Consider the following 48,188-nt stretch of genomic DNA (forward strand, 5'->3'; position numbering starts at 1 on the left):
ATTTATAATACATAAAAACTTTGCATTAGCACTATCAACAACAGTGAATATTTATAAATTAGAAGATAGTAATTCAAAAAAGGCTATTGGTAGCATTAAAATTGAAGAAAACACATACGGTTTGATTTTCGTCCCTAATTTATCGACTTTACCACAAGGAATGCATGGTTTTCATGTACATGAAAATCCTTCATGTGATACAAAAGATGGCGTAATTGGTGGAAGCGCAGGAGGACATTATGATCCTGAACATAGTGGAAAACATTTAGGACCTTATAATGTCGATGGTCATCTTGGTGATTTACCACCACTTTATGTTGATAAACAAGAATATGCCACGATGAGCGTTCTTGCTCCACGATTGAAAAAAATCTCTGAAATTACAGGGCGCTCATTAATGATTCATTTAGGGGGAGATAATCAATCAGATAGGCCGTTACCGCTTGGTGGAGGTGGTGCACGTTTGGCGTGCGGCGTTATTGAATAAATAAAAGAATATTATGGTAAGTTATATTGTAACTCCCCTTTATAAAAAGAGATTAAATAACCTATGGAAATATTTTATAAAGTTCATATTTCTTTTTAAATGTTTAATATAGATGATAAAGCACTTAACGATAATCAAGACGAACAGCAATCGGAGCCAATAGAATAGTACTATAAATTCTTTCTAAGAAAACTTCAATATGAGAAAACAATATATTTTTAACGATTGAAGTAAATAACGCAAGAAAATTGAATTTAACTCTCTACAATAGTATATTTTTATAAATTATATTCATTAAGTCTAATATATAATGAAATTATACCTTATATACACAATAGAACAGGTATAAAATAGAATTTATTCACTCCTACGTGATGCGTACGCAAAAGTTTTGATTGATTCAATATCAATATAAAATGCTTTAAAATGATCGAATGTTACAATATTCTAATCTCTCATTTAAGTTAAATGAGACTAATTATCATCACAAATCAATATAATTATTCAAGCAAAACAATGATAGTAATTATTTATCACTCTGAAAAAGAACTTTTAAACGATAAAGTCCTTTTTAAATAACCTTCATGGCCCCATATGATCCCAATCAGATGGACGCATCTCACCGGTTTGATAAAATTGACGAATGAGCTTAATATAATGAAGAAAATCTTTGTTTTCCTCCACTAATCTATTAGCAATATCCCAATCAATATCTCTCCGTTCTTTAGCAGGAATTATGATCTCACTCTCGGAAGCATTTTCCTTGTCAAGTCTTATAAATCCAATTCCATGTAAGCTTGAAAGCATCCGAAGCTCTTTTAATGTATCAACACCTTCAACTTCACTCGCAACTAAATAACTAAAATTAGCCCATGAAGAATTGCTTACAGTTTGAAAAAATGCTTTTCGTAAATTTGAACGATTGATGAGAATTTTAACTTCAAAAGACCAAAGCTTTGTTTTTTTATCAAAATATTGTAAAATGCAATCCTTGATTTCACGATTCCATTCTTTACTTAAATCTTGTATTCCTACGAGGTCTGGATAAAGCCATTTATTCCCGCCAGCACCATGTTTATTACGAGAACATTTCTCATTAATGCGCTTGCTATAAACTGCAAGCTCTGACCATAAAAATTTAGATAATAATGGATAAAGATCATGCTCTTTAATAGAGCCATCTTCTGTCCTACTCTCTGTATTCTCCTCTACTGCATCAATTTCAGCACTATCTGTTTGTTTTGTAAAATAATACTGCCGTGGCCGTCCTTCAGTGGTTTTAATTTCTGGATAACGCTTTTGTAACTGAGGTCGCTGAGATCCTATTTCAGCGACAATTTGCTGAATAAGAGCTGTATCATTCTTAAGAGGAGTGATTGTTGCCGTTGAACGCTTTTGTTTTTGACGGCATTTTTCCGGATAATTTTCAAATATCCATTGTGCAATTTCTCGAGCCGTAAATTTTTTTGTCGGATTTTTCTTTAAAAAATTAAAAACAGTGTTTGTTAAATTCAAAGTCATACGTAAAATTATTTCCTTTTATCCTCTGATATATCCCATTATATTCAGATTTTTCAAAAGACATAACTATAAACTTAAAGATTTTTTTCATATAAAGAAGATAAGATTGTATTTTTATCAAAAGTTGTAAATAAGCAGTAAATCCCCATAAAAAGCCTAATCTTGTATAATTTTTCTAAACATTTTTTCTTTTACTTTTATGTAGTTAGAAAAAAATAATATCCAAACATTTGATTAAGCTTCACATTCGTCAACTAAAAACTTATGTGTTTTATTTTTGAAACAAAAAGTTATGAGCTCTCGAGTATAGATTCTGAAATGGTAAATTCTGCGCATAAACCTTCAAAACTACTATTTGCTTTAATAGCATCATGAGGGATAAGCACATAATGCCATTTTTTACTGCCATAAGTAGCCGCATAGCGCGTTGCATAACAACACCATTGAACTGCAGCTTCTCTCTTTTTTAAAACAATAGCATTTTGTATTTCAGAGGCTTTTTTAGGCTCACAAAGATATTTAGCATCTTTCGTTTCTACTACAAAGTCAGGTTCATAAGTTGATCCTTTATCATATTCGATCTTGAAAAAACCCCGCGCGGGTTTCATCCATTTCAATACTTGTGCATCATCCTCTAATATTTGAGCAAACCGTAATTCCCCTTCTACTGAATCAAACTTTTGCAAAGGGTAACAGCATTTTCTAAAGCCGCTGAATACAAGTTTTTTAATATCGCTTTTAATGGCGGGAATACTCCGAAAATCAACAGGAGATGTCCCTTGTGGCAATACATAATGGATAGGTGTTAAAGTTGTAAAACCTCGTGTCACTTTAACTTCATAATTTTTTTGCGTTTCCCATTGATGTTCTCTTAATTGTGCAACAATAAAATTATTAAGTTTATGCTGATAGTGAATTAATACATTCTCAACAGCCGTATCATTGGGTAAATAAGATCGGAAATGCTCGACCATCTGACCAGCCAATTTTCGTAATAACAGTGTATGGCTATCATAATCGATAAAGTCATTATCAATTAAACCACGAATGATATAATTTTCAAGATGAGGCTCTTTAACATATTCATTCTTAGAAGTGAGAAAAATGCTTTTATGTGTCCGCAACTCTCGAATTAAAAGCTCTTTACTAACAGGTCGCAAATTTAAGCTTTCTAAATTTTTCAAATCAAAATCAGAAAAACCATAAGTAACCTCACGCGAAGGAATAAGTACAATATTGGGAATATCTATGATCAATTCTGATAATTGTTTTGTCATAATTGTAACCACTTTTGACACAAGAGACTCTTGTGCTAGCGGCATGGTGTTCATAATTCTATTGCTTATTTTTTCTTGTATCGGCGCAGAAAAAAGCATTTGAGAATTTGGTAAATTATCATTCTCTTTAATAATATTCCACGCGATAGCAGCAATTTCTTGCTCTTCAGGCGTTAATATAGGGGAATTTATATTCCGTAACATGATATTTTGTAAATCAGATGCTTCCTTTATATCAGAATGGCGCGTTACCACTGTTTGTATCAATAAAGATTCTGCTTGACTTGGGACCGTCACTATATTTATCTTTTCAGAGGGTATATCCCCCCCTGTTCCAATTTCAATATGCTTTTTTATAATGGAGTTTAGATCGTTTGCACGATCAATAATATCTTGAAAACGATCATGCGCAATAATTGTTAAACGATCAATAGCTTCTACACCCGTCCTACATCCATAAGGCAAACGCAATCCACGCCCAATAGTTTGCTCTGTTAAAATTTCTGACGCAGATGCACGCAATGGTACAATAGTATAGAGATTAGTAACATCCCACCCCTCCTTTAATTTATTAACGTGAATAACAATTTCTGTTGGTTCATGAGGATCTTCAATCGCAATAAGCTTTTGAATATTTTGATCTTCTTCTATATTTGACTGTTTTGTATGAATTTCTAAAACTTTTCCTTGATAAGCCCCTGAAAAAAAATCTTTTGATTCCAAAAAATCCCGCAATTGCTGTGCATGATTTGTATCTTGAGCGACAACTAAAATAAAAGGCTTAATGAACTTTTTGTTATAATCCTTCGCATAGGTAATTAAATCTGCTTTCACTTTTTCATGGGCATGAATCGCATCTTGTAATTTAATATATTCTAATTGCTCAGATGTATAATTTTGAGGCTGAAAGTCTTTACGTGTAGCAACCGCAGGCTCTTTTACAAAACCATCCCTCATAGCTTCTGCAAGTGAATAATGATAAACAACATTTTTAAAATTTACAGGTTTTACCCCTATTGTTTTGGGTGTTGCTGTAAGCTCTATTCCTAATATAGGTTTTAATTCATTAATTGCCGATGCACCAGCAGAAGCACGATAACGATGTGCTTCATCCATTAACAAAACTAAATCAGGAAGATTTACGAGATAATCAAAATAACTTTCACCAATCGATTCTTGTAAGCGTTTAATGCGCGGAACACTAGATTTTAGTGCACCTTTTTTATTATCCGTTGTATTAATTTTAGAAATATTAAAAATATTGATAAAGGCTGTATCCCTATTTTCAAACAAACGCTGTTGTCCATGATAATGGTGTTCATCAGCACGAATACCTTTACCAGTTTCATAGTCTTCACCCGTAATAATAACGGGTCTATTTGCAATGAATTCACTTATTCCATTGAAAACATACTTTGAACTTTGTGGACTAAAATCCTGTTTTAATTTTTCATAAATAGTCAAATTTGGCGCCAATACAAAAAAATGACGACTACGACCTGTTAAATAAAGATAGCTGATAAAAGCGCCCATAAGTCGTGTTTTCCCAACACCCGTTGCTAAGGCAAAACAAAAAGAAGGAAAGTTTCGTTCAAAATCTTGTACAGAAGGATAAAGATTTTTTATCACTTCTAATTCTGTAACCAAATCAGCATTTTTAGAAAGTTCTAATTTTTCTAAGATGTTTACCAAAATATTTAAAGATTCACGCTGAGGATCACGCAAGGACAGGCGAGCAGAAATCCTTTTTTCAACAGTGTTCATGAGAAACTCCGTTTTTTATATATTATTCAAATAAATCTAATTCTGCTTGCGCATTATCTTTATCTTTGTTGCTTTCTTTTACCACAACCATCGGTTCAAGATTGGCTATATTTAAACTGTAATCATCCCTCCCCCATTCACATTTTTCCAATATTGCACGGGGAATTTTGGTCAGTGTCAAATTCTCAAAGGATGTTTCTTTTGCATCAAAGGCGGTACAACAAATCAGCAATGTGCGATGGGAACCTACCTCTTCGCTCATAAGACGGAGTTGTTCATGGGTCATAGCACTTGTTGTTACATAAATATAATCTGCTTCGGTTGAATAGCCTTGCATCCAATAATGATTTTCATCTGGCGCATAGGTAAATCCCATAAGTTTACACATCGCTTCTGAAAGCATTGCAGCATTATATTTGCGACTAATAATCCATTGTCCCCATGGATCTTTTTCTAACAGAGAAGGTGCAAGACGATAATAACGGAATCCACCACCACCTTGCCAATTGACACTTTGGGAAATTCCTCCTTGATCCGTTCCATCGATTACCTGTTTTAAACGAGGAATAATATGGGTATGACAATGTTCACCAAGTTCAATCATAATCCACTTGCGTCCCATCTTATGAGCAACAGCACCAGTCGTGCCAGAACCTGCAAAGGAATCTAAGACAAGATCACCGGGATTAGTTGCAAGTTGTATGATGCGTTCTATTAACCGTTCAGGTTTGGGAGTTGTAAAGACATCATTAGAATTAAAAACTTTGACTTCCCTTTTAGCATCTTGATTGTGACCGACTTCCGTATAGGGCCAAATGGTCATTGAAACCATACCGTTTTTTACTTCTGATAAAAAACGCTTTAATGATGGAACATTGCTTCCTGTTGGACCAAACCAAATGCGATTATCTTTCAATAATTCAGAGAATTTTTTTTCACTTATAGCCCAACTTCTACCATGAGGAGGCATAACTTTGCGTCCAGAAGGTGTTGTGATTTCATAAATATCCTTAGGTGTTACTCTTTTAGCAGATAAATTATCTGATTTCCAAGGGCCACGTAGATCATTATCAGGATTTTTATAGCGTGCATCCATATCTGTTGAACGAGGAAGTAAGTAAGGGCGCCAAATTGTTTTATCTTTAGCATAAACCATTATAAAATCATGGTTATCGGAAAGCCATTTTGTATCATTTTGTGGAGCATACTTTTTTTGCCAAATAATATTGTTGATGAAATTTTGGCGACCAAAAATTTCATCCATCATCACTTTAAGATAGGCTTGTTCATTATCATCAATCGATATCCAAATACTCCCATCAACTGCAAGTAAACGATGGAGTAATTCTAACCTGTCTCTCATAAGGCTAAGCCATATGGAGTGCTCTAAACCGTCTTCATAATGTTCAAAGGCATTGCCTGTATTATAAGGTGGATCGATATAGATACATTTTACTTTTCCTGTATATTCTTGCTCAAGTGCTTTGAGTGCGAGCAAATTATCACCAAAAATAAGTTTATTATCAAAAATATCTTGAGATGATATTTGATGCGAGGCATGATAAGACTTTTCAAGATCTTCTAATAAGATACGAGGCTCCAGTTTGGGGCGTTTTTCTTTTCCAATCCAGGTAAGTTCTAATTTTGGTTTATTACGGCTCATTCCTAACCTACCTCGTTTATATATTATTCAAATAAATCTAATTCTGCTTGCGCATTATCTATATCTTTGTTGCTCTCTTTTACCACAACCATTGGTTCAAGATTGGCTATATTTAAACTGTAATTATCCCTCCCCCATTCACATTTTTCCAATATTGCACGGGGAATTTTGGTCAGTGTCAAATTCTCAAAGAATATTTCTTTTGCATCAAAGGCGGTACAACAAATCAGCAATGTGCGATGGGAACCTACCTCTTTGCTCATAAGACGGAGTTGGTCATGGGTCATAGCACTTGTTGTTACATAAATATAATCTGTTTCGGTTGAATAGCCTTGCATCCAATAATGATTTTCATCTGGCGCATAGGTAAATCCCATATGTTTACACATTGCTTCTGAAAGCATTGCAGCATTATATTTGCGACTAATAATCCATTGTCCCCATGGATCTTTTTCTAACAGAGAAGGTGCAAGACGATAATAACGGAATCCACCACCACCTTGCCAATTGACACTTTGGGAAATTCCTCCTTGATCCGTTCCATCGATTACCTGTTTTAAACGAGGAATAATATGGGTATGACAATGTTCACCAAGTTCAATCATAATCCACTTGCGTCCCATCTTATGAGCAACAGCACCAGTCGTGCCAGAACCTGCAAAGGAATCTAAGACAAGATCACCGGGATTAGTTGCAAGTTGTATGATGCGTTCTATTAACCGTTCAGGTTTGGGAGTTGTAAAGACATCATTAGAATTAAAAACTTTGACTTCCCTTTTAGCATCTTGATTGTGACCGACTTCCGTATAGGGCCAAATGGTCATTGAAACCATACCGTTTTTTACTTCTGATAAAAAACGCTTTAATGATGGAACATTGCTTCCTGTTGGACCAAACCAAATGCGATTATCTTTCAATAATTCAGAGAATTTTTTTTCACTTATAGCCCAACTTCTACCATGAGGAGGCATAACTTTGCGTCCAGAAGGTGTTGTGATTTCATAAATATCCTTAGGTGTTACTCTTTTAGCAGATAAATTATCTGATTTCCAAGGGCCACGTAGATCATTATCAGGATTTTTATAGCGTGCATCCATATCTGTTGAACGAGGAAGTAAGTAAGGGCGCCAAATTGTTTTATCTTTAGCATAAACCATTATAAAATCATGGTTATCGGAAAGCCATTTTGTATCATTTTGTGGAGCATACTTTTTTTGCCAAATAATATTGTTGATGAAATTTTGGCGACCAAAAATTTCATCCATCATCACTTTAAGATAGGCTTGTTCATTATCATCAATCGATATCCAAATACTCCCATCAACTGCAAGTAAACGATGGAGTAATTCTAACCTGTCTCTCATAAGGCTAAGCCATATGGAGTGCTCTAAACCGTCTTCATAATGTTCAAAGGCATTGCCTGTATTATAAGGTGGATCGATATAGATACATTTTACTTTTCCTGTATATTCTTGCTCAAGTGCTTTGAGTGCGAGCAAATTATCACCAAAAATAAGTTTATTATCAAAAATATCTTGAGATGATATTTGATGCGAGGCATGATAAGACTTTTCAAGATCTTCTAATAAGATACGAGGCTCCAGTTTGGGGCGTTTTTCTTTTCCAATCCAGGTAAGTTCTAATTTTGGTTTATTACAATGCATGTGATCGTTTTTAAATCCAACTGTTTGCAAAAACGGTGTACTTACGAACAGTATTTTAATACCATCCGACAGCAATTTGCGCTTCTTCTGACATACACTCAGGTGTCCACGGTGGATCAAAAGTCATAGTGACTTCAACATGCGAAACCCCTTCAACGGCACTGACAGCATTTTCCACCCATCCTGGCATTTCACCGGCAACAGGACAGCCTGGCGCTGTAAGAGTCATTTCAATTTTTACTGAACGATCATCTTCAATATCAATACGGTAAATTAGTCCTAGCTCATAAATATCAGCAGGAATCTCTGGATCATAAACTGTTTTAAGAGCAGCAATAATATCATTCGTCATACGATCAATTTCTTCTGCGGGAATTGCTGATATGTAAGATTTTTTATTTTCGCTTACAGTTTTAGCAGATTCTGTAGAATGGCGCTCTTCTATTAACTCACCCATTAAAAAATGTCCTTGTTTCTTTCAATGCTTTGACCAACTGATCTATATCTTCTTGAGTATTATACATAGCCAATGATGCACGACAAATAGATGTTAAACCAAAGCGTTGTAATAAAGGCTGTGCACAATGAGTTCCCGCACGGATTGCAACCCCTTTTCTATCAATAAACATAGCGATGTCATGAGCATGAATACCTTCAATTGCAAATGATATAATCGCTCCTTTATTGGGAGAGCGACCATAAATACGCAATGATTCAACTGTTTGAAGCTTTTCATGCGCATAAGCTGAAAGAGACATTTCATGGGCATGAATTGTACTGAGACCTCTCTCTTGTATATAGTCAATAGCCGCAGCTAATCCAATAGCTTCAACGATAGGAGGTGTACCTGCTTCAAAACGATAAGGAGGAGCATTATAAAGAACCTTATCGGTTGTTACCTCCTCGATCATTTCACCTCCCCCTTGAAAAGGATGCATTTCCTCTAGACGATATTCTTTACCATAAAGAACACCAACACCAGTAGGACCATAAAGCTTATGTCCCGTAAAGACATACCAATCACAATCAAGATCTTGTACATCAACAGTTAAATGTATTGCTCCTTGAGAACCATCAACAAGAACAGGAATAGAATTTTGATGTGCTTGCTTAATCATCTCCTTAACAGGAGGCACAGTCCCTAATATATTAGACATATGCGTTATAGCGACAAGCCGCGTTTTTTCACTTAAAGCCTTTTGAAAATCCTCAATATGCAGAACACCATTTTCATCAACAGGAACAAAAATAAGCTTCACCCCTTTTTGTTCACGCAAAAAGTGCCAAGGAATAATATTTGCATGATGTTCCATGATTGTTAGAACAATCTCATCACCTTCCTTGAGTTTGGGCATAGCCCAACCATAAGCAACCGTATTAATCGCTTCCGTTGCATTTTTCGTAAAAACAATTTCCTCAGCTTTTTGAGCATTTAGAAAAAGGCGAACAGTTTCACGAGAATTTTCATAATATTGCGTTGCTGTATTGGCTAAAAAATACATTCCCCTATGCACATTGGCGTAATAATGGTGATAATAATTATTCATTGCATTGAGTACTGATTGCGGTTTTTGAGCAGAAGCACCACTATCAAGATATGCTAATCGCTTTCCATAAACTTGATGATGCAAAAGAGGAAAATCACGTCGAATTTCGTCGACATTATAATTGAACGTTTTTACGTCATTTTCCATTTTTTCTCTCTTAAACATTTTTTTCAAGCCATTGACCAATGATATTTTCCAAAACAGTCTGGATATTATCTTGCTTAATGTCATCAATAAGCTCGGCAATAAACCCTTTAATCAAAAGAGCACGAGCCGTTTTAAAGGGGATACCGCGTGCCATGAGATAGAAAAGATAATCATGATTAATATTCGCAACTGTTGCGCCATGACCGCATGCAACATCATCAGCAAAAATCTCCAATTCAGGCTTTGCATTAAATTCTGCATCATCCGAAAGGATAAGGCTATTGCAAGCCATGCGTGCATCTGTTTTTTGCGCTTTTTGAGCAACACGTATGATCCCTTGAAAAACACCCACAGCCTTATCTGTAACCACATTGCGTATAATTTCAGTTGATGTTGAATTTTCTTCTACGTGACTAACAGTCATTGTAAGATCACTATGTGTTTGTCCTGATAATAAATTTATAACGCGTAATTGAAAATCAGATGCTTCTCCTTGTAACTCGACATCGACTTCCTGACGATTGAGTTGACTCCCTATATTAATGACATAAAGTGATAATTTTGCTCCTTGAGCGAGAACAGCACGCAATCGACCAAACTGCGTAGAATTAAAACCACGATTGCGAACAAGAATCCAAGTAACATCACTATGAGCGGCAATATTCAATGAAAACACTGAACTGACAAAAGTATCTTGATCATTGCCAACCTGATGTTCAACAAACATAACTTGACTATTTTTATCAACTTTTATGTCTGAAAAAGTATGAGATTGTCCTCCCATTTGTATATTTTGTAATTCAATGGGTCTATTTAACTTTGTATTTTCAGGAATGTGAAAAAGCCAGCCATCTGTAACGAAAGTTGTATTTAATTGCCCAATAAAGTCCTCATCAGAAATATTTTGATCTATCGATACAGAATTGTCTTCTAATGCATCTGAAAGGCGTTTTACTGCAATCTTGTCTATCTTTGACCGCGTTGCTACTTTTCCATTGTTCATGGAAAAAACAGCGCTTTCTGAAAGTAATGCATCGACCGATTGATTGTCTTGGTCTTTTGAAAAATTGCTCACAGACTTCAGTAATGTGCGTAAATTGGTATAATGCCAATTTTCGATTTTACGAGAAGGAAGACGTGTCGTTTGAAACTGATCAATAGCTTTCTTGCGGATTTCCCACACGACTTTACTACCCGGTAGGTCATTGATATACTGATTAAAATTACTAAGTATATCTTCTTCAACCGCTAACAAATTTTGCTGTGTTTTCATAATGCCCTCAAACCGCTTCCCTAATAAGATCGGCGTACCCATTTTGCTCTAAATAAAGCGCTAAAGATTTATCTCCGCTTTTAATAATTCGTCCTTTATAGAGAACATGTACCGTATCAGGAATAATATAATTAAGCAGCCGTTGATAATGGGTAATCACCAAAAATGAACGTTTTGAATCTCGAAGTTTATTAACACCATCGGCAACAATTTTTAATGCATCAATATCTAAACCAGAATCAGTTTCATCTAAAATGCACAGTTTAGGTTCAAGAAGTGCCATTTGTAAAATTTCAGCACGTTTCTTTTCTCCCCCTGAAAAACCTACATTTAATGGACGTTTTAGCATGTCCATATCTATTTCAAGCTTGGCTGAAACCTCTTTAACATATCTTATAAATTCAGGAATTTTAAGCTCTTCACTCCCTCGCGCTTTGCGTTGAGAATTCATCGCAACTTTTAAAAATTCCATTGTTGCTACCCCTGGTATTTCCATTGGATATTGAAATGCAAGAAAAATACCATATGCAGCACGTTCCGCTGGATCCATTTCTAAAAGTGATTGTCCATTATAGAGAATATCGCCTTCTGTTACTTCATAATCATCACGACCAGCAAGTAAATAAGATAAAGTTGATTTTCCGGCACCATTTTGTCCCATGATCGCGGCAACTTCTCCATCTTGAACCGTCAAGTTTAAACCACGAATAACTTCTGTATCGGTCCCAGCAATACGGGCGCGTAAATTTTTTATCTCTAACATCATTTAATCCTGTTCTGGCTGTTTTTTCAGATATCAATGCGTACTATCTTTCCTAGCACCCATCTCCTTTTGTAATCACCATAGAAGTTGTTTTTTTACATTATTTTCTACTATTACAGCCTTATCTTCGATTTATCTCATTAAATAGAATTATCCAAAAATAGAATTATCCAACACTCCCCTCAAGGCTAATACCAATAAGTTTTTGTGCCTCGACAGCAAACTCCATGGGAAGTTTTTGAATAACTTCTTTTACAAAACCATTGACAATTAATGCAATTGCCTCTTCCTCGGGAATTCCTCTCTGCATAACATAAAAAAGTTGATCATCAGAAATTTTTGATGTGGTGGCTTCATGTTCAAATTGAGCTGTTGCATTTTTTGCTTCAATATAAGGCACTGTATGTGCTCCACAATCATTCCCGATTAACAAACTATCACATTGTGTAAAGTTACGCGCATTTTGTGCTTTTCGATGGGCTGTGACTTGCCCTCGATAAGTGTTATTTGAAAAACCAGCAGAAATGCCTTTGGAAATAATACGACTGGAGGTATTTTTTCCTAAATGAATCATTTTTGTACCGGAATCAATTTGTTGATGACCGTTTGCAACAGCGATAGAATAAAACTCTCCACGCGCGTTATCTCCACGCAATAAACAGGATGGATATTTCCAAGTAATCGCAGAACCAGTCTCAACCTGTGTCCAGGAAATTTTAGAGTTATGTCCTCGACAATCTCCACGCTTCGTCACAAAATTATAAATACCACCCTTTCCATCTTTATCGCCAGGGTACCAATTTTGCACTGTAGAATATTTAATTTCTGCATTTTCAAGGGCAATAAGCTCAACGACAGCAGCATGAAGTTGGTTTTCATCACGTTGAGGAGCCGTACATCCTTCAAGATAAGAAACATAGGAATCTTCAGCAGCAATAATCAATGTTCGCTCAAACTGCCCTGTATTGCGCTCATTAATTCTAAAGTAAGTTGAAAGCTCCATAGGACAACGAACCCCTTTGGGAATATAGACAAATGAGCCATCTGTAAAAACAGCTGCATTTAAGGCCGCATAATAATTATCTCCCACTGGTACAACTGTTCCCAAATATTCTTTAATAAGCTCAGGATGTTCAATAATCGCCTCTGAGATAGAACAAAAAATTACACCGGCACGCGCCAGCTCTTTTTTAAATGTTGTCACAACCGAAACAGAATCAAAGACCGCATCAACAGCCACCTGCCCCGATACAGACACACTGTCATCAAACGTAGAGGGATCAGACTGTTTTCTTACCCCTGCTAAAATCTCTTGTTCTTTAAGAGGAATGCCAAGTTTTTCGTATGTTGCTAATAACTCAGGATCCACTTCATCTAAAGATTTTGGTCCCGTATGATTTTTAGGAGCAGCATAATAATAAAGCTCCTGAAAATCAATTTTAGGATATTCAAGACGCGCCCAATGAGGCTCTTGCATTGTCAGCCAACGACGGTAAGCTTGTAAGCGCCATGTTAGCATCCATTCAGGCTCATTTTTTTTAGCTGAAATAAATTTGATAATATCTTCATTCAAACCTTTCGGCGCTTTATCCGTTTTAATTTTCGTTTCAAAGCCATATTTATATTGATCAACATCTATTTCACGGACTTGGCGTATCGTTTCTTGTACGGCCGGCATAAGTTTTCTCCATCTTTTGGCATCAAAAACCGGTAACTAAAAGTCTTGTTTTACAAGATTAAAATTAAGTAGGTTATTTCCTAGGCTATAGGCAAAGTGCTAAAATTTCAATCAAAGTTATTTTATTTTTAAAATAATTCTAATTTTAACCTTTTTTCTTGCTTATCATTTGAGCAAAAAATGATAAAAAATCATCAATATCTTCAGAGGTTGTATCACGTCCCAGTGAAATACGAATGGCACCGTTTGGAACATGATATCCCATTGCTTCCAGCACTTTGCTTTGTTTTACTTTTCCCGAAGAACAAGCAGAACCAGATGATACTGAAAAACCTTCTAAGTCAAAAGCAATTTGCATGGTTTCAGCTTTTATATTTTTCACGGTAAAGTAAGTTGTATTTGGCAAACGTTGAACTCTTTTGCCAAAAATTTCAATATTTGGGCTTATTTTTTGGAGTCCATCTTCTAATTTATTACGTAAATATAGCAATAGTTTTATTTCTTCCTGTGTGAGACAATCAGCTATCGCTGCTCCAAAAGCAGCAATAAGAGGCAATGCTTCTGTTCCTCCACGTAAGCCTTTTTCTTGTCCCCCTCCGATAATAAGAGGATGAGGCATGAGGAGATTGCCACATGAAACAAAAGCACCAACGCCTTTAGGACCACCAACTTTATGTGCAGAGAGTATAAAAAAGTCTCCTCCTAGCTGATTAATATCAACAAAATTTTTATCGATATATTGTGATAAATCAACAATAAGGATACCGCCTAACCCACGAACAATAGCCGCTATTTCTTTTAACGGTTGAATAACACCCGTTTCACTATTTGCTGCTTGAATAGCAACAAGAGGTAAACCTTTTGTTTTATCATGAGCCCTTAAGAGTGATGCTAATTTATCCTGTTGAATAAGCCCATCTTGATCAACAGCAATGACACTTATCAATTCTTGAGAGAAACGCCCTCCCTCTGCAACAGAAGGGTGTTCAGTCGCTCCAAGGTAAAGATGAGAAAATTGAACCTTTGCATTCCCCATCGTGTAAAAGGGTGTTAACAAAGTCATTGCTGCTTCACTCGCACCAGAAGTAAAGACAACGTTATCTGGATCAGTTTTAAGACTTTCAGCGATTTGTCGACGCGCCTTTTGCAATAAAGTTTTAGCAGCGCGCCCTTCCCTATGAACGGATGATGGATTACCAAATACCTCTAAAGATTCCAGTAACGCTATCCGCGCTATTTTCTTGAGTGGCGTTGTTGCGTTATGATCAAAATATCGGCGTTTTATAACCATTTTACATCGCAATCATTAATCTTATGAATTGATAAAAAAAATAGCGCAATTTTCTTGAAAAGTGCACTTAAAAAAGAATATCTAATGATTATTTAAGAGATTCTATGGTAAAAGTCGACCAAGGTCAATGAGAGCCTTTTATAGCATTTAAGGAGCATTTTATGCCAGAAATTATTTTTAACGGTCCCGCGGGTCGGCTCGAAGGGCGTTATCAACCCTCCCAACAAAAAAATGCGCCCATTGCAATCATTTTGCATCCTCACCCTCAATTTGGTGGAACGATGAATCATAAAATTGTCTATGATCTCTTTTACATGTTCCAACAACGTGGCTTTACAACTCTGCGTTTTAACTTTCGTGGTATTGGTCGCAGTCAAGGGGAGTTTGATTATGGAATAGGAGAACTTTCAGATGCTGCTGCGGCTCTCGATTGGGTGCAAACACAACATCCAGACTCTAAAAATTGCTGGGTAGCAGGATATTCATTTGGAGCATGGATTGGCATGCAGCTTTTAATGCGTCGACCGGAAATTGAGGGATTTATCTCTGTTGCTCCTCAACCTAATGTTTATGACTTTTCATTTCTTGCACCTTGTCCCTCCTCTGGGCTTATCATTCATGGTGCTATCGATAAAGTTGCCCCCCCAAAAGACGTTCAAGTGCTTGTTGATAAATTGAAAACACAAAAAGGTATTATCATCACACAAGAAATACTAGAAGGAGCTAATCACTTTTTTAGTGGATGCCATGAAGAACTTATTGAACGATGTGCCCACTATTTGGATAATCATATCAGCAATGAATTTCTCGCTCCTCCTCCTGAAATACTTTCTCTCACTTAGGAAAACACAATAGATTTATAAAAAAAACATTAAAAACCATCTTTGACCATAATGAAGTGATCTTTTTCGAATTATATTTGCGATTTTTCTAAATTTTATTTTAGGAGAGAAATAAGGATAAAAAGCGTCCTTTTTTATTTACCTGTTTTTAGTAAAGTGCCTTTTAAGGTGTAAAAAGGGAATGATACCCGTAATTATTACCTTTATTATCAATATTTCTGCTTCTCTTGTGATATATGTCATTTATGGTAGATAAAGCATAAATGATCCATTATATAATCATCTATTATATAAAATGATTGCCCTCTTAAATTAGGAAATAGACTCTGTGTTTGCCTTTAAATCTGATTTTTTACACATTATGAGCGAACGTGGTTTTATCCACCAAATTTCGGATGAAAAAGGCTTAGATGATCTTTTTTCAAAAGAAACTGTAAGCGCTTATACTGGATTTGACCCAACAGCATCAAGCTTACATGCTGGAAGTCTTCTTCAGATTATGATGCTTTATTGGTTACAAAAAACGGGACATCGCCCTATTGCTTTGATGGGCGGAGGGACAGGATTGATCGGTGATCCTTCCTTTAAAGATGAAGCACGACGGCTTCTAACACAAGATGATATTGCCGCCAATATTGATGGTATTAAAAAGGTATTTGCTAATTATCTCACATTCGGTGATCGAGAAACCGATGCTTGTATTGTGAATAATGCTGAATGGTTGTGCAATTTAAACTACTTAGAATTTTTGCGTGATGTAGGAAAACATTTTTCTGTCAACCGTATGTTGTCATTTGATTCTGTTAAACTCAGACTTGAGCGTGAACACTCTTTGTCCTTCTTAGAGTTTAATTATATGATTTTGCAAGCTTATGACTTTGTTGAACTTTATAAACGTTACGGTCTGCGTATGCAAATGGGAGGCTCTGATCAATGGGGCAATATTATTAACGGAATCGAATTAGGGCATCGTTTAGGAACACCACAATTATATGCATTAACATCACCATTGCTGACCACCTCTTCCGGTGCCAAAATGGGCAAATCATTGAATGGTGCTGTGTGGCTTAATGCTGATATGCTTTCACCTTATCAATTTTGGCAATATTGGCGCAATACAGAAGACGCTGATGTAACACGATTTTTAAAGCTCTATACCACATTACCCATGGATGAGATTCTCAAACTTTCTCTCTTACAAGGGACTGAAATTAACGAAGCAAAAAAAATTCTTGCAACAGAAATTACCGCAATGTTGCATGGGAGGGCTCTTGCCGAAGCAGCCGCAGAAACTGCCCGCAAAACATTTGAAGAAAAAACACTTGGAGAAAATCTTCCAACAGTTGAAATGAACGCAATAGAATTAAAAACAGGTGCTGGTTTACTCTCTCTTTTAGTGAAAGCAGGACTTGCAAAATCAAACAGTGAGGCACGCCGCCATATTCAAGGTGGAGGGATACGTGTTAATGATCAAATCATAAAGGATGAAACATACCTTATTATTGAAAAAGATGTCACAGCAGCAGGAATTATTAAACTTTCTTTTGGTAAGAAAAAGCATGTATTGATCAAACCTTCATAATCTATTGATGTCTCATTTATTCTATAGATTTTTTTCCCATGAGAGTGATGTTTCTTGCACCTTCTTTCATCATTTTTTATTTAGTTTTTATGAAAGAATAATTTTTATCTGATCGCAAAGAATCTTTGAAATAATTTTATTCTAAAGAGTTGAAACTTTATTCCTTCTCTGTATGCTATTCATTGATCTTTTAACTCAAAAAGAAAGTTAGAACATGACAAAATCAATGAAAGGAACTCTTGCTCCTGATTTTAATTTGCCACGTGATGGAGGAAAGATAGCCTGTCTTTCTGACTTTAGGGGCAAACCTGTTGTCTTATATTTTTATCCCAAAGATGATACGAGTGGATGCACAAGCGAGGCTCTTGATTTTACGAAATTAAAGACGAAATTTGATGAAATTGGTGTTACTATTATTGGCATCTCTCCAGATAATGTAAAAAAACACGATAAATTTAAAATAAAACATGGACTTGATATCATTTTAGTTTCTGATGAAGAAAAAACAACCCTTGAAGCTTATGGAGTTTGGGTGGAAAAAAGCATGTACGGACGCAAATATATGGGGGTCGAACGGAGCACTTTTTTAATTGATGCAAATGGAAAAATTGCAGAAGAATGGCGCAAAGTGAGTGTATCTGGACATGCTGAAAATGTTTTAGCTGCTGCAATGCTTTTACTATCGTCATGATGACATATGAACTAGGAGTTTACTATATTTAAAAGCAATAGCCTTCCTCCCCAATTGATTTTATTTTTCCAAGGAGTTCAATTTAATAATATGCTAGTTTGTAAGTTTAGCTGATTATTTACCATTAAGATATAATCCTCTGGATATCATAAATTTTTCTTCTTTCAGATCCTTCTTATTTTTGAATTAATCAAAAAATTTATTTGTATTCGTTGTAAGCAGAATTAGCTGATGAGAGAAAACTTAAAAAACACCTCTTTGAGCCTTTCATCTATCAAGAGCTATCTATACATCACAGCATTAATAAAATAAGCAATTTAAAAAATAAATCTACACGGTTTGAAGGAAAGGTATGTCATTAACGAATATCCTCAACTTCTTTGTCTTTTCCATAAATACGCTGAGAAAGTGCAGCCTCTATAAATGCATCTAAGTTCCCATTAAGAACGGATTGTGGATCAGTATTTTCAATCCCTGTACGTAAGTCTTTTACAAGTTGATAAGGTTGAAGAACATAAGATCTAATTTGATGTCCCCATCCAATTTCTGTTTTAGAAGATTCAACAGCATTGGTTTCTTCTTCTCTTTTTTTGAGTTCCTCTTCATAAAGGCGAGCACGAAGCATTGACCAAGCCGTAGCACGATTTTTATGCTGAGAACGCTCCGTTTGACATTGAACTACAATACCCGTTTTTATATGTGTAATACGAACGGCAGAATCTGTCGTATTAACATGTTGACCTCCTGCTCCCGATGCACGATAGGTATCAATACGCACATCTGCTTCTGAAACATCAACTTCAATATCGTCATCAATAACCGGATAAACCCAAATGCTTGCAAAAGAGGTATGGCGCTTTGCATTTGAATCAAATGGAGAAATTCGTACCAAGCGATGAACGCCTGATTCTGTTTTTAACAATCCATAAGCATTATGCCCTTTTACCAGAATCGTCGCCGACTTTATTCCTGCTTCCTCTCCATCATGAATTTCTAAAACTTCAACTTTCATTTCATGCTGTTCAGCCCAGCGCATATACATACGTAACAACATAGAAGCCCAATCTTGGCTTTCTGTTCCCCCTGCCCCTGCATGGACTTCTAAATAGGTATCATTAGGATCTGCCTCTCCTGAAAGAAGCACATCAATTTGCCTTTTATCGATCTCACTTTTAAGATTACGTATTGAATTTTCCGCCTCAGCGATAATTTCAACATCACTTTCTTCTTCACCCATCGCAATGAGCTCAATGCATTCTTCAAGTGTTTTTGTAAATGATAAAAGAGCACTGATTGAATCATCAAGACGCTGACGCTCACGCATCATATCTTGTCCTCGTTGCGCATCATCCCAAAGTGTAGGATCTTCTGCTTTTTGATTAAGATATTCGAGACGCTTTAGTGATTGATCCCAGTCAAAGATGCCCCCTTAGCAACTGAATTGCTTGGCGGATTTCATCAACTAATGTTTCTATTTCTGCTCGCATAATTTAACACCGTATTTTTTTACACTCTCTCTGGTATGTCCTTAGCATTTTATACAAATTTAACAGCTTTTATCAAAAAATAGAGATCCCTCACTCTATTTACAGGACCAACACTATTAAAAAACAGATAAAAACCAAGACTCATAGAAAAGAAGATTTTGCCGCTTAATACAGTCCCCCTGTCCCACTTTCAAGGGCTTTATTAACTTGTGGAGAAGTGGTTATTGCTGGAACACCTTCTTGAAAATAATCCGTTCCCCCAATGACTTGATATATATCAGCAGGACCAGTCCCTGGTTTAAATGCTTCTATAATAACATCTTGATCTCCTCTTTCCGCAAGCATTCCTGTTTTCCGATTAATTGGCATTAAAATCATACCCTTCGGCATCTTAAAGGGAACATCTGGTTTTCCTTTAAGAGCATCTTCCATAAATTCACCAAAAATAGGTGCTGCCAATGAACTTCCCGTCCCGTTATATCCCAACGATGCTGGTTGATCGTAACCAACAAAAACGCCAACGACGAGGTCAGGGGTAAATCCCATAAGCCAAACATCTTTAGAATCATTGGTTGTTCCTGTTTTAGCCGCAATATGTCTATTGAGATAACGTAAACGCGCTGCAGTACCACGCTGAACAACCCCTTCCATCATCGATGTAATCTGATAAGCTGTCATAGGGTCAAGAACTTGATCTCTCTCGTCAATTAAAGTGGGTTCCTTTTGGTTATTCCATGAACTCGCATTACAATTTTCGCAAATACGATCATCATGACGATAAATTGTCTTCCCATAACGATCTTGAATTCGGTCTATCAGAGAAGGTTTAATGGAGCGTCCTCCATTAGCTATGACAGAATAAGCTGTAACCATTCGTAAAACTGTTGTTTCAGCGGCCCCTAAAGCCATGGGGAGATAGGGTTGCAATTTATCGACCACGCCAAAACGCTCTGCATATTCAGCGACAAGAGGCATTCCCATATCATTGGCAAGCCTTACTGTCATAAGATTACGAGAATGCTCAATACCATAACGCAACGTTGAAGGTCCTGCAAAAGTACCACCATAATTTTTAGGTTGCCAAATCTCACCATTATATTGGCGAACTTCAATGGGGCCATCTAAAATAACCGATGCTGGTGTATATCCATTATCAAGTGCCGCTGAATACACTATCGGCTTAAATGCAGAACCAGCCTGACGATAAGCTTGTGTTGCACGATTAAATTCAGATGCAGCAAAAGAAAAACCTCCCACCATTGCAAGAACGCGCCCTGTGTGTGGTTCCATAGCAACAATCGCACCTTCAACCTTAGGAATTTGTTGTAAACGATAAGTGTTATTTTTGGATAGCTTTTCAACAAAAATAACATCCCCAACTTGCAGAACATGAGACAAATTCTGAACAGTTTTTCGATAACCATTTTCTTTTACAACATGGAGTGCCCATTTTGAATCAGATTCGGATAAAACAGCAATTTCTCGTTTTTTTGAGAGCATACCAGAAGCTTCGCGCTGCGGCTGTAAACCAATCTCTATTTTATTGGGATTTGCAGAAAGAACAACCGCTAAACGCCATTCAGGAACATCACTTAAACCTGTGATATTTGCAAGCTCAGCCCCCCAATCATCATCTTTTTTATCAATATGCGCATAAGCTCCACGCCATCCGTGTGCATGATCAAATTTAATTAATCCATTTTGTAAAGCCCGCCGAGCAATTATTTGTAAATGCGGATCAAGCGTTGTACGGATGGACAACCCACCCTCATAAAGTGTTTTAGCCCCATAACGATGCATTAAACGGCGACGCACTTCTTCAGTAAAATAATCAGCCGCAAAAACATAGCTATCACTTCCACGTATTTTTGCTCCCAAAGGTTTAGCTTTTGCTTTTTCACCTTGTTCACGCGTTACATAGCCATTTGCAACCATCCGATCTATAACCCAATTGCGCCGATCAATAGCGCGTTGCGTATTCTTAAATGGATCATAATTTGCTGGTCCTTTTGGAAGAGCAGCCAAATAAGCACATTGTTCTAACGTCAGATCATTGACGGATTTATTGAAATAGGTCAAAGAGGCAGCAGCTATACCATAAGTACCACGCCCCAAATAAATTTCATTGAGATAAAGTTCGAGAATATGATCTTTTGAGTAAGTTTTCTCAATACGCATTGCTAAAATAGCTTCCTTAAATTTACGCTCTAACGTTGTTTCTGAACTTAAAAGGAAGTTTTTAGCGACTTGTTGCGTTATGGTTGATGCGCCTTCTGGACGTTTTCCAGAACCAATATTACGAATATTATTGATCAAAGCGCGAGAAAGTCCTTCGGGATCTAAACCAAAATGATGATAAAAATTTTTATCTTCAGCCGAAATAAAAGCATCTTTAACAAGCTTTGGGATTGATTGAATCGGTAAATAGAGGCGATGTTTTGTTGCAAACTCTGCCATAAGACGGCCATCAGAAGCATGGACACGAGTCATTACCGGTGGTTCATAAAGTGAAAGAACTTCATAATCAGGAAGTGCATTTGCTTGACCACTGGTCACAACACCCCATGTTATTGCGCTACAAAGTCCAGTAGCAACAAAAAAACGAGGAAGATATTTTAAAAAAATCATCATAAAAACGGCTATCGCTTTCTTAAGAATTGATCAAAGAAAAAATATGTGACTTCAATCACACCACGTGGATATCACCACACAAGATTGAGAAAAAGAAAATTTGTTTTCTATCTTTATATTTATACTAGGATACATTAAAATCCCATATTAATTACTCTATTTTCTCACAAATTTAAAGAGGCTGCACTATTTTCTGTCTATATTCAGCAAATTGACGAATAGAATGAGCAATCGAGAGAGCCATTTGTTTTCTCCAATGAGGATCGTTTAATAACTTTTCATCCTCTTTGTTGGAGAGATAACCAATCTCTATCAAGACAGAGGGAATATCTGAAGCTCTTAGAACTTGAAAATTAGCATAGCGATGAGGGTTATTGATTAAGTTGATATGATTTTTTGATAAACTTGAAATAACACTATTTGCAAAATTAACCGAAAATGTATGCGTTTCACGTCTTGTAAGATCCATCAAGATATCTGTAACTTCAATCGTTTCATCTGCAGGCAAACCATCAAGCAAATCAACTTTATTTTCACTTTCAGCTAAAGATTTAGCAATGGCATCAGAGGCTTTCTCTGATATGGTATACACTGTGGCTCCACGAAGGGAATGAACATCAATTGTATCTGCGTGAATGGATATAAAAAGATCAGCACCAAACTCTTGCGCTTTTTTTACTCTTTCGCTCAATCTTAAAAAAATATTAGAATCACGTGTTAAAGTAACGCTAATATGCGGATCTTTTTGTAATTCTTCTCGCAATGCACGTGCAAAATCTAAAGTTACATCTTTTTCTAAAATTCCAGTAACCCCCCGTGCACCACCATCAATACCACCATGACCAGGATCAAGAACAACACGAAAATTTTGCACAGGAATCAACGGTAGTTTTGTATCAAAATTGCTCCTTTGCTGGTTCTTTAATATCTTATCAAATTTTTCTTGCGTACTTTTATGAATATCAACCAGCAACTGCCATAAACCATTGTCTAATTTTTTTATGATACTTTTTTCAACAACAAAAGCTGTTTTGCTTGTCAAAATAATGCGTGAAGTTTGTATATCAGAGAAAGCATAACGCACATCTGAGAGCATAACGGATAATGCATTCTGTTTTTTTAAAGACATATTTTGCATTGAAAAGTCAATTGTAGGTAAATTGATAACCAAACGTGCAGGTCTATCCAAAATCTGCAAACGAATATTTGGTTTTGAATTGAAAAGCGCAATTATACGTGTATGAGCACTATCACCAATGGTTCGAAAATTGATAAGTCTCAAAGGATCAGCAGCTTGAACACTGGTTTGACATAACAAAAAAAATAATAAAAAGCATATGAATTGCACAATAACATCCCAATAGGCTGTTTTCAGCTTTTGGGTCAAAAAAAATCTTATCATAAGCCCTCTTATCATAAGCAAAGTATCTACAACGACATTTGTAATAATTTATTTTAAAGATACACTAAATTTATTGTCTATTTTTCAATAAATGCTAAACTCCTCCATTATAAAAAAACAAAAACAAAATTAAGGTAATAAAAATATTATCATGATACATGATTTACATTGTTACTTGCCAAACGTATGATATCAACATAAAAGAATATCGGTGCTTCCTAGCTGATAATCGATCTAATTATCTGTAACTCATAGTAAGTTATCTTTAAAGGGGTTATTGCATATTATGCGCTGAGACTTTGTTATGGATGAAAAATTTCTATGTTATAAAATTAGGATTGCATTATTTAAGATTCGTTGGTTCGGGTATCCGAACTGTTTTAAAGATTATTTTACCAGAGACTTTTTTAAAATATGAGTCATAAAAAACAGATGGAGATAATGATGAGAAATGGTGTAAATGCAGTCATGCATCTACATGCGGTGTTCCGTCCTGTTTTTCTGGTACTTCCCTTTTATGGCAGACAGCCCTTTACGTCTACGAATAATTACACCGTTCGTTTGAATAGAATTGTGCATGTCGCCTTCAGGATATTAACTTATGTCAAACAAAATGCTTATAGATGCCTCTCATCCGGAGGAAACACGTGTTGTTGTTGTTCACGGCAACAAAATTGAAGAACTTGATTTTGAATCAGAACATAAAAAACAGCTTAAGGGGAATATTTATCTTGCACGTATTACGCGTGTAGAACCATCTCTCCAAGCAGCTTTTGTTGAATATGGTGGAAACCGACATGGTTTTTTAACATTTTCTGAGATTCATCCTGATTATTATCAAATTCCTATTGCTGATCGCCTTGCTCTTCTTGAAGAAGAGGAAGCAGCAGCTGTAGGGGAAAATCCAGCAGATGCTTTTGAGGAAGAAACAACTAAAAATAAAAAACGCTCTAGAAGAACAAAAAAAAATGTGAAAAACAATGTCATAGCAGCCGATGTTGAAAATGATATTGCATCTGAATCTGTAACAATTAATCATACAGAAGAGATATTAAATGCTGATGCCTCTTATGATGAAATCGAAATGGTTGGGGCTGAAGACATCCGTGAAGAGCTCCCAGCATTTCAAAGAAAACAAGGTCGCCAGTATAAAATTCAAGAGGTGATTAAACGACGTCAAATTTTATTGGTGCAAGTTATCAAGGAAGAACGTGGAAATAAAGGTGCTGCCCTTACGACATATCTCTCTTTAGCAGGTCGTTATTCTGTTCTCATGCCCAACACAGCACGCGGTGGTGGTATTTCACGAAAAATTACGAATGTGCAAGACCGTAAGCGTCTTAAAGAAATCGTAAAAGAATTAGCTGTTCCAAAAGGTATGGGTGTTATTTTACGAACGGCTGGCGCCAATAGAACAAAAGCTGAAATTAAACGCGATTACGAATATCTTATGCGGTTATGGGATACGATTCGCACTTTGACACTTGAATCAACAGCACCATGCCTTGTTCATGAAGAAAGTAATCTTATAAAGCGTTCTATACGAGATCTTTACAATAAAAACATTAGTGAAATTCTTGTCTCTGGAGACCAAGGATATCGTGAAGCGAAAGACTTTATGCGTATGCTTATGCCAAGTCATGCAAAAGTCGTGCAACCTTATCGCGATCCTACGCCTATTTTTGCAAGAAATAATATTGAAATTCAGCTTGATAAGATGTTGCAACCACAGGTTTCTTTAAAATCTGGGGGGTATCTTGTTATTAATCAAACAGAAGCACTTGTTGCTATTGACGTTAATTCTGGACGCTCTACGAAAGAATTCTCTGTTGAAAAAACAGCGTTACAAACAAATCTTGAAGCTGCAGAAGAAGTAGCACGTCAATTACGTTTACGTGACCTTGCTGGTTTAATCGTGATTGATTTTATTGACATGCTTGAAGAACGCAATGTGCGATTGGTTGAAAAAAAATTAAAAGATTGTTTAAAAAATGATCGTGCTCGTATTCAAGTTGGCCATATCTCACACTTTGGTCTTTTAGAAATGAGCCGTCAACGTATTCGCATATCAGTTTTAGAAAGTACAACACAGCCCTGCCCCCATTGCGCAGGAACAGGAAGTATACGTTCGGAATCATCAATTGCTTTACATGTTATGCGCTCGATTGAAGAGTATCTCCTTCATAATTCGCAATATAATATTATTGTGCGCACACCCGTAGCAACAGCCCTTTATGTGCTAAATCACAAACGCAATATTCTTGTTAATTTAGAAACACGCTTTAAACTCAATATTAGCATTGAAGCAGATGATAGTATTGGAACACAACATCTTGTTATTTCTAAAGGAACAATAGCAGAAAGCATTTCTCAATCTTCATTGGAAGATGACAATAAGCAAGAAATTAAAAATTCTGTTTTCATAAAAAGTGAATCTATTGAAAATGCTCCTTCCATTGAAACAAATCAAAAACGTCAACGCAAAAATCGCCACGATGAAATTGCTGATCATTCTCTCTCCGAGGTTCATAAGAAAGAAGATAATACGTTGAGTGATGATTCTTACCGTCGAGGACGTCGTCGAGGGCGTCGTGGTGGTCGACGAAATCAAGATAATAGTTTTCATCAGGTTCGCATTCCTTACGCAGAACCAGTAGGAGATTTCTCTAAGCAAGCTTTAGCAGAAATTAAAGCAGCGCATCGCAAACGTCGTGGTCCATCGGTTAAATCTTCTAAACTTGAAGAAATAAAAAATGATACACAAGCTCTTGAGGTACAACAGCAAGATGAAGCAACAAAAGTTGATGATACAAAGGTTAAACCTAAAAAACGTAAAACACTTTCTTCAAGGACAGTAGAAAATAGTCTTTCTCTAGAGAGTGATCAAAATATTGCAGAACAAAAATCTCTTGAAGAAAAACCTAAAAAGAGTTCGGTACGTAAAATTAGAACAAAAAAAGTAGATAAATCTCTTCATGAGAATGAGGATAAAACTCTTGAAAATGCTAAGAAATCAACACGTAGAACACGTAAAAAAACATCCTCTAAAGAGGTAACAGAAATACAAAAAACATTAGAGAAAGAAACTGATATGAAGATGGAGGAAGCTGTCGAACCTTCTCCTTCTAAAATTGAAGAAACAATTAACCACCCTGTTGTTATTTCATCAACGTCTAATGATTCTCCTAAAACTGCGCGTATTGGTTGGTGGAAACGCAGAACTCTTTCAAAAAATTAACAATAAAAAGAAACCGCCACAAAAAATTGTGGCGGTCTAAATAAACGATCATAGAAAAAGTTTGAACTAATTCTATAGCGTGTGTATTATTTTTGCTTTGCTTTTTCTTGTTCAGCCCGCATACGCTCTTCAATTTCTTTTTGATTTGATTGAATGGCTTGCTGCAGTTTTATTTGTTCTTGTTGAAAATCTTTTTCTTCCATACCAGGACCGGTATACGCAGCTGTAAATCCATTAAGAGAAAATTCAATGGGATTAGCAGCACCACGGAAATTAACAGTAGTTACAACCATTTTGGTACCACTTTTCATAGCTGCGATAAGCTTATCATCTAAGACATCATTGGCAATACAACTTGGCCCATTACAAATGATATATGGAATTTTTTTAGAGAAACTATCACCTATTTGAATGTGAACACCTTCTGGTAAAAAGCGACCTGTAGGCACTTGAATACCTATACGTTGTTCATTTTGTTTCCCTTTTATTTCAACAAGATTAAAAGCCGTTAAAGGTTGTCCCGTATTTGATAATACAGTATTCATTGTATTACAAATATCAACATCATTCTGTTTACTGCAAACTTTGTACCAACCTTGTGATAAAGTCTGCGCATTTGCAGAAATACCAGCTATAAAAAAAAGGGCAGCTGCTCCAACTAATACTGAGACAGCAGAATAAAAATTTTTATGCGACATGATTAAGTTAATCCTTTCAACGCGCTTTTAAGTAATTAAAAAAAATATTAAGTATAATTCCAACTTAACTTTATTAGATTATAATGAAATAAAACTTAATTTTATTACTTTTACTTCAATATAAAAAAAAAAGTCAAATTTAGAGAAAAAACTACGACGATCTATGTAAACTTTCATACAGCCATATAGCTTTCCCCTCTTTATCACACAGGGGGTTGACGCAATTTATCCATAAAACTACCTCTGTGCATTCGCGCTAAGATTACACAAACGAATCAATATTGCAATATCAATTAAAACAAACTCCTATACACTTCTAAAAATCTTATAAATTTACGCTTAAATGACTCTTGAGCTATGTTATTTACAATGCACGAATCTTCAAAATATTGAATAAATTTTACTGTTTTTATTATCTTTTTTTATGATTCTTGAAAATAAAGTTATTTATCATGATTGTTGAAACATTTGATTGATTAAAACTGCTCATGATCTGAAATTCCCGAACAACAGAAAGAAAGCTTTTTGCTAACAGATTATCTTTTTGACAAAATAATGGCAATATATCTTTATCATAAAGCTCTCATTAGTCTTCTCGCTAAAAAAATAAAATCAAATGATGAAATGTATGTGAGTTATCTTTTTTATTAATTCAAAGACATATTTTTTGGGCTGAAAAATCGATAATGATCGAAACCTTTTCAATTTATAATAAACCTATTTAAAAGATAGGAAAAGTTTTCTTTTATCTCAATAGCACCGCGTATATATCATATAAATAAACAATTTGAAAATATGCTCTTGATAAGAGAATTATAAAAAGAAGAAAAGTTCTCTTTATGAGAAGTTAAATAATTTCAAGCTCATCCCAATCGAATATTTTTGACACGACATAATGCTTCTAAAAGCTTTGAAAAAATAATTGATATTTTTATTGTCCTCCTATGCTCTTACAGTTCTAAAAGACATATTATGAAAGAAAAGTTTTAATCGCTACTGATTTTAGAAAGATTGTTTTACATATCTTGTTTTTTTAAAAGAAGATAAGAAAAGCTTTATAGAGTTTTTTTGACTTTTAATAATATCAAAAGATTATTGATTGCTTCTTTAAAATTATCGAAACACTGTAAATACAAAAAGCATTAATACTCTAAGCGATATAGATGGGAGATTTTATATGTTTAAAATAAATAAATCAGAGGGAATTGATAACTTAAAAATCTTTAAGCTGTATAATCAAAAATTTCTATAAGAAATAAGCTTTCTTAAAATGAGGGACTCTCCCCCATAACCTATCTTTTCAATTTAAAATTATGTTTTCACCTTCAAGAATAAAAGGTTATTTTTATTTTAAAGTATTTTATTGTGTCTTGTATTTATGTAAAAGAAGAGCTGTCAATGATAATAAATACAAAAAGTACTTTATATTAAATACGATATAATTATAGAATAAGTTTATAACCATAAGGAATAGTTCTGAAAAGTAGATAAACTACTTTAAACAGAGTATTGTTCTGCCATTTCTACAAGCTGTGTCATAATAGTAGCGGCTCCAATAAGCCTTTCATCAACGGTGGACCAATCACGAACAAGAGCAATAGTTTGATCTGGACGAATTTTTGCCATTGATCCTTGTTTTCCCACCCACTGAACAAGAGCAACACTATTGGCGAAATAGTTATTGCGAAACTGTATAACAATCCCCTTTGGTCCCGCATCTAATTTTTCTACATGAGCTTTTCGACACAATGTTTTGATATGAAAGACTTTAAGGATGTGCTGAACTTCAAGGGGCAAAGGACCAAAGCGATCAATTAACTCGGCTGCGAACTCATCAATCTGTTCTAAATTCTCAAGTTCCGTCAAGCGTCGGTAAAGCCCCATACGTAATGATAAGTCCGGCACAAAACTTTCTGGTATCATCACAGTTGTACCAAGTGAAATTTGAGGGGACCATTGCTTATCTTCACTTAGCTCTCCGTCTTTTAATTCAGTAACAGCTTCTTCAAGCATTTTTTGATAGAGTTCAAATCCAACTTCTTTGATATGTCCTGATTGTTCTTCACCTAAAAAATTGCCTGAACCACGAATATCCATATCGTGACTTGCCAATTGAAAGCCTGCTCCCAATGTATCAAGAGACTGTAACACTTTAAGACGGCGATCAGCCGCAGGTGTTAAAACTTTACCAGAAGGAAATGTAAAAAGTGCATAAGCACGTTGTTTTGAGCGTCCTACCCTTCCTCGTAATTGGTAGAGTGCAGAAAGACCAAACATCTCAGCACGATGCACAATTAATGTATTGGCTGTTGGAATATCAAGACCGGATTCAATAATGGTTGTTGAGAGCAAAACATCATATTGCCCATCATAAAATGCATTCATAATATCATCAAGTTGTCCAGCCGGCATCTGTCCATGTGCCACAACGAATTTGAGTTCCGGTACATGGGTTTTGAGATATTCTTCTACAAAGGAAAGATCAGAAATACGAGGACAAACATAGAAACTTTGTCCACCACGATAATATTCTCGAAGCAATGTTTCGCGTATAACAAGTGCATCAAATGGAGTAATAAAAGTACGAACCGCCATTCTATCAATGGGTGGAGTAGTGATTAATGAAAGTTCACGGACCCCCGATAATGCCAATCCTAAAGTTCGCGGTATAGGGGTTGCTGAAAGTGTAAGAACATGAATATCACTTTTAAGTTGTTTTAAACGCTCTTTGTGTTTTACCCCAAAATGTTGTTCTTCATCAATGATAAGAAGACCTAATCGTAAAAAGTTAACTGCACCACTTAAGAGTGCATGGGTTCCAATGGCAATATCAATTGTACCATCTGAAATCCCCTTTTTGACTTGTGTGAGTTCTTTCCCTCTCACAAGCCTTGATACATGACCAATTTTAACCGGTAATCCTTGAAAACGCGAAATAAATGTCTTGTAATGTTGACGTGAAAGCAAAGTTGTCGGTACAACAACAGCAACCTGATATCCATTTAATGCTGCAACAAAAGCACTTCGAATAGCCACTTCTGTTTTTCCAAAGCCAACATCACCGCATATCAAGCGATCCATTGGCTTTCCTGAAGCTAAATCATCTAAAACAGAATCAATGGCGTTCATTTGATCTTCTGTCTCTTCATAGGGAAAACCAGCAACAAACTCATCAAACGGTCCAACTGGTGGAAGTAAAGAAGGCGCAGCACGGGTAGCACGTTCTGCCGCTATGCGAATTAATTGCCCTGCTATTTCCAATAAATGTTTTTTAAGCCGCGCTTTACGCGCTTGCCAAGCACTCCCCCCTAATTTATCTAAGGCGACCTCTGTTTCTTCTGAACCATAACGTGAAAGAAGTTCAATATTTTCAACAGGTAAAAAGAGTAAATCACCTCCAGCATATTTAATTTCAAGGCAATCCCGTAAAATTCCAGTGGTTGTGATGGTTTTAAGACCAACAAATTGGCCAATACCATGATCAATATGCACAACAAGATCACCAGAATTTAAAGCAGAAAGTTCAGAAATAAAATTTGTATTATTCTTACGCCGCTTTGGCGATCTTATAAAGCGATCACCTAAGATATCTTGCTCTGCTATAATCGCTAAATCTTCAGCCTCAAAACCATGTTCTATCATGATAACAGCTGCTAATATACGATCTCGTGGGGTTGCTTTGACAGTTTGCAGGGATTTTACAATATCTATTTTTTTCAATCCATGCTCATCAAGAACTTGTACCAAACGACTAAGAGACCCTTCACTCCAACACGCTAAAAGCACTTTTTTACCAGCAGCGCGTAAAGAAGCGATGTGATCAATAACACTTGAAAAAACATTTTTTTCTTGCGCATTACGCTCTTTTACAAAATCATATCCCTGTTTAACTTGTGCGTGAATAACTGTTTGTTCCAAACTTTGTGGAATATTAAAAGGCGAAAAATCAATACGCTGTGAAGATTGTTGCACACACTCTAAAACACGCTCTGGCGTTAAATAGAGAAGACTAGGATCTATCGGATGATAAGACGTCGTATTTTCTTTATCATTTTCGCGCTCTTTACGCGCGTTATAATAATCTTCAATAAGGCGATAACGCTCAACGAAAACTTCTTCTATAAGATGTTCAAAAACAAGCGGTAAATTGCCACAATGCTCAAAAAAAGTATCAAGGCTTTCATAAAAAAATGGGAGCCAATGTTCCATGCCAGCAAAACGACGACCTTGAGCAATTGCTTCATAAAGCATGTTATTTTTTTGTGATACACCAAATGTACGGGTATAATTGCTTTTAAAACGGCTGATGCATTCATCTGTCAAAACAACTTCACTCATCGCCTGTAATAAAAGTTCAGTTTTTTGGCGTGTTGTTCTTTGACTTTCTGGATCAAATACGCGAATGCTTTCTAGGGTATCTCCAAAAAAATCAAGACGTAAAGGCTGGGGATCCATAGGAGAAAAGATATCTAGTATTCCTCCTCTTACAGCAAACTCACCAACATCACGGACAACCGTAACGCGTTCAAAACCATTGGTTTCTAGGAATTGAATGAAATGCTCCATGTTATGGCGTTGGCCAACATGTGCATGAATAAGCTGAGCCTCTATCATTTCACGAGGAGGCAACTTTTGCATGATGGCATTTGCTGTTGTTAATATAATTGCAGGATGTGGATTTTGACGTAAATTGGCCATGTGAGCCAATGCTGATAATCGACGTGCCATAATGGCAATTCCTGGTGACACGCGATCATAAGGCAAACAATCCCATGCAGGAAATTGAAGGACGGGTAAATTGGGCTCAATAAAATTTAAAACTTGCTGTAAATGCGCAATTTTTGTCCCGTCTCGGACAACGTAGATGAGTGGTTTACCTTGTGCAATTTCTAATCTTAATTTGGCAAGGGCAAAGGCTTCAAATCCATCCGTAACGCCATCAAAAATTATATGAGCAGGACTATCGGGAGGAATGATAATTTTCTTAAATATAGGCATTGAAATCAATAAGTTAAGTAAGTACGATAATTGATAATATCACGAAAAAGAGGACTATTAATTTCAGGGGGTGGTGATATTTTTCCGGTAATCCATGTGAGTAAGTCGCGATCATCAAAAGACATAATATACTCAAATTCAGAGAGTGTTTTATCATTCATTTCAGTGATATGAGCATTAACATAATGTCCAAAAATGAGATCCATTTCACGAATACCACGATGCCATGCACGAAAAATTAACCGGCGACGACGCATATCCAGTTGATTTTTGTCAACGACAAAAACTGTCATAAAAAGTCTCCTTGAATAAAGTAATATAAATCCTTCAATTATTCGTATAAAATTTATACCTTGCCTTTAAGGAAGTTCAATAATCTTCTGTTCTTTAAGTGTAATTCGACGATGCATTTGCTTTGCCAAAGCGTAATTATGTGTTGCAATAAGAGCAGAAAGACCAGACTGACGAACAAGGACAGATAAAGCTTGAAAGACATAAGCTGACGTTACAGGATCAAGATTTCCAGTAGGTTCATCCGCCAAAAGAACTGAAGGACCATTTGCTACGGCACGTGCAATAGCAACACGTTGTTGTTCTCCTCCCGATAACTCTGAGGGACGATGATTTGCCCGATGAGAAACACGCAGATACGTCAATAATTTACGTGCGCGATCTTCTGCGATGGACTTGTTTAATCCTGCTATCATTTGCGGTATCATAACATTTTCTAAAGCCGTAAACTCTGGAAGTAAATGATGAAATTGATAAACAAAACCAATATCATCTCGTCTGATAGCTGTTCGCTCACTATCGGAGCGTTTTGCACAAGAAACCCCCCGTAACATCACATCACCAGCTGTTGGTTTTTCTAATAACCCAGCAATATGAAGAAGTGTTGATTTTCCAGCACCAGATGGTGCGACAAGTGCAACAAGCTCTCCACGATTAAGAATAAAATTCGCTTTATCTAAAACAATGAGCGGCTTATGACTCTCAAAAAAACGTCTTTCAATCTCTACAAGCTCTAAAATCGCTGTCATTATTCATACCTCAAGGCTTGTACGGGATCTAGCTTAGCAGCACGCCATGCAGGAATAAGTGCCGCAAGAAACGATAAGAATAAAGCCATAATAGCAACCAAAACAGTTTGTTTCCACTCGATTTGTGCAGGCAATTTTGTTAAAAAATAAAGTTGAGGATTAAAAACATCGACATTAAATAACCAAGAAATAAAGTCTTGGATATGATTAATGTTTGCGGTCGCGATAACACCTAAAATTAAGCCTAATATCGTTCCAATAAAACCAATCATCATTCCTGTGATAATAAATATACGCAAAATCGCACTCTGTTGAGCACCCATTGTGCGTAGAATTGCGATATCATGACTTTTATCTTTTACAAGCATAATAAGGCCTGAAATAATATTTAAAGCAGCAACAAGAACAATCAGAGAAAGAATGAAAAACATGACATTCCGTTCAATCTGTAAAGCTGAAAAAAAAGCCTGATTACGAGTACGCCAATCAATTAAATAGACCTGTTGATCAATGGCTTTTTCTATCATTGGTTTTATTTGATCAACGGAATCAGGATCGTTTAGAAATAATTCTAAAGACTGAACTTTATCGCCTAAATTAAAAAACATCTGTGCTTCATGGAGAGGCATAAAAACGAATATTGAATCATATTCAGACATACCAACTTCAAAAATAGCAACGACTTTATAAGCTTTTACACGTGGTGTAACGCCAAAAGGAGTCTCATCGCCATCAGGGGTAATAATACGGAGATCCCTCCCAACTGTAAGCCCCAATTTTTCTGCTAAGCCACTTCCAATTGCAACACCTTCTTCTTGATCAAAGTGAGAAATCGAACCTAATTTAATGTTTTGAGAGACTGTTTTAAGCTTTTCTAGATCTTGTTTGCGCATACCACGAACTAACGCACCAGAGCCACCTTGAGCTTCACCTTGAACAAGTGCTTGACCTTCAATAACAGGCAAAGCAAACTTCACACCGTTTTTAGATTCTAAAGAAGAAATAAGAGTCTTATAATCAGAAAAACCGGAATCAATTGTTTGAACAATAAGATGCCCATTCATACCAAGAATACGGTTAAGAAGTTCTGTACGAAAGCCATTCATCACCGCCATAACAACAACCAGAGCAAAGACTCCCAACATAATCCCAATAAGAGAAATAATTGAAATAACCGATGCGACGACATGTTTTTTATTGGGAATCATATAACGAAAAGCAATCATCCACTCATAAGATGAAAACCATTTATTTTTCAGCCTCTTCATAACATTTCCTATTAAATTATAGAAAGTTGGCTGAGCACATTTTCAACCGTTAGAGATTTTTTCACACCTGTTTTTCGATCTTTAATTTCAACTTCATTTTGTGCAATACTGTTAGGACCAACAATGATTTGCGTTGGCAAACCAATCAAATCCATTGTTGCAAATTTTGATCCAGGACGTTCATTTCTATCATCTAATAATGGGTCAAAACCAGCATTCTTTAATCCCTGATAGAGAAACTCACATGCTTTTGTACATTTTTCATCATCGGGTTTCATATTGATAATTCCAAAATCAAACGGTGCCATCGACTTTGGCCAAATAATCCCCTTTTCATCGTGAGAAGCCTCAATAGCGGCGGCAACAAGACGTGAAGGTCCAATCCCATAAGATCCCATAGAAACCACATGCTCTTTTCCATCTTGTCCCATAACTTTTGCTCCCATGGGAGCAGAATATTTCGTACCAAAGTGAAAAATATGTCCGACTTCAATACCACGCGCTGAAAGACGATTTTCCTCAGAAACTTTAGCCCACTCTTCTTCATTATGCATTTCTTCTGTCGCTGCATAAAAAGATGTCCATTCTTTAACAGTATCATCTAAAACAGCTTTATCACTAAAATCGATTGAACTGTGGGGAACGTTCAGTTCAAGAAATTGTCTATCACAGAAGATCGCGCTCTCTCCCGTTTCAGCCAAAATGATAAACTCATGACTAAGTTCTCCCCCTATTGGACCTGTATCTGCACGCATAGGAATTGCTTTTAAGCCAAGGCGAGAAAAAGTGCGTAAATAAGCAACAAACATACGATTATAAGATGTTTTAGAGCCTTCATAATCAAGATCAAAAGAATAAGAATCTTTCATTAAAAACTCTCGTGCTCGCATCACACCAAAACGTGGACGAATTTCATCACGAAATTTCCATTGAATATGGTACAAATTAAGTGGAAGATCTTTATAAGAACGAACATAGGAGCGAAAAATATCTGTCACCATCTCTTCATTGGTCGGACCATAAAGTAAATCACGCTTTTGACGATCTTTAATGCGGAGCATTTCCAAACCGTAATCATCATAACGACCACTTTCACGCCAAAGATCAGCAGATTGAATTGTAGGCATCAATATTTCTATTGCACCAGCTCGTTCTTGCTCTTCACGAATAATTTTACAAACTTTATCAAGCACTTTTTTTCCCAAAGGAAGCCAAGAATAAATCCCTGATGTTTGTTGTCGAATCATCCCAGCACGCAACATGAAGCGGTGAGAAACAATTTCTGCTTCTTTAGGATTCTCTTTTAAAAGGGGAAGGAAATATTGAGAAAGACGCATTGAAATAATTAACTCCTACTCAGATCTATCATATTGAAACAATTTAACATACCTCTCTTCATCTATAGCCGTATTCTGAATACTTGCAAATATAACGATCTTATTGTTTAAAAATTTATTATGCTTATTCTCTATTTTTCTTATTGAGCAATAAAATAAGAATGCTCTCCTTTTTAATAACCTAATATGGAAATGCTTTATTTTGACTGATGTAAAAAAACTGTACAGAGAGGTTTTTTTTGCCAAATTTCATAAACAGCTGCTCTCATTGCGCGCCGTGTTGCTTCCCTAACAAGATCATTATTTTTCCGCTTCATGCGTGGAATGTTATAAACTGTATTTTCTACAACCTCTAAAAGAATATCTTTTAATTTTTCCCCCTCTCCATTACTCTCTGGGAGTCCAAATATGCTTAAACCGACATCACCCAACAACTCATGCTTGCTATTCATATGGAGAGAAACAGCAACATGACCAGCGTAACTTAATTTTCTACGCTCACGAATCCCTAGCTCATACTCATCTCCAAGAAGACAGCCATCCTTATAAATACGACCAACAGGCACTTGATCAATAACTTCTACAGGTGTTGGTGCAAGACGCAGCATATCACCATTTCTAATATCCCTAACAATTTTAATCCCTGCTTGACGCGCTAAAGCAGCTTGAGCCGTAAGATGCATTGCCTCACCATGCACAGGCACAAGTATCTGTGGTTTTATCCAATCATATATCTGTAAGAGTTCTGAACGACGGGGATGACCTGAAACATGAACAAGTGCATCTTCATTCGTAATAACTTTAATACCTAAATCGATGAAGCGATTTTGTATATCAAGAATCGCTTTTTCGTTTCCTGGAATACTTCGTGATGAATAAATCACAGTATCACCAGTGGAAAGCGCAATATTCCTCATTCCCTCACGTGACAGCTTAGCCAAAGCAGCACATGGTTCACCTTGGCTCCCTGTGACAATTAAAACAAGTTCTTTCCGTGGGATATAACCATAATCATCTTCCGTTACAAAGGGCGCTAACCCATCCATATAACCAAGCTCTTGTGCAACCATAATACTTCGCTTAAGGGAACGCCCAATAACAAGAACCTTACGCCCAACAGCTTGAGCAGCTAGAGAAATAGAACGTATCCGACCAATATTAGAAGCGAAAGTTGCTATTGCAACACGCCCTTCAGCTTTCGAAATAATCTCAGAAAGACTGGTTTGGACCTGCTGCTCTGATGGAGATATACCATCTCGACATGCGTTTGTGGAATCACAAAGCAATGCTAAAACGCCTTTATCGCCTAATGCTCGAAATCTTTTTTCATCCGTTACAGCCCCAAGCGAAGGAGTATGATCAATTTTCCAATCACCCGTATGGATTACAGTTCCCAAAGACGTTGTAATGGCTAAAGATACAGACTCTGGTATCGAATGGTTAACAGCAATAGACTCTATGGCAAAGGGACCAATATGGAAACAATCCCCTGCTTGAAAAATATTAAATGACATTTTATGAGATTCAAAATCTGATTGCCTTTTACTCTCCAATAACCCTGCTGTGAAAGCTGTACAATAAACTGGAACTTGTAACTTTGGCCATAAATCAAGAACAGCCCCATAATGATCTTCATGAGCATGTGTTAAAATGAGACCACGTATATTATGTTTTTCACTTTCTAGAAAACGAATATCAGGGAGAATAAGATCGACTCCCGGTAGTTCAGAGCCAGCAAAACTAACACCCATATCAACAAGCAACCATTCACGAAGATTTTGGGAGCCAAATCCATAAGCAGCCAAATTCATCCCTATTTCACCTACACCTCCCAGAGGTAAAAAAACAAACTCATTCTTATTGGTTGCAACCATAAACATCTCCTAAATCATTAAGATAATCTGATGGTAAAATAAAATTTTATAAATTAATAACGATTTTCATGAACAGAAGCTGCCGAACCAAAATGAACATCTCCAGCTGTTATAATACTTGTCTCACCATTTTTTTGTTTTATGATGCAGTTAAAATCACGATCAAGCCCCTCAAAAATACCCTCAATAGTTTTTTCATCATTAGTTATTTTGATGTATTGCCCAAGGTGAGCAGAATATAAAAGCCATTTTTTGCGGATTATATCACATCCTCCAAGCTGCTTCCAAAGCAGATAATTTTTAGCAAAATACTCTGTCAAAACTGTAAATAATTGTTCTGGTTCAATATGCAAACCAATATTCTTTAAGCTTGAAGTGAGATAGGGACCATCTTCATAATGATGTTTCACATTTATTCCAATACCAATAACCAATATATCTTGTTGTGATGGTAATTTTAAAATCTCGAGCAAAATTCCAGAGCTTTTTGCACCTCTGAGCAAAATATCATTTGGCCATTTTAAGCTTACAATATTGTTTGTTTTCTTTTCATCTTTTATAAATTGTTTTATTGCCTCTGCCACACTGACTCCAGCAACAAAACCAAGTTGAGCAGCGGTTTGATGAACAAGATCATCCATTAACAATAGACTAGAATAAAGGTTCCCTTTTGGACTAGCCCAACTCCTGCCTCTCCTTGCCCTTCCCTGGAATTGTTCTTGCGCAACAATCCAAAGATAACCTTTGTGACCTGCTTGCGCTTTTCGTTGTGCAATGAGATTTGTAGAATCAACACTTTCGTACGATTCAACAGTGTATCCTTGTTTCTTTGCAAAATCTGATAAAATATAAACCATATTCATTAAAATAATGCAGCGGCTGCTTTTTCTGCCAATTCAGCAAACCAAATTCCCAAAAAGGTGTAAAATAAAATAAATAATGCGGAAAGACCAAGACAAAACTGAAGCTCTTTTGATAAGATAACGAAATGCGCTTTTGCATCATCAAACCACATAATTTTAATAACCCGTAAATAGTAAAAAGCACCAATGACGGAAGCTATCATACCAACAATAGCAAGGGGAGTAAGTCCAGCATGAACAGCAGCAGAAAATGTATACCACTTCCCGAAAAAACCAGCCATAGGGGGTATACTGGCTAGCGAGAAAAGCTGTATTGTCATGACAATTGCCATAAACGGATTTGTCTTTGCTAATCCTGAAAGATCATAAATATTTTCAACATTACCACTCTGAGATCGCATTCCAAGAATAAAAGCAAATGAGCCAAGAGTAACACCAAGATAAATGGTCATATAAAGAATAACACTTTTTACCCCAAGCATATCTCCAGCCGATAAACCAACAAGTGCATAGCCCATATGGCTGATCGATGAATAAGCCATTAAGCGCTTAATATTATTTTGACCAATTGCAGCAAACGCACCAAGGATCATTGATGCAAGTGCCATGAAGACCAAAATTTGTTGCCATGCAGGCATCGCGCTATCAACTCGCCCTAGGGGAATAAAGGTCATCACAATAATACGGATGATTAAGGCCATTGCAGCAACTTTAGGCGCACCAGCAAAAAATGCTGTAATCGGTGTTGGGGCACCTTCGTAAACATCAGGTGTCCACATATGAAATGGAACAGCAGAAATTTTAAAAGCTAAACCAGCTAAAATAAATACAATTCCAAAAATAACGCCCAATTGTAAATTTTCACCTTTTAAAGCAAGAGCAATTTCGTGAAAACCAATTTGACCGGAAAAACCATAAAGCAAAGAAATGCCATAAAGCAGCATTCCTGAAGATAATGCTCCCAAAACAAAATACTTTATACCAGCTTCAGAAGATTTTACATTATTACGATTAATCGCAGCTAAAACATATAAAGCTAAGGACTGTAGTTCTAATCCCATATAAAGTGACAGCATATTCCCCGCTGAAATCATCAACATCATGCCAAGGGTTGCTAAAAGAACAAGCACTGGAAATTCAAATATATTGAACTTTTGCGCACTCGCAAAACCAACAGACATAATAAGAGCAAAAAGTGCACCAATAAGCGTCAAAATTTTCATATAACGACCAAAAGAGTCAATAATAAGCGCATTGGTTTGAAATAAGCCAGTCTTTGGAAAAACGATAAGAATAATAATGGTTGCCACAAGAAGAGCCATCGCTAATCCTGTCACCGTTAAAGAAGCACGTGCATTGGAATAAACACCAACCAAAAGCAACACTACTCCCCCTAATGCAATTAAAATCTCTGGAAGAATTAAGACTAATTGTGTTATTATTTCACTTTTCATGAGAATTCTTCCCTTATCTAGTGTAATTTATTGATGAGGGCTTCTACGGAAAACGCCGTCGCTTTAAGAAGTGGCGTTGGATAGATACCAAAGAATATTGTAAGAATAACCATCGGGTAAAGAATAAATTTTTCCCTTGAAGAGAGATCTAGCAATACTTTTAAACTTTCTTTATCCAAGGAACCAAAAACCACACGCCGATAGAGATAAAGGGCATAGGCTGCTGATAAGATAACACCTGTTGTCGCTAAAATAACAACTAATTTATTCACTTGAAAAACACCTATTAAGGTTAAAAACTCACCCAAAAATCCTGAAGTTCCAGGGAGACCGACATTTGCCATCGTAAAGATTAAGAAAACAACAGCATATTTGGGCATATTATTCACTAAACCACCAAACGCTGAAATTTCACGCGTATGCAAGCGATCGTAGATCACCCCAACACAAAGAAATAAAGCTGCGGAAACAATTCCGTGCGATAGCATCTGATAAATAGCCCCTTGGATAGCTTGTTCATTCGCAGCAAAAATACCCATCGTCACATACCCCATATGGGCTATGGAGGAGTATGCAATAAGTTTTTTGATGTCACTTTGAACAAGTGCAACCAATGAGGTATAGATAATTGCAATAAGCGATAATGTGAAAATAAAAGGTGCAAAATCTGCTGAAGCAATAGGAAACATAGGTAAAGAAAAACGAAGAAAACCATACCCACCCAATTTGAGTAAGACACCAGCTAAAATAACAGAACCTGCTGTCGGTGCTTCCACATGAGCATCAGGGAGCCAGGTATGAACTGGCCACATCGGCATTTTAACAGCAAAAGAAGCAAAAAATGCCAACCATAACCATATTTGCATATGGGCTGGAAACTGATAATTGAGTAAAGTTGGTATATCAAGTGTCCCTGCCTGCCAATACATAGCCATAAGGGCAACCAGCATAAGCACTGAACCAAGTAAAGTATATAAGAAAAATTTTATACTAGCATAAACACGACGTGCACCACCCCACACCCCTATAATGATAAACATTGGAATGAGGCTACCTTCAAAAAAAACATAAAATAATATTGCATCAAGAGCACAAAAGACTCCAATAATGGCAACTTCAAGAAGAAGAAAAGCAATCATATAAGCTTTTAATCTCTCTTTAACACTCTCCCAACTTGCTAAAATACAAAAAGGCAAAAGAAAAGCAGAGAGAACAACAAAAAGAATCGAAATACCATCAATCCCCATGTGATAGCTAATGCCATCCCCTAGCCAACTGAATTTTTCAACCATTTGAAAATTCGGGTTGCTAGAATCAAATCCTATCCAAATAATCAAAGAAATAATAAAAACAAATATCGTCGTAAAAAATGCGACATTGCGTATATTATGGCGCGCAGCTTCACTATCATCTTTGATAAACAAAATAAGCAGTACACCCACAAGTGGCAAAAATGTAACCGTAGAAAGAATAGGCCAATCGGTCATTAGTTTACGCCCCCGATCATCATCCATGTAATCAGCAATGCAATACCTATAAGCATCGCAAATGCATAGTGGTAAAGATAGCCTGTTTGCATCCGAACAACTCTATTTGTAATATCAACAACACGTGCTGCGATACCATTAGGACCTAGACCATCAATAATTTTACCATCCCCCACTTTCCAAAGAAAAGAACCAATCTTAAAGACAGGACGAACAAACAAAAAGTTATATAATTGATCGAAATACCATTTTTGGTAAAGAAATTGATATAATCCTGGCATAAGACGAGCCATTTTCTTGGGAAGAGAAGGAAAAGAAATATAGAACAAATAGGCGAACATAAATCCAAGAACCATTGCTATAAATGGCGACCATTTTACCCAATTAAAAACATGGTGGGCATCATGAAGAATATGATTGTGGCTGCTTGTAAATAATGCTCCCTTCCAAAAAGCATCATAAAAGTCACCAAAAAAGTGAGGCTGAAAAATAACACCCGCAAATATTGCCCCAAGAGATAAAATAAACAGTGGCATTAACATAACTGGAGGTGATTCATGTACATGATGCATAACATCAGCTGTTGCTCGTGGCTTCCCATGAAATGTCATAAAAATAAGCCGCCATGAATAAAAGCTTGTTAAAAAGGCCGCAAAAACAAGGAGATAAAAAGCATATCCTGAAGCAATATTATGCGATGCAAAAGCGGACTCTATAATCGCATCCTTAGAGAAAAAACCAGCCGTTCCAAAAATTGTTCCTGGGATTCCAACACCGGTTAATGCAATGGTTCCTACCATCATCATCCAATAAGTGACCTTTATATGCTTGCGTAAGCCACCCATTTTTCGCATATCTTGTTCATCGGATACAGCATGAATGACAGAACCCGCACCAAGAAACAAGAGAGCCTTAAAAAAAGCATGGGTAAAAAGATGAAAAACAGCTGCTCCATAAGCTCCAACACCAAGAGCGACAAACATATACCCGAGTTGAGAACATGTAGAATAAGCAATAACACGTTTAATATCATTCTGCACCAATCCTACAGTTGCTGCAAAAAACGCAGTCGTGGCTCCAATAATAATAATCACGGTCAAAGCAATCGAAGACAGTTCAAAAATTGGTGACATACGCGCAACCATAAAAACACCAGCTGTGACCATTGTAGCGGCATGAATAAGCGCTGAGACAGGTGTTGGTCCTTCCATGGCATCAGGAAGCCAAGTATGTAAAAGAAATTGTGCTGATTTACCCATCGCACCAATAAATAACAAAAGACATGTAACAGTGATTGCTGCTTGCCCATCAAGCTGCCAACCTAAAAATGTCATATTTTGTATAAAGTTATGGTCTGCAGCTTTTGCAAAAATAGAGGCAAAATCAACTGATTGGAATAAAACAAAAACACTAAAAATTCCTAACAGAAAACCAAAGTCTCCAACACGATTAACCACAAAAGCTTTCATTGCTGCTTTATTCGCAGAATCTCTCTGAAACCAAAAACCAATAAGCAAATAAGAAGCAAGTCCCACACCTTCCCAACCAAAAAACATCTGGATCAAATTATTGGATGTTACCAACATCAGCATCATAAATGTAAAGAGAGAAAGATAAGAAAAAAAACGAGACCTTGAAGGATCATGATGCATATAACCAATTGAATAAATATGCACTAATGCCGAAACACTGTTTACAACAATAAGCATAACAGCTGTTAATGTATCAATATGAAGAGCCCAGTCAAAGCTTAAATCACCAACATCGAGCCAATGCAAAACTAAGATATCAACCACTGAAGCATGACCAAGTGCAATATTCAAAAATGCTACCCACGACAATATGGCAACAATCACCATAAAGCTACATGTTATCAACTCGCTTGCACGATCTCCTATAGTTTTTCCACCTAATGCCGCAATTAAAAAACCCAAAAGCGGAAGAAAGACGATCGTATAATACATCACTGGTTAGCCTTTCATTACGTTAACATCTTCAACCGCAATAGAACCACGATTACGGAAGAAAACAACAAGAATTGCCAAACCAATGGCGGCTTCAGCAGCTGCTACCGTTAAGACAAATAAAGCAAATATCTGCCCTACAAGATCATGAAGAAATGCCGAAAATGCAACAAAATTTATATTAACGGAGAGTAATATAAGCTCAATAGACATTAAAATAATGATTACATTTTTTCTGTTAAGAAAAATTCCAGCAATACCAATTGTAAACATCAAAGCAGAAACAGTGAGATAATGCGCAATATCGATATGCATAGCCATAGCCCCCCTTAAATACCTTTACCTGATTCAACTTGCTTGATTTCAATGGCACTTTCTACCGTTCTAGAAACTTGCTCTGCAATGGATTGTCGTTTGACACCCGATTTATGGCGAAGTGTTAAAACAATAGCACCAATCATTGCAACTAATAAAATTATTCCAGCAATTTGAAAATAGAAAACATAATCCGTATAGAGAATATCGCCTAATGCCTGTGTATTTGTTCGCTGCCCTAAGTCTGGCATTGGCTGTATAACATGCGTTTTAAGAATTGGAGAAAAATGGCTACTCATAAAAACAATTATCAATTCCACAGCGATAATAACGCCAATAAGAGCGCCTATAGGCGCATATCGAAGAGCACCACTTTTAAACTCAGCAAAATCAACATCAAGCATCATAACGACAAATAAAAATAAAACAGCGACAGCTCCAACATAAACAACGAGGAGAATAAGCCCCAAAAACTCTGCTCCTGCAAGCAAAAATAAAGCTGCGGCATTAAAAAATGCAAGGATTAAAAATAAAACAGAATGCACAGGATTGCGTGCTGTAATAACAATCACTGCACTTGTTAGCATAATAAAAGCAAACAAATAGAAAAATGCCGCCGCTAGACCTGTTAGCATAGGCTTCTCCTTAATTATTTAAACAATTGGTACAAACTTCATACCAGATTACAATTTATCGGAAAAATTATCCGATACCTCAAATGATACACTTAACGATAAGGTGCATCTATCAATATATTGCGAGCAATTTCTCGCTCCCAGCGATCTCCGTTGCTTAAAAGCTTTTCTTTATCATAATACAGTTCTTCTCGCGTTTCTGTAGCAAATTCAAAATTTGGCCCTTCTACAATAGCTTCAACGGGACAAGCTTCTTGACAAAAACCACAGTAAATACACTTAACCATATCTATATCATAACGGACAGTCCTCCGTGTACCGTCATTACGCCTCGGTCCTGCTTCAATGGTAATTGCTTGTGCAGGGCAAATTGCTTCACATAATTTACAAGCAATACAGCGTTCTTCACCATTTGGATAACGACGAAGTGCATGTTCTCCACGGAAACGCTCAGAAACAAAACCCTTCTCATAAGGATAATTAATCGTAGGCTTTGCTGCAAAAAATTGACGCATGGCTAAGAAAAAAGCACTCATAAACTCTAAGAGAAGAAGTGACTTTGCTGCCTGAAAAAAAACTGACATCATAAAAACTCCTCTTAAACGAAATTCGTAAACTTTAAAAAAGCCGCAGTTATCACAACCATTGCCAGTGAGAGAGGAAGAAAAACCTTCCAACCAAGCCGCATGAGTTGATCATAACGATAACGTGGAACAAAAGCTTTGACCATAGCAAACCAAAAAAATACAAAGCAAACTTTTAAAACAAACCAAATGACACCGGGAACCCAATTAAGCCACCAAACATCTAAAGGAGGCAACCAACCGCCTAAAAATAAAATGGTTGTTAATGCGCACATTAAAACAATAGCAACATATTCACCAAGAAAGAAGAGCATATATGGCGTTGAAGAATATTCTACCATATGACCAGCAACAAGCTCAGATTCTGCTTCCACTAAATCAAATGGAGGACGATTTGTTTCTGCAAGTGCAGAAATAAAAAAGATAATAAACATTGGAAAAAGAATGAGCCAATTCCAATCGAGAAAACTGTTAAAAGGAAGACCTAGAGTTGTACCAAGGCCATTTGCTTGTTTAAGAACAATTGTTGTAAGATCCAATGAACCACTTACTAAAATGACAGTCACAAGCACAAAACCAATAGAAACTTCATAAGAAACCATTTGGGCTGCCGAACGAAGAGCTCCTAAGAAAGGATATTTTGAATTTGATGCCCATCCCCCCATAATAACACCATAAACTTCAAGAGATGAAATGGCTAAGATATAAAGCAATCCAACATTAATCTTTGCAACTTCCCACCCCTCATTGACAGGGATAACAGCCCAAGTTGATAAAGCAAGCGTTGCTGAAACAAAAGGAGCTAAAAGAAAAACACCCTTATTTGCACCTGCTGGAATAATAGGTTCTTTCACAACAAATTTAATTAAATCTGCAAAAGACTGTAGTAATCCCCACGGACCAACAACATTGGGACCACGCCGCAATTGTACAGCTGCCCAAATCTTTCTATCTGCATAGAGAAGATAAGCAACTAAAACCAACAGAACGACTAAAAGAAGAAGTGTTTTCCCAACAATAACAAGTAATGGCAACAGCCAAGTCATAAAGAAATCATACATCATTATTCCTCTTCCTTTGCCCTTACTCTACAGCTTGCATAGCACGGCTTTTTGCAAGAGATGAACATTCAGCCATAACGGCAGAAGCACGTGCTATCGGATTTGTCAAATAAAAGTCTTTAACCATAGAAGTAAATGCTTGACCTTCTAGGGAAACCATTTTTGAACCAAGTGCCTTAAGACCACTGATATCAGAAGGTATTATATCATCAATGGCACAAAGATGTGGGTAATCATTAAATAAGCATTGTCTTAATTGGGAAAGAGAATCAAAGGGGAGCCTTTGTCCTAAAACATCCGATAAGGCACGCAAAATAGCCCAATCTTCTTTTGCTTCACCTGGAGCAAAACCAGCCCGATTTGTCATTTGCACACGCCCTTCTGTATTCACATAAAGCCCTGATTTTTCAGTATAAGTTGATGCAGGTAAAATAACATCAGCAGCATGTGCACCATTATCACCATGGCTACCAATATAAATTTTAAAAGCTTTTATATTGGCCAATTCAACTTCATCAGCACCAAGCAAAAATAAAACCTCACAGGTTTTAAGAATATTTGCAACCCCAAGCTGAGACGTAAAGCCTATGTCTAACCCTCCAACGATTGACGCTGCATTATGAAGAATCCCAAACCCATTCCATTCTTCACTAAGAGCACCAATATTATCCGCTAATTTAGCAAGGTTTTTTAAAACAGATAAGCCTTCATTTCCGCAAATCGCCCCCTCTCCGATAAGAATAAGAGGCCTCTTTGCTTCTTTTAAAACGTTAAAAAAAGCATTTTCTCTACCAATAAGTGTCTTTAAAGCATCACCCCCAGATCCAAGATAAGCATAAGGATAACGTAAATCGACTTCCTCTCCAATAAGCGCGATAGGAAAATTTCCCATCCGCTGGCGTTTTAAAATACGTGCATTTAAAACAGCAGCTTCATGGCGTGGATTAGAGCCCACAATAAGCAATGCGTCAGCCTGTTCAATTCCTGCAATTGTAGGATTAAAAATATAACTCGAACGTCCAAACTCTGGCGACAAAGCAACACCTCGTTGACGACAATCAAAGAGCTTAGAACCCAACGAGATCAGTAATGCTTTAAGGGCATACATTTCTTCAACAGAAGCAAGGTCCCCTGCAATTGCCCCTATTTTTTCTGGCAAGGTTTTAGAAACCACCATTTTAATCTTTTCAAAAGCTTCTGCCCAACTTACAGGCTGAAGTTTTCCATCTTTGCGTATATATGGTCTATCAAGCCGCTGCGTACGCAACCCATCCCAAATAAAACGCGTCTTATCAGAGATCCATTCCTCATTTACATCTTCATTTGTCCGCGGCATAATCCGCATGACTTCACGACCACGACTATCAATGCGGATCGCACTCCCAAGTGCGTCCATAACATCAATCGACTCTGTTTTAATCAACTCCCAAGGACGTGCATGAAATGCATAAGGCTTTGAAGTTAAAGCGCCTACTGGACAAAGATCAATAACATTGCCCTGTAACTCAGATGTCATAGCTTTTTCAAGATATGTCGTAATTTCAGCATCTTCACCACGACCGATCAAGCCAAGTTCAGAAATACCTGCTACTTCTGTTGTAAAACGGACACAACGTGTACAATGAATGCAGCGTGTCATAACCGTTTTCACCAGTGGTCCAA

Annotated in this window: 34 protein-coding genes; 5 read left to right on the top strand and 29 right to left on the bottom strand. The window is 36.6% G+C overall.

Going from position 1 to position 48,188, the window contains the following annotated elements; all coding sequences use genetic code 11:
• The first annotated feature begins 4 nt into the window (after positions 1-4).
• Positions 5-487 carry a superoxide dismutase family protein gene (locus FS875_RS05485; RefSeq protein WP_281282247.1) on the top strand — a complete coding sequence of 161 codons (483 nt, stop codon included), beginning with the start codon at positions 5-7 and terminating at the stop codon, positions 485-487.
• A gap of 582 nt (positions 488-1,069) precedes the next feature.
• Here the strand turns inward: FS875_RS05485 and FS875_RS05490 are convergent.
• The 10 genes from FS875_RS05490 to FS875_RS05535 all read right to left on the bottom strand — a co-directional run bounded on the left by FS875_RS05490 (position 1,070) and on the right by FS875_RS05535 (position 15,075).
• Positions 1,070-2,008, bottom strand: coding sequence for a COG2958 family protein (locus FS875_RS05490; RefSeq protein WP_144754101.1), 939 nt, complete (start codon positions 2,006-2,008; stop codon positions 1,070-1,072).
• 290 nt (positions 2,009-2,298) lie between these two features.
• On the bottom strand, positions 2,299-5,049 hold the full coding sequence (locus FS875_RS05495) for a DEAD/DEAH box helicase (RefSeq protein WP_144754104.1): 2,751 nt from the start codon (positions 5,047-5,049) through the stop codon (positions 2,299-2,301).
• A gap of 22 nt (positions 5,050-5,071) precedes the next feature.
• The gene (locus FS875_RS05500; protein WP_144754107.1) at positions 5,072-6,712 is read right to left on the bottom strand and encodes a site-specific DNA-methyltransferase; all 1,641 of its coding nucleotides are present in this window, start codon (positions 6,710-6,712) and stop codon (positions 5,072-5,074) included.
• Positions 6,713-6,735: 23 nt separating this feature from the next.
• Positions 6,736-8,376 carry a site-specific DNA-methyltransferase gene (locus FS875_RS05505; RefSeq protein WP_144754109.1) on the bottom strand — a complete coding sequence of 547 codons (1,641 nt, stop codon included), beginning with the start codon at positions 8,374-8,376 and terminating at the stop codon, positions 6,736-6,738.
• Between the two features lie 55 nt (positions 8,377-8,431).
• Positions 8,432-8,833, bottom strand: coding sequence for an SUF system Fe-S cluster assembly protein (locus FS875_RS05510; RefSeq protein ID WP_144754113.1), 402 nt, complete (start codon positions 8,831-8,833; stop codon positions 8,432-8,434).
• Positions 8,826-10,070, bottom strand: a complete 1,245-nt coding sequence (locus FS875_RS05515) for a cysteine desulfurase (protein ID WP_144754116.1) — start codon at positions 10,068-10,070, stop codon at positions 8,826-8,828. The genes FS875_RS05510 and FS875_RS05515 overlap by 8 nt, the downstream gene beginning before the upstream one ends.
• A gap of 10 nt (positions 10,071-10,080) precedes the next feature.
• Positions 10,081-11,343 carry a Fe-S cluster assembly protein SufD gene (gene sufD / locus FS875_RS05520; protein ID WP_144754173.1) on the bottom strand — a complete coding sequence of 421 codons (1,263 nt, stop codon included), beginning with the start codon at positions 11,341-11,343 and terminating at the stop codon, positions 10,081-10,083.
• Positions 11,344-11,350: 7 nt separating this feature from the next.
• Positions 11,351-12,106, bottom strand: a complete 756-nt coding sequence (gene sufC, locus FS875_RS05525) for a Fe-S cluster assembly ATPase SufC (protein ID WP_144754176.1) — start codon at positions 12,104-12,106, stop codon at positions 11,351-11,353.
• A 166-nt stretch (positions 12,107-12,272) separates the two neighbouring features.
• Complete coding sequence (gene sufB, locus FS875_RS05530) at positions 12,273-13,784, bottom strand: Fe-S cluster assembly protein SufB (RefSeq protein ID WP_144754119.1); 1,512 nt, start codon at positions 13,782-13,784, stop codon at positions 12,273-12,275.
• A gap of 145 nt (positions 13,785-13,929) precedes the next feature.
• Positions 13,930-15,075 (bottom strand): cysteine desulfurase family protein, encoded by a 1,146-nt coding sequence (locus FS875_RS05535; RefSeq protein ID WP_144754122.1) that lies wholly within the window; start codon positions 15,073-15,075, stop codon positions 13,930-13,932.
• A gap of 161 nt (positions 15,076-15,236) precedes the next feature.
• Between FS875_RS05535 and FS875_RS05540 the strand changes: the two genes are divergently transcribed.
• The 3 genes from FS875_RS05540 to FS875_RS05550 all read left to right on the top strand — a co-directional run bounded on the left by FS875_RS05540 (position 15,237) and on the right by FS875_RS05550 (position 18,190).
• The gene (locus FS875_RS05540) at positions 15,237-15,917 is read left to right on the top strand and encodes an alpha/beta hydrolase (RefSeq protein ID WP_144754125.1); all 681 of its coding nucleotides are present in this window, start codon (positions 15,237-15,239) and stop codon (positions 15,915-15,917) included.
• A 328-nt stretch (positions 15,918-16,245) separates the two neighbouring features.
• A complete protein-coding gene (tyrS, locus tag FS875_RS05545) occupies positions 16,246-17,499 on the top strand; it encodes a tyrosine--tRNA ligase (protein WP_144754128.1) in 1,254 nt (417 codons plus the stop codon).
• A gap of 214 nt (positions 17,500-17,713) precedes the next feature.
• Complete coding sequence (locus FS875_RS05550; protein WP_207999982.1) at positions 17,714-18,190, top strand: peroxiredoxin; 477 nt, start codon at positions 17,714-17,716, stop codon at positions 18,188-18,190.
• Between the two features lie 358 nt (positions 18,191-18,548).
• On the opposite strand, the gene prfB is transcribed toward FS875_RS05550, so the two are convergent.
• The 3 genes from prfB to FS875_RS05565 form a co-directional block, all read right to left on the bottom strand.
• Positions 18,549-19,677 (bottom strand): peptide chain release factor 2 gene (gene prfB / locus FS875_RS05555; RefSeq protein ID WP_144754131.1). Its coding sequence is split into 2 segments (ribosomal slippage): positions 18,549-19,607 and positions 19,609-19,677, totalling 1,128 coding nucleotides; the frame shifts between segments, so codons are not numbered across the junction.
• A 165-nt stretch (positions 19,678-19,842) separates the two neighbouring features.
• Positions 19,843-22,308: a penicillin-binding protein 1A gene (locus tag FS875_RS05560; RefSeq protein WP_144754134.1), complete on the bottom strand. Its 2,466-nt coding sequence runs from the start codon at positions 22,306-22,308 to the stop codon at positions 19,843-19,845.
• Positions 22,309-22,480: 172 nt separating this feature from the next.
• Positions 22,481-23,710 (bottom strand): N-acetylmuramoyl-L-alanine amidase, encoded by a 1,230-nt coding sequence (locus FS875_RS05565; protein WP_144754137.1) that lies wholly within the window; start codon positions 23,708-23,710, stop codon positions 22,481-22,483.
• A 601-nt stretch (positions 23,711-24,311) separates the two neighbouring features.
• On the opposite strand from FS875_RS05565, the gene FS875_RS05575 reads away from it, so the two are divergent.
• Complete coding sequence (locus FS875_RS05575; RefSeq protein ID WP_144754140.1) at positions 24,312-26,948, top strand: Rne/Rng family ribonuclease; 2,637 nt, start codon at positions 24,312-24,314, stop codon at positions 26,946-26,948.
• A gap of 86 nt (positions 26,949-27,034) precedes the next feature.
• On the opposite strand, the gene FS875_RS05580 is transcribed toward FS875_RS05575, so the two are convergent.
• The 16 genes from FS875_RS05580 to FS875_RS05655 all read right to left on the bottom strand — a co-directional run.
• Positions 27,035-27,646 carry an invasion associated locus B family protein gene (locus FS875_RS05580; RefSeq protein ID WP_144754143.1) on the bottom strand — a complete coding sequence of 204 codons (612 nt, stop codon included), beginning with the start codon at positions 27,644-27,646 and terminating at the stop codon, positions 27,035-27,037.
• Between the two features lie 1,497 nt (positions 27,647-29,143).
• Positions 29,144-32,644 (bottom strand): transcription-repair coupling factor, encoded by a 3,501-nt coding sequence (gene mfd / locus FS875_RS05585; RefSeq protein WP_144754146.1) that lies wholly within the window; start codon positions 32,642-32,644, stop codon positions 29,144-29,146.
• 5 nt (positions 32,645-32,649) lie between these two features.
• Positions 32,650-32,937 carry an FAD assembly factor SdhE gene (locus tag FS875_RS05590; RefSeq protein ID WP_144754149.1) on the bottom strand — a complete coding sequence of 96 codons (288 nt, stop codon included), beginning with the start codon at positions 32,935-32,937 and terminating at the stop codon, positions 32,650-32,652.
• 66 nt (positions 32,938-33,003) lie between these two features.
• On the bottom strand, positions 33,004-33,684 hold the full coding sequence (locus FS875_RS05595) for an ABC transporter ATP-binding protein (RefSeq protein WP_144754152.1): 681 nt from the start codon (positions 33,682-33,684) through the stop codon (positions 33,004-33,006).
• Positions 33,684-34,952 (bottom strand): lipoprotein-releasing ABC transporter permease subunit, encoded by a 1,269-nt coding sequence (locus FS875_RS05600; protein WP_144754155.1) that lies wholly within the window; start codon positions 34,950-34,952, stop codon positions 33,684-33,686. The genes FS875_RS05595 and FS875_RS05600 overlap by 1 nt, the downstream gene beginning before the upstream one ends.
• 11 nt (positions 34,953-34,963) lie before the next feature.
• Positions 34,964-36,289, bottom strand: coding sequence for a proline--tRNA ligase (proS, locus tag FS875_RS05605; RefSeq protein ID WP_144754158.1), 1,326 nt, complete (start codon positions 36,287-36,289; stop codon positions 34,964-34,966).
• 197 nt (positions 36,290-36,486) lie between these two features.
• A complete protein-coding gene (locus tag FS875_RS05610) occupies positions 36,487-38,163 on the bottom strand; it encodes a ribonuclease J (protein WP_144754161.1) in 1,677 nt (558 codons plus the stop codon).
• Between the two features lie 53 nt (positions 38,164-38,216).
• On the bottom strand, positions 38,217-39,026 hold the full coding sequence (locus tag FS875_RS05615; RefSeq protein ID WP_207999984.1) for a biotin--[acetyl-CoA-carboxylase] ligase: 810 nt from the start codon (positions 39,024-39,026) through the stop codon (positions 38,217-38,219).
• The gene (gene nuoN, locus FS875_RS05620) at positions 39,026-40,480 is read right to left on the bottom strand and encodes an NADH-quinone oxidoreductase subunit NuoN (RefSeq protein ID WP_144754164.1); all 1,455 of its coding nucleotides are present in this window, start codon (positions 40,478-40,480) and stop codon (positions 39,026-39,028) included. Before nuoN ends, FS875_RS05615 begins: the two co-directional genes overlap by 1 nt.
• Positions 40,481-40,497: 17 nt before the next feature.
• Positions 40,498-41,967 (bottom strand): NADH-quinone oxidoreductase subunit M, encoded by a 1,470-nt coding sequence (locus FS875_RS05625; protein ID WP_144754185.1) that lies wholly within the window; start codon positions 41,965-41,967, stop codon positions 40,498-40,500.
• A complete protein-coding gene (nuoL, locus tag FS875_RS05630) occupies positions 41,967-43,931 on the bottom strand; it encodes an NADH-quinone oxidoreductase subunit L (RefSeq protein WP_144754188.1) in 1,965 nt (654 codons plus the stop codon). The genes FS875_RS05625 and nuoL overlap by 1 nt, the downstream gene beginning before the upstream one ends.
• Before the next feature lie 6 nt (positions 43,932-43,937).
• Positions 43,938-44,246 (bottom strand): NADH-quinone oxidoreductase subunit NuoK, encoded by a 309-nt coding sequence (nuoK, locus tag FS875_RS05635; RefSeq protein WP_144754190.1) that lies wholly within the window; start codon positions 44,244-44,246, stop codon positions 43,938-43,940.
• A gap of 14 nt (positions 44,247-44,260) precedes the next feature.
• Positions 44,261-44,881: an NADH-quinone oxidoreductase subunit J gene (locus FS875_RS05640; protein ID WP_144754167.1), complete on the bottom strand. Its 621-nt coding sequence runs from the start codon at positions 44,879-44,881 to the stop codon at positions 44,261-44,263.
• Between the two features lie 92 nt (positions 44,882-44,973).
• A complete protein-coding gene (gene nuoI / locus FS875_RS05645) occupies positions 44,974-45,465 on the bottom strand; it encodes an NADH-quinone oxidoreductase subunit NuoI (protein WP_144754193.1) in 492 nt (163 codons plus the stop codon).
• A gap of 14 nt (positions 45,466-45,479) precedes the next feature.
• A complete protein-coding gene (nuoH, locus tag FS875_RS05650; RefSeq protein ID WP_144754196.1) occupies positions 45,480-46,526 on the bottom strand; it encodes an NADH-quinone oxidoreductase subunit NuoH in 1,047 nt (348 codons plus the stop codon).
• A 22-nt stretch (positions 46,527-46,548) separates the two neighbouring features.
• Positions 46,549-48,188: molybdopterin-dependent oxidoreductase (locus FS875_RS05655; RefSeq protein WP_144754170.1), on the bottom strand; the 1,640-nt coding region annotated here is incomplete at its 5' end.

The organism is Bartonella saheliensis, from assembly GCF_902162175.1.

What these genes read in the sequence shown, in the direction of transcription:
- FS875_RS05490 (WP_144754101.1), bottom strand. Translation starts at nt 2,008, where the DNA reads ATGACTTTGAATTTAACAAACACTGTTTTTAATTTTTTAAAGAAAAAT.
- FS875_RS05495 (WP_144754104.1), bottom strand. Translation starts at nt 5,049, where the DNA reads ATGAACACTGTTGAAAAAAGGATTTCTGCTCGCCTGTCCTTGCGTGAT.
- FS875_RS05500 (WP_144754107.1), bottom strand. Translation starts at nt 6,712, where the DNA reads ATGAGCCGTAATAAACCAAAATTAGAACTTACCTGGATTGGAAAAGAA.
- FS875_RS05505 (WP_144754109.1), bottom strand. Translation starts at nt 8,376, where the DNA reads ATGCATTGTAATAAACCAAAATTAGAACTTACCTGGATTGGAAAAGAA.
- FS875_RS05510 (WP_144754113.1), bottom strand. Translation starts at nt 8,833, where the DNA reads ATGGGTGAGTTAATAGAAGAGCGCCATTCTACAGAATCTGCTAAAACT.
- FS875_RS05515 (WP_144754116.1), bottom strand. Translation starts at nt 10,070, where the DNA reads ATGGAAAATGACGTAAAAACGTTCAATTATAATGTCGACGAAATTCGA.
- sufD (WP_144754173.1), bottom strand. Translation starts at nt 11,343, where the DNA reads ATGAAAACACAGCAAAATTTGTTAGCGGTTGAAGAAGATATACTTAGT.
- sufC (WP_144754176.1), bottom strand. Translation starts at nt 12,106, where the DNA reads ATGTTAGAGATAAAAAATTTACGCGCCCGTATTGCTGGGACCGATACA.
- sufB (WP_144754119.1), bottom strand. Translation starts at nt 13,784, where the DNA reads ATGCCGGCCGTACAAGAAACGATACGCCAAGTCCGTGAAATAGATGTT.
- FS875_RS05535 (WP_144754122.1), bottom strand. Translation starts at nt 15,075, where the DNA reads ATGGTTATAAAACGCCGATATTTTGATCATAACGCAACAACGCCACTC.
- FS875_RS05540 (WP_144754125.1), top strand. Translation starts at nt 15,237, where the DNA reads ATGCCAGAAATTATTTTTAACGGTCCCGCGGGTCGGCTCGAAGGGCGT.
- FS875_RS05550 (WP_207999982.1), top strand. Translation starts at nt 17,714, where the DNA reads ATGACAAAATCAATGAAAGGAACTCTTGCTCCTGATTTTAATTTGCCA.
- FS875_RS05560 (WP_144754134.1), bottom strand. Translation starts at nt 22,308, where the DNA reads ATGATGATTTTTTTAAAATATCTTCCTCGTTTTTTTGTTGCTACTGGA.
- FS875_RS05565 (WP_144754137.1), bottom strand. Translation starts at nt 23,710, where the DNA reads ATGATAAGATTTTTTTTGACCCAAAAGCTGAAAACAGCCTATTGGGAT.
- FS875_RS05575 (WP_144754140.1), top strand. Translation starts at nt 24,312, where the DNA reads ATGTCAAACAAAATGCTTATAGATGCCTCTCATCCGGAGGAAACACGT.
- FS875_RS05580 (WP_144754143.1), bottom strand. Translation starts at nt 27,646, where the DNA reads ATGTCGCATAAAAATTTTTATTCTGCTGTCTCAGTATTAGTTGGAGCA.
- mfd (WP_144754146.1), bottom strand. Translation starts at nt 32,644, where the DNA reads ATGCCTATATTTAAGAAAATTATCATTCCTCCCGATAGTCCTGCTCAT.
- FS875_RS05590 (WP_144754149.1), bottom strand. Translation starts at nt 32,937, where the DNA reads ATGACAGTTTTTGTCGTTGACAAAAATCAACTGGATATGCGTCGTCGC.
- FS875_RS05595 (WP_144754152.1), bottom strand. Translation starts at nt 33,684, where the DNA reads ATGACAGCGATTTTAGAGCTTGTAGAGATTGAAAGACGTTTTTTTGAG.
- FS875_RS05600 (WP_144754155.1), bottom strand. Translation starts at nt 34,952, where the DNA reads ATGAAGAGGCTGAAAAATAAATGGTTTTCATCTTATGAGTGGATGATT.
- proS (WP_144754158.1), bottom strand. Translation starts at nt 36,289, where the DNA reads ATGCGTCTTTCTCAATATTTCCTTCCCCTTTTAAAAGAGAATCCTAAA.
- FS875_RS05610 (WP_144754161.1), bottom strand. Translation starts at nt 38,163, where the DNA reads ATGGTTGCAACCAATAAGAATGAGTTTGTTTTTTTACCTCTGGGAGGT.
- FS875_RS05615 (WP_207999984.1), bottom strand. Translation starts at nt 39,026, where the DNA reads ATGAATATGGTTTATATTTTATCAGATTTTGCAAAGAAACAAGGATAC.
- nuoN (WP_144754164.1), bottom strand. Translation starts at nt 40,480, where the DNA reads ATGAAAAGTGAAATAATAACACAATTAGTCTTAATTCTTCCAGAGATT.
- FS875_RS05625 (WP_144754185.1), bottom strand. Translation starts at nt 41,967, where the DNA reads ATGACCGATTGGCCTATTCTTTCTACGGTTACATTTTTGCCACTTGTG.
- nuoL (WP_144754188.1), bottom strand. Translation starts at nt 43,931, where the DNA reads ATGTATTATACGATCGTCTTTCTTCCGCTTTTGGGTTTTTTAATTGCG.
- nuoK (WP_144754190.1), bottom strand. Translation starts at nt 44,246, where the DNA reads ATGCATATCGATATTGCGCATTATCTCACTGTTTCTGCTTTGATGTTT.
- FS875_RS05640 (WP_144754167.1), bottom strand. Translation starts at nt 44,881, where the DNA reads ATGCTAACAGGTCTAGCGGCGGCATTTTTCTATTTGTTTGCTTTTATT.
- nuoI (WP_144754193.1), bottom strand. Translation starts at nt 45,465, where the DNA reads ATGTCAGTTTTTTTTCAGGCAGCAAAGTCACTTCTTCTCTTAGAGTTT.
- nuoH (WP_144754196.1), bottom strand. Translation starts at nt 46,526, where the DNA reads ATGTATGATTTCTTTATGACTTGGCTGTTGCCATTACTTGTTATTGTT.